The sequence below is a fragment of the Paenibacillus tarimensis genome, from assembly GCF_021532315.1.
Lineage (GTDB): Bacteria > Bacillota > Bacilli > Paenibacillales > Paenibacillaceae > Paenibacillus_I > Paenibacillus_I tarimensis.
Genome location: NZ_JAKGAO010000004.1, coordinates 511,606 through 569,276 on the forward strand (window position 1 = coordinate 511,606; position 57,671 = coordinate 569,276).

At 49.6% G+C, this 57,671-nt stretch carries 55 protein-coding genes and 1 riboswitch (2 of these 56 only partly in view); of the genes, 46 read left to right on the forward strand and 9 right to left on the reverse strand.

What is annotated here, in order from left to right; all coding sequences use genetic code 11:
- From L1N82_RS03690 to L1N82_RS03735, 10 genes are all read left to right on the forward strand, one after another.
- Positions 1 to 926, forward strand: partial view of a dihydrolipoamide acetyltransferase family protein gene (locus L1N82_RS03690; protein WP_235285971.1) — the 3' portion only. Its footprint begins 391 nt before the window's first position; 926 of the gene's 1,317 nt are visible here — the last part of the coding sequence; the start codon falls outside the window, past its left edge; it ends in the stop codon at positions 924 to 926.
- 4 nt (positions 927 to 930) lie between these two features.
- On the forward strand, positions 931 to 2,346 hold the full coding sequence (gene lpdA, locus L1N82_RS03695) for a dihydrolipoyl dehydrogenase (RefSeq protein WP_235285972.1): 1,416 nt from the start codon (positions 931 to 933) through the stop codon (positions 2,344 to 2,346).
- Positions 2,347 to 2,474: 128 nt separating this feature from the next.
- Positions 2,475 to 2,981: an acyl-CoA thioesterase gene (locus tag L1N82_RS03700; RefSeq protein ID WP_235285973.1), complete on the forward strand. Its 507-nt coding sequence runs from the start codon at positions 2,475 to 2,477 to the stop codon at positions 2,979 to 2,981.
- A gap of 42 nt (positions 2,982 to 3,023) precedes the next feature.
- Positions 3,024 to 3,818 (forward strand): thymidylate synthase, encoded by a 795-nt coding sequence (gene thyA, locus L1N82_RS03705; RefSeq protein WP_328284425.1) that lies wholly within the window; start codon positions 3,024 to 3,026, stop codon positions 3,816 to 3,818.
- A 21-nt stretch (positions 3,819 to 3,839) separates the two neighbouring features.
- The gene (locus L1N82_RS03710) at positions 3,840 to 4,334 is read left to right on the forward strand and encodes a dihydrofolate reductase (RefSeq protein ID WP_235285975.1); all 495 of its coding nucleotides are present in this window, start codon (positions 3,840 to 3,842) and stop codon (positions 4,332 to 4,334) included.
- A 353-nt stretch (positions 4,335 to 4,687) separates the two neighbouring features.
- The gene (locus L1N82_RS03715) at positions 4,688 to 6,175 is read left to right on the forward strand and encodes a glutamate synthase subunit beta (RefSeq protein ID WP_235285977.1); all 1,488 of its coding nucleotides are present in this window, start codon (positions 4,688 to 4,690) and stop codon (positions 6,173 to 6,175) included.
- A gap of 114 nt (positions 6,176 to 6,289) precedes the next feature.
- Positions 6,290 to 6,622, forward strand: a complete 333-nt coding sequence (locus L1N82_RS03720) for a hypothetical protein (protein WP_235285978.1) — start codon at positions 6,290 to 6,292, stop codon at positions 6,620 to 6,622.
- A gap of 52 nt (positions 6,623 to 6,674) precedes the next feature.
- Positions 6,675 to 7,820, forward strand: coding sequence for a Rho GTPase-activating protein (locus tag L1N82_RS03725; protein ID WP_235285979.1), 1,146 nt, complete (start codon positions 6,675 to 6,677; stop codon positions 7,818 to 7,820).
- Between the two features lie 597 nt (positions 7,821 to 8,417).
- Entirely contained in the window at positions 8,418 to 10,712 is a 2,295-nt protein-coding gene (locus L1N82_RS03730) for a type IA DNA topoisomerase (RefSeq protein ID WP_235285980.1), read from the forward strand.
- Between the two features lie 56 nt (positions 10,713 to 10,768).
- Complete coding sequence (locus tag L1N82_RS03735) at positions 10,769 to 11,647, forward strand: pentapeptide repeat-containing protein (RefSeq protein WP_235285981.1); 879 nt, start codon at positions 10,769 to 10,771, stop codon at positions 11,645 to 11,647.
- A gap of 53 nt (positions 11,648 to 11,700) precedes the next feature.
- On the opposite strand, the gene L1N82_RS03740 is transcribed toward L1N82_RS03735, so the two are convergent.
- The gene (locus L1N82_RS03740) at positions 11,701 to 12,435 is read right to left on the reverse strand and encodes an HAD family hydrolase (RefSeq protein WP_235285983.1); all 735 of its coding nucleotides are present in this window, start codon (positions 12,433 to 12,435) and stop codon (positions 11,701 to 11,703) included.
- A gap of 126 nt (positions 12,436 to 12,561) precedes the next feature.
- Between L1N82_RS03740 and L1N82_RS03745 the strand changes: the two genes are divergently transcribed.
- Positions 12,562 to 12,699 carry a hypothetical protein gene (locus L1N82_RS03745; protein WP_235285984.1) on the forward strand — a complete coding sequence of 46 codons (138 nt, stop codon included), beginning with the start codon at positions 12,562 to 12,564 and terminating at the stop codon, positions 12,697 to 12,699.
- 77 nt (positions 12,700 to 12,776) lie between these two features.
- Here the strand turns inward: L1N82_RS03745 and L1N82_RS03750 are convergent, their stop codons facing one another.
- Positions 12,777 to 12,998, reverse strand: coding sequence for a hypothetical protein (locus L1N82_RS03750; RefSeq protein WP_235285986.1), 222 nt, complete (start codon positions 12,996 to 12,998; stop codon positions 12,777 to 12,779).
- Between the two features lie 147 nt (positions 12,999 to 13,145).
- On the opposite strand from L1N82_RS03750, the gene L1N82_RS03755 reads away from it, so the two are divergent.
- From L1N82_RS03755 to L1N82_RS03785, 7 genes are all read left to right on the forward strand, one after another.
- The gene (locus tag L1N82_RS03755) at positions 13,146 to 13,871 is read left to right on the forward strand and encodes a phosphonate ABC transporter ATP-binding protein (protein ID WP_235285987.1); all 726 of its coding nucleotides are present in this window, start codon (positions 13,146 to 13,148) and stop codon (positions 13,869 to 13,871) included.
- A complete protein-coding gene (locus L1N82_RS03760) occupies positions 13,868 to 14,374 on the forward strand; it encodes a GNAT family N-acetyltransferase (RefSeq protein WP_235285988.1) in 507 nt (168 codons plus the stop codon). Before L1N82_RS03755 ends, L1N82_RS03760 begins: the two co-directional genes overlap by 4 nt.
- A 63-nt stretch (positions 14,375 to 14,437) precedes the next feature.
- Positions 14,438 to 15,004: a response regulator gene (locus L1N82_RS03765; RefSeq protein ID WP_235285990.1), complete on the forward strand. Its 567-nt coding sequence runs from the start codon at positions 14,438 to 14,440 to the stop codon at positions 15,002 to 15,004.
- Between the two features lie 45 nt (positions 15,005 to 15,049).
- Positions 15,050 to 15,343, forward strand: a complete 294-nt coding sequence (locus L1N82_RS03770; RefSeq protein ID WP_235285992.1) for a hypothetical protein — start codon at positions 15,050 to 15,052, stop codon at positions 15,341 to 15,343.
- 99 nt (positions 15,344 to 15,442) lie between these two features.
- Positions 15,443 to 17,080 carry an APC family permease gene (locus tag L1N82_RS03775; RefSeq protein ID WP_235285993.1) on the forward strand — a complete coding sequence of 546 codons (1,638 nt, stop codon included), beginning with the start codon at positions 15,443 to 15,445 and terminating at the stop codon, positions 17,078 to 17,080.
- Between the two features lie 258 nt (positions 17,081 to 17,338).
- Positions 17,339 to 18,088, forward strand: a complete 750-nt coding sequence (locus L1N82_RS03780; RefSeq protein ID WP_235285995.1) for an SDR family NAD(P)-dependent oxidoreductase — start codon at positions 17,339 to 17,341, stop codon at positions 18,086 to 18,088.
- Positions 18,085 to 19,143, forward strand: coding sequence for a phosphotransferase (locus tag L1N82_RS03785; RefSeq protein ID WP_235285996.1), 1,059 nt, complete (start codon positions 18,085 to 18,087; stop codon positions 19,141 to 19,143). Before L1N82_RS03780 ends, L1N82_RS03785 begins: the two co-directional genes overlap by 4 nt.
- A 56-nt stretch (positions 19,144 to 19,199) precedes the next feature.
- Here L1N82_RS03785 and L1N82_RS03790 read toward each other — a convergent pair whose 3' ends face one another.
- Positions 19,200 to 20,183 carry a YpdA family putative bacillithiol disulfide reductase gene (locus L1N82_RS03790; RefSeq protein WP_235285998.1) on the reverse strand — a complete coding sequence of 328 codons (984 nt, stop codon included), beginning with the start codon at positions 20,181 to 20,183 and terminating at the stop codon, positions 19,200 to 19,202.
- A gap of 143 nt (positions 20,184 to 20,326) precedes the next feature.
- Here L1N82_RS03790 and L1N82_RS03795 point away from each other — a divergent pair, with 143 nt between their 5' ends.
- The 12 genes from L1N82_RS03795 (at position 20,327) to L1N82_RS03850 (ending at position 33,001) form a co-directional block, all read left to right on the forward strand.
- A complete protein-coding gene (locus tag L1N82_RS03795; protein ID WP_235286000.1) occupies positions 20,327 to 20,863 on the forward strand; it encodes an ADP-heptose synthase in 537 nt (178 codons plus the stop codon).
- Positions 20,864 to 21,073: 210 nt separating this feature from the next.
- Entirely contained in the window at positions 21,074 to 22,168 is a 1,095-nt protein-coding gene (locus L1N82_RS03800) for an ABC transporter substrate-binding protein (protein WP_235286002.1), read from the forward strand.
- A 74-nt stretch (positions 22,169 to 22,242) separates the two neighbouring features.
- Entirely contained in the window at positions 22,243 to 23,100 is an 858-nt protein-coding gene (locus tag L1N82_RS03805; RefSeq protein ID WP_235286003.1) for an ABC transporter permease, read from the forward strand.
- Positions 23,097 to 23,894 carry an ABC transporter permease gene (locus L1N82_RS03810; protein ID WP_235286005.1) on the forward strand — a complete coding sequence of 266 codons (798 nt, stop codon included), beginning with the start codon at positions 23,097 to 23,099 and terminating at the stop codon, positions 23,892 to 23,894. The genes L1N82_RS03805 and L1N82_RS03810 overlap by 4 nt, the downstream gene beginning before the upstream one ends.
- 14 nt (positions 23,895 to 23,908) lie before the next feature.
- Positions 23,909 to 25,051: an ABC transporter ATP-binding protein gene (locus L1N82_RS03815; RefSeq protein WP_235286006.1), complete on the forward strand. Its 1,143-nt coding sequence runs from the start codon at positions 23,909 to 23,911 to the stop codon at positions 25,049 to 25,051.
- On the forward strand, positions 24,985 to 25,770 hold the full coding sequence (locus tag L1N82_RS03820; RefSeq protein ID WP_235286007.1) for a DeoR/GlpR family DNA-binding transcription regulator: 786 nt from the start codon (positions 24,985 to 24,987) through the stop codon (positions 25,768 to 25,770). Before L1N82_RS03815 ends, L1N82_RS03820 begins: the two co-directional genes overlap by 67 nt.
- 28 nt (positions 25,771 to 25,798) lie before the next feature.
- Complete coding sequence (locus L1N82_RS03825) at positions 25,799 to 26,620, forward strand: alkaline phosphatase family protein (RefSeq protein ID WP_235286008.1); 822 nt, start codon at positions 25,799 to 25,801, stop codon at positions 26,618 to 26,620.
- A complete protein-coding gene (locus tag L1N82_RS03830) occupies positions 26,617 to 27,654 on the forward strand; it encodes a histidinol-phosphatase HisJ family protein (RefSeq protein ID WP_235286010.1) in 1,038 nt (345 codons plus the stop codon). Before L1N82_RS03825 ends, L1N82_RS03830 begins: the two co-directional genes overlap by 4 nt.
- A gap of 202 nt (positions 27,655 to 27,856) precedes the next feature.
- Complete coding sequence (locus L1N82_RS03835) at positions 27,857 to 31,036, forward strand: efflux RND transporter permease subunit (protein ID WP_235286011.1); 3,180 nt, start codon at positions 27,857 to 27,859, stop codon at positions 31,034 to 31,036.
- A gap of 23 nt (positions 31,037 to 31,059) precedes the next feature.
- Positions 31,060 to 31,953, forward strand: coding sequence for a TetR/AcrR family transcriptional regulator (locus tag L1N82_RS03840; protein WP_235286012.1), 894 nt, complete (start codon positions 31,060 to 31,062; stop codon positions 31,951 to 31,953).
- Between the two features lie 142 nt (positions 31,954 to 32,095).
- Entirely contained in the window at positions 32,096 to 32,269 is a 174-nt protein-coding gene (locus tag L1N82_RS03845; protein WP_235286013.1) for a hypothetical protein, read from the forward strand.
- Positions 32,270 to 32,356: 87 nt separating this feature from the next.
- Positions 32,357 to 33,001, forward strand: coding sequence for an SOS response-associated peptidase (locus L1N82_RS03850; RefSeq protein ID WP_235286014.1), 645 nt, complete (start codon positions 32,357 to 32,359; stop codon positions 32,999 to 33,001).
- Positions 33,002 to 33,115: 114 nt separating this feature from the next.
- Here L1N82_RS03850 and L1N82_RS03855 read toward each other — a convergent pair whose 3' ends face one another.
- Positions 33,116 to 33,265 carry an aspartyl-phosphate phosphatase Spo0E family protein gene (locus tag L1N82_RS03855; protein ID WP_235286015.1) on the reverse strand — a complete coding sequence of 50 codons (150 nt, stop codon included), beginning with the start codon at positions 33,263 to 33,265 and terminating at the stop codon, positions 33,116 to 33,118.
- A 283-nt stretch (positions 33,266 to 33,548) separates the two neighbouring features.
- On the opposite strand from L1N82_RS03855, the gene L1N82_RS03860 reads away from it, so the two are divergent.
- Positions 33,549 to 35,012, forward strand: coding sequence for a potassium/proton antiporter (locus L1N82_RS03860; protein ID WP_235286016.1), 1,464 nt, complete (start codon positions 33,549 to 33,551; stop codon positions 35,010 to 35,012).
- A 24-nt stretch (positions 35,013 to 35,036) separates the two neighbouring features.
- Here the strand turns inward: L1N82_RS03860 and L1N82_RS03865 are convergent, their stop codons facing one another.
- Positions 35,037 to 35,585, reverse strand: a complete 549-nt coding sequence (locus tag L1N82_RS03865) for a GNAT family N-acetyltransferase (RefSeq protein WP_235286018.1) — start codon at positions 35,583 to 35,585, stop codon at positions 35,037 to 35,039.
- 109 nt (positions 35,586 to 35,694) lie between these two features.
- Complete coding sequence (locus L1N82_RS03870) at positions 35,695 to 36,156, reverse strand: C40 family peptidase (RefSeq protein ID WP_235286020.1); 462 nt, start codon at positions 36,154 to 36,156, stop codon at positions 35,695 to 35,697.
- A 258-nt stretch (positions 36,157 to 36,414) separates the two neighbouring features.
- On the opposite strand from L1N82_RS03870, the gene L1N82_RS03875 reads away from it, so the two are divergent.
- Positions 36,415 to 36,627: a hypothetical protein gene (locus tag L1N82_RS03875; protein ID WP_235286022.1), complete on the forward strand. Its 213-nt coding sequence runs from the start codon at positions 36,415 to 36,417 to the stop codon at positions 36,625 to 36,627.
- Between the two features lie 101 nt (positions 36,628 to 36,728).
- Here the strand turns inward: L1N82_RS03875 and mgtE are convergent, their stop codons facing one another.
- Positions 36,729 to 38,087, reverse strand: a complete 1,359-nt coding sequence (mgtE, locus tag L1N82_RS03880; RefSeq protein WP_235286023.1) for a magnesium transporter — start codon at positions 38,085 to 38,087, stop codon at positions 36,729 to 36,731.
- A gap of 260 nt (positions 38,088 to 38,347) precedes the next feature.
- A complete protein-coding gene (locus L1N82_RS03885; RefSeq protein ID WP_235286025.1) occupies positions 38,348 to 40,669 on the reverse strand; it encodes a helix-turn-helix transcriptional regulator in 2,322 nt (773 codons plus the stop codon).
- A gap of 237 nt (positions 40,670 to 40,906) precedes the next feature.
- On the opposite strand from L1N82_RS03885, the gene L1N82_RS03890 reads away from it, so the two are divergent.
- From L1N82_RS03890 to L1N82_RS03925, 8 genes are all read left to right on the forward strand, one after another.
- Positions 40,907 to 41,869: an AAA family ATPase gene (locus tag L1N82_RS03890; RefSeq protein WP_235286027.1), complete on the forward strand. Its 963-nt coding sequence runs from the start codon at positions 40,907 to 40,909 to the stop codon at positions 41,867 to 41,869.
- An 11-nt stretch (positions 41,870 to 41,880) separates the two neighbouring features.
- Positions 41,881 to 42,984 carry a DUF58 domain-containing protein gene (locus L1N82_RS03895; RefSeq protein WP_235286028.1) on the forward strand — a complete coding sequence of 368 codons (1,104 nt, stop codon included), beginning with the start codon at positions 41,881 to 41,883 and terminating at the stop codon, positions 42,982 to 42,984.
- A complete protein-coding gene (locus L1N82_RS03900; RefSeq protein ID WP_235286029.1) occupies positions 42,981 to 44,261 on the forward strand; it encodes a DUF4129 domain-containing protein in 1,281 nt (426 codons plus the stop codon). The genes L1N82_RS03895 and L1N82_RS03900 overlap by 4 nt, the downstream gene beginning before the upstream one ends.
- Before the next feature lie 319 nt (positions 44,262 to 44,580).
- Positions 44,581 to 46,185 (forward strand): GGDEF domain-containing response regulator, encoded by a 1,605-nt coding sequence (locus tag L1N82_RS03905; protein ID WP_235286031.1) that lies wholly within the window; start codon positions 44,581 to 44,583, stop codon positions 46,183 to 46,185.
- A 55-nt stretch (positions 46,186 to 46,240) separates the two neighbouring features.
- Positions 46,241 to 46,606, forward strand: coding sequence for a response regulator transcription factor (locus L1N82_RS03910; protein ID WP_235286032.1), 366 nt, complete (start codon positions 46,241 to 46,243; stop codon positions 46,604 to 46,606).
- Positions 46,599 to 49,448: an ATP-binding protein gene (locus L1N82_RS03915; protein ID WP_235286034.1), complete on the forward strand. Its 2,850-nt coding sequence runs from the start codon at positions 46,599 to 46,601 to the stop codon at positions 49,446 to 49,448. Before L1N82_RS03910 ends, L1N82_RS03915 begins: the two co-directional genes overlap by 8 nt.
- 172 nt (positions 49,449 to 49,620) lie before the next feature.
- The gene (locus L1N82_RS03920) at positions 49,621 to 50,172 is read left to right on the forward strand and encodes an SMI1/KNR4 family protein (protein ID WP_235286036.1); all 552 of its coding nucleotides are present in this window, start codon (positions 49,621 to 49,623) and stop codon (positions 50,170 to 50,172) included.
- A gap of 129 nt (positions 50,173 to 50,301) precedes the next feature.
- A complete protein-coding gene (locus L1N82_RS03925) occupies positions 50,302 to 50,742 on the forward strand; it encodes a WGxxGxxG-CTERM domain-containing protein (RefSeq protein ID WP_235286038.1) in 441 nt (146 codons plus the stop codon).
- A gap of 68 nt (positions 50,743 to 50,810) precedes the next feature.
- Here the strand turns inward: L1N82_RS03925 and xerS are convergent, their stop codons facing one another.
- Positions 50,811 to 51,890, reverse strand: coding sequence for a tyrosine recombinase XerS (xerS, locus tag L1N82_RS03930; RefSeq protein ID WP_235286039.1), 1,080 nt, complete (start codon positions 51,888 to 51,890; stop codon positions 50,811 to 50,813).
- A 78-nt stretch (positions 51,891 to 51,968) separates the two neighbouring features.
- Here xerS and L1N82_RS03935 point away from each other — a divergent pair, with 78 nt between their 5' ends.
- The 6 genes from L1N82_RS03935 to L1N82_RS03960 form a co-directional block, all read left to right on the forward strand.
- The gene (locus L1N82_RS03935) at positions 51,969 to 52,481 is read left to right on the forward strand and encodes a hypothetical protein (protein ID WP_235286040.1); all 513 of its coding nucleotides are present in this window, start codon (positions 51,969 to 51,971) and stop codon (positions 52,479 to 52,481) included.
- A gap of 50 nt (positions 52,482 to 52,531) precedes the next feature.
- Positions 52,532 to 53,359, forward strand: coding sequence for an alpha/beta fold hydrolase (locus L1N82_RS03940; RefSeq protein WP_235286042.1), 828 nt, complete (start codon positions 52,532 to 52,534; stop codon positions 53,357 to 53,359).
- A 17-nt stretch (positions 53,360 to 53,376) separates the two neighbouring features.
- The gene (locus tag L1N82_RS03945) at positions 53,377 to 53,949 is read left to right on the forward strand and encodes a PAS domain-containing protein (protein WP_235286044.1); all 573 of its coding nucleotides are present in this window, start codon (positions 53,377 to 53,379) and stop codon (positions 53,947 to 53,949) included.
- Between the two features lie 221 nt (positions 53,950 to 54,170).
- Positions 54,171 to 55,301 (forward strand): PP2C family protein-serine/threonine phosphatase, encoded by a 1,131-nt coding sequence (locus L1N82_RS03950; RefSeq protein ID WP_235286045.1) that lies wholly within the window; start codon positions 54,171 to 54,173, stop codon positions 55,299 to 55,301.
- 91 nt (positions 55,302 to 55,392) lie between these two features.
- Positions 55,393 to 55,478: riboswitch (cyclic di-GMP riboswitch) on the forward strand.
- Positions 55,479 to 55,565: 87 nt separating this feature from the next.
- Positions 55,566 to 57,629, forward strand: coding sequence for a flagellar assembly protein A (locus L1N82_RS03955; RefSeq protein WP_235286046.1), 2,064 nt, complete (start codon positions 55,566 to 55,568; stop codon positions 57,627 to 57,629).
- An 11-nt stretch (positions 57,630 to 57,640) separates the two neighbouring features.
- Positions 57,641 to 57,671, forward strand: partial view of an STAS domain-containing protein gene (locus L1N82_RS03960; RefSeq protein WP_235286048.1) — the 5' end (the start) only. Its footprint extends 281 nt past the window's final position; only the first 31 of its 312 coding nucleotides appear in the window; its start codon is at positions 57,641 to 57,643; its stop codon lies beyond the right edge, outside the window.

Consider the following 57,671-nt stretch of genomic DNA (forward strand, 5'->3'; position numbering starts at 1 on the left):
CAGGTCCGGTTCTGGCTACACCAAGTGTTCGCAAGTTTGCTCGTGAGCAGGGTGTGGAGATTTCCCGGATCAAGGGCACCGGCAAGAACGGCCGTATTACCCGTGAGGACGTAACGAAGTTCGCAGCAGGCGGCGGACAACAGCCTGTTGAAGACGCAGCTGCAGTGGCAGCTAAGGGCGCGGGTGAAGCAAAACCTGCTCATGTTGTAACAGCAGCGGGAGACCGCCCAGAAGAGCGCGTTCCGTTCAAGGGCATCCGCAAAGTGATCGCAAATGCAATGTCTAAATCAGTGTACACTGCGCCGCACGTTACCCTGATGGATGAAGTAGATGTATCGAAGCTGGTTGAGCTTCGCGCTAAAGCAAAGCCGGTAGCAGAGAAGAAGGGCGTAAAGCTGACTTATCTGCCGTTCATCGTGAAAGCTTTGGTCGGTGCGCTTCGTGAATTCCCGGTCATGAATGCCATGCTGGATGAAGAAAAGCAGGAAATTGTCTTCAAGAAATACTATAACGTGGGTATTGCTGCTGACACGGATAATGGTCTGATTGTACCGGTTGTTCAAGATGCGGACCGCAAGAGCATCTGGATGCTGGCAAACGAAATTCGTGACTTGGCAACTCGCGGCCGTGACGGCAAGCTGGCACCGCATGAGCTGAAGGGCAGCACAATGACCATTACCAATATCGGCTCTGCCGGCGGTATGTTCTTCACACCGGTAATCAACTTCCCTGAGGTTGCTATCCTTGGAACGGGACGGATTTCGGAGAAGGCTGTTGTTAAAGGCGGAGAAATTGTTGCCGCACCAGTGATGGCATTGTCCCTGAGCTTTGACCATCGTTTGATTGACGGTGCTACTGCGCAGAATTTCATGAACTACATCAAGCAGCTTCTGGCTGATCCTGAGCTTCTCATTATGGAGGTGTAATATCATGGTAGTAGGAGACGCTTCTCTTGATATTGATACGTTAGTTATTGGTGCAGGTCCAGGGGGATATGCGGCCGCCATTCGTGCGGCCCAGCTGGGTCAATCCGTATTGTGTGTAGACCGTCAGTATGTTGGCGGGGTTTGCTTGAACGTTGGATGTATTCCGTCCAAGGCACTCATTTCTGCAGCTCACCAGTATGAGTCCATCTCTCATGCTGCTGCTATGGGTATTGAAGCAGGCGAGCCAAAGGTTCACTGGGATAAAGTACAAGAATTTAAGAATGGCGTAGTCAAGAAGCTTACCGGTGGTGTAGGGCAGCTGCTGAAAGGCAACAAGGTCCAATTCTTCAGCGGCGAGGTAATGTTCATCAACGAGAACGAGGCGCGCGTCTTTAATGACCAGGAAGCACCTCGTTACCGTTTCAAAAACTGCATCATCGCTACGGGTTCCCGCCCGATTGAGCTGAAGTCCTTCCCTTACGGCGGACGGATCATCTCTTCCACTGAGGCTCTGTCTCTGCCTGAACTGCCTAAGAGCATGATCGTAATCGGCGGTGGTTATATCGGCGTCGAGCTTGGCCAAATGTACTCCAAATTCGGTACTCAGGTAACGGTTATCGAGGGTTCGGATACTATTCTTCCTGGCTTCGATACGGATATGTCGCGTCTTGTTGCGAAGAAGATGAAGGACAAGAAGGTTGAGATTCAAACTAATGCAATGGCCAAGTCGGCTGAACAGACCGATAAGGATGTTACGCTCACTTATGAAGTGAATGGCGAAGAGAAGACTGTTACAGCCGAATATCTGCTGGTTACGGTTGGCCGCCGTCCAAATACAGATGGCGAGCTTGGCTTAGACTTGATTAACCTTAAGATGAATGAGCGCGGATATATTGAGGTAGATGATCAGTGCCGCACGAACATCCCTCATATCTACGCAATCGGTGATATCATTGCCGGTCCTGCTCTTGCTCATAAAGCAACTTATGAAGCGAAGGTTGCTGCAGAGGCTATTGCAGGTATGCCAAGCAAGATTGATTACAAGAGTATTCCGCTCGTTGTGTTCGCTGATCCAGAATGCGCAAGTGTGGGCTACAGCGAGAAAGAAGCGAAGGAAAAAGGCTATAATGTCAAGATTGGACGCTTCCCGTTCAATATCAATGGCCGTGCTCTTTCCCTTAATGCAACGGATGGTTTCGTGAAAATCATTGCGGACGCTGATACCGGACTGGTACTTGGTACACAAATTGCAGGAGCTGAAGCTTCCAATATGATCGCTGAGCTTGGGCTTGCGATTGAAATGGGCGCTACAATGGAAGACCTCGCCCTGACAATCCATGGCCATCCAACTCTCGGGGAGATCGTCATGGAAGCGGCTGAAGTAGGTCTCGGCCATCCGATTCATACCATTGTAAAATAAGATATCATTGACGGAGCTTGATCCGTACTATATGGAGGCCAGTCGCATGTTGCGGCGGCCTCTTTTTGCAAACATACCACATCTGTTTAGGGAACAGCAGGCTTGAGGGAAGAAGGAGGAGCCCTATTATGGCAGAATTAATGGAGCAGCCGGATAGCAAGCCGTGCAGCGCATCCAGATCCATTATGACGCAGCTTATATTTCCGGAGGACACCAACCATCACGGGACAATGTTCGGTGGCAAAGTGATGGAATATATCGATAAAATAGCAGCTATCGCGGGGTTGAGGCATGCTAGAAGGCAGGTAGTCACAGCGTCCAGCGATAGCCTGGATTTTCTGGCTCCAATCCGGCTGGGCGAAGTTATTCAGCTGGAAGCCTTCGTCACATGGACACACCGTTCATCCATGGAGATTTATGTAAAGGTAGAGGCGGAGAATATGTATACAGGTGACCGGCAGACAATGGTGACTTCCTTTTTAACCTTCGTTGCGCTTGATGAACAGGGTAAGCCGGCAGCTGTACCTGCTGTGGTTCCGGAAACAGAAGAGGAAATTCTTTTACACAAATCTGCCCCAGAACGATACGAGCTTAGGCGCAAGCGCAAGCAGGAACGGCGACAAAATAGGGTTTAAATGATACAATAAAACGACAGATACTGTGTGTGAGGTGTAATGGTGAGAAATTATCTGGAATTGCTTCAGGATATTTTAGATCATGGTATTGAAAAGGAAGACCGGACAGGGACTGGCACGTATTCGGTATTCGGCCGTCAGCTCCGCTTTGATCTGTCGGAAGGTTTTCCCCTTGTAACAACGAAGAAAATGCATGTGAAGTCAATCATTCATGAGCTCCTCTGGTTTCTTAAGGGCGAGACAAATGTACGGTACCTTCAGGAAAATGGTGTTCGTATCTGGAATGAATGGGCCGATGAGAACGGTGAACTGGGTCCTGTATACGGGTCGCAGTGGAGAGCCTGGCAGGGCGCGGATGGCAAGAAAATCGACCAGATCGCTCAGGTAGTCGAATCCATCCGGAAAAATCCCGATTCCCGCAGACATATTGTGAGCGCCTGGAATGTCGCGGAGATCGACCAGATGAAGCTGCCCCCGTGCCACTTTGTGTTCCAGTTTTACGTAGCTGCCGGCAAGCTGTCCTGCATGCTAACTATGCGTTCATCGGACACTTTCCTGGGACTCCCTTTCAATATTGCCCAATATGCCTTATTGACTCATATGATCGCCCAGCAGTGTGACCTGGAAGTCGGAGACTTTATTTATTCCGGCGGCGACGTCCACATTTATAAGGACCATATCGAGCAGGTTAAGCTACAGCTCACGCGTGAGCCTTATCCGCTGCCTAGGCTTGTAATTAAGCGTAAGCCGGATTCGATCTTCGATTACAAGTTCGAAGATTTCGAAATTGTTGATTATGTCAGTCATCCGACCATCAAGGCCTCGGTATCGGTATAGAACGATTTAGGAGGGACGCACATGACGATCACAATGATAGCCGCCATGGCGCGGAACCGGGTTATCGGGGCAGACAATGATCTGCCCTGGAAGCTTCCCGATGATATGTCTTTCTTCAAGCGGACAACCCTGGAGACAACGGTGCTTATGGGACGGAAGACGCTGGATTCGTTTCATGGACCTCTTAAGAACCGGACCAATGTCGTATTGACCCGTAATAAGGATTTTCAAATGGAAGGCTGCGAGGTTGTGCATTCGGTGGATGAAGCGCTGCAAAAATATGGCACAAAAGATCTGATGATTATCGGAGGAGCGGAAATCTATAAACAGCTCCTGCCACATGCGGACATCATCCTGCTTACAGAGGTCGATGCTGAGGTGGAGGGGGACGCTTGCTTCCCCGATTTTTCTGACGAGGAATGGGAACTAACCGAGAGTAAATTCCATCCTAAGGATGACCGCCATGAATATTCGTTTCATTTCAATACCTACAAGAGGCGTACCGGTAAGGAATAAATGTGAGTGGTTGATTCACGAATATATGGCATAAAGTGCAAATGATTATACGGATAATCCATTATCGTTCCCTTGTCAAAATGCTAGGATGTTCTAATATAAGCGTCAAAAATTGCAAGCATGGCAGGGTACACAGGCCCATGTCGAAAATGGTATAATAATTTAATATAACTGTATAGCCATGCATTCAAGCTTAGGATTAAGAATTATCCGGTATGTAGTTAATTATCATGATAATAGATTAGTAAAGAGAGTGCTGGATGGTTTTTTTCATTGAATTCATCCGAATTTCCTACTATAGTTTATTGAGAGGGTAGTTACGGCAACTAGCAATTAGAGGGGGAACTGTGAGCATGTCGACACCAACAGGTTTTATGGAATATAAGCGGGAGCTGCCCGCTGACCGCGATCCGCTTGAACGGATTAAGGATTGGGAAGAGTTTCACAAGCATTTCTCGGAGGACCAGCTTCGTACGCAGGGCGCTCGCTGCATGGATTGCGGTACGCCTTTCTGTCATACAGGTATTGAGATGGCCGGAGGAGCCTCTGGCTGCCCGGTTAATAACCTGATACCCGAATGGAACAACCTTGTTTACCGCGGGCTGTGGCGCGAAGCGCTTGACCGTCTTCACAAGACGAACAACTTTCCGGAATTTACTGGACGTGTATGTCCAGCACCGTGTGAGGGATCTTGTACGGTAGGTTTGATCGGCGATTCGGTTACGATTAAGACGATTGAGCAGGCTATTATAGATAAAGGCTTTGACGAGGGCTGGGTTGTACCTCAGCCGCCGGAAGTGCGGACAGGTAAACGGGTAGCTGTTGTCGGCTCCGGACCTGCAGGTATGGCTTGTGCGGCTCAGCTCAATAAAGCCGGCCATTCGGTAACGGTATATGAGCGTGCAGACCGTATTGGCGGATTGCTGACTTACGGCATTCCAACGATGAAGCTGGACAAGAAGGTTGTTCAGCGCCGTGTTGATTTGCTGGCAGCTGAAGGCGTTGAATTCGTAACGAATACCGAAATCGGCAAAGACATTGCAGCCAAAGAGCTGGTTGATTCGTTCGATGCAGTCGTTCTCTGCGGAGGTGCAACGAAGGCACGTGATGTCAGCATGGAAGGCCGTGAGAACAAAGGCATCTACCCGGCAATGGATTTCCTCAACGCAACCATCAAGAGCTATCTGGACTCCAATCTGGAGGACGGTAATTATATCTCGGCCAAAGACAAGAACGTAATTGTAATCGGTGGCGGCGACACCGGTACGGACTGTGTAGCTACTGCTCTCCGTCATGGCTGTAAATCGGTGACCCAGTTCGGTACGCATGCAAAGGCGCCGCTGGAACGGGATCCGATTACGAATCCATGGCCGCAATTCCCGAATGTATATACGTTGGATTATGCCCAAGAAGAGGCCAAAGCAGTCTTCGGTGAAGATCCGCGTGCGTTTTCCGTGCTAACCAAGAAGTTTGTTGGCGATGAGAACGGCAACGTTACCGAGCTTCACACAGTTAATATTGAGCGTTATGTCGATGAGACAGGCCGCAAGATATATAAAGAAATTCCTGGTACTGAGAAGGTCTGGAAGGCTGATCTTGTATTGATCGCTGTCGGCTTCGAGGGTCCGGAGAATACGCTCGTAGAGCAGCTTGGACTGGAACAGGACCGTCGTACGAACGTAAAAGCGCCGTACGGTAAGTATACGACCAATGTGGATAAAGTATTTGCAGCTGGCGATATGCGCCGTGGTCAGAGCCTTGTGGTATGGGCTATTAACGAGGGCCGCGAAGCTGCACGCGAAGTAGATAAATATTTGATGGGATCCTCGATCCTGCCTTAATAGATATCAACTGCTGTGCAGCAGTCAGATCAAGAAGCGCCGAAAGGCGCTTTTTTTCTGACTTTAGGGCAAGTCATATTATGATTGAACCAACCAAGCGAGGAGGCGATAGGTGTGATTAAATATGGATCTGATACGATTACAGAGCTGAAGTTTACCGGCTTGGAACCGGTACGAATGGAGGTGCGTTCTGACCAGTGGGTTGATATAGAACTCAGATTCGAGCTTACTGCAGAAAGTGCTGAAGTACCGAGCGACATCATTGAATTGACCGCGCTGGTTATTACGAATCTGGAAGGCTTGATTGTACAGATCGTTCCTCAGGACGAAGGGATTGACTGCGAATACCAGTTCACCTTTCAGGAGAAGGAGCAGCTTGCATCGTTTATCCAATCGCCCAATATGCAGCAGCGGATCTTACAGCTAGTATCCCAACAAGAAGTTTAATGTGGTAAAATAAAACAAGTATCGGATTTACGCACTCGGGAGGTAAGGGATATTGGCAGAGGAGAAAGCCTCAATCTTATCGATGGAGGAGATCGGGAACATCCGCCAATATGTCCGGTATAAGCATAAGGATCTCACACCGGGCCAACAGGCAGAAATCATAGCTGATGCAATCAAGAGGGTGATATTCCGAAAGCTGCCGGAACTGCCTCTCCCAGGTAAGCAGGAGCTTGCTGATATGCTCATCCGAAGCGTGGTTGCGGCAGAGCAGCGTTCTGTAAATCTATCCGATGTTATGGCCGCAGTATTGGAGATGCCCGTTGAAGAAGAAGAACTGAAGGTGCCCTTACACAATTGGCTTACAAAGCAGGCAGGTATCAATTTACCACAAGACTCAGCAGGGCTTTCCCTGGATAAACTTCGTGATTTCTTACATAGATCCAACGATCCTGAGTCACTCTGGCTTCATCTAAGGCAGACATTTGAAGAAGAAGTGGCGGTCTCAGCAGAGGCCGCGGGAGTTGACGAGAGCTTATCTCAGCTGCAAGTAGAGCCAAACAGACAAGCTTCATGGAAAGGCAAATCCGCTGCAGCAAGCTCTCTTGTACTGTTCCTGATCCTCGGCATAAGTTCGGGTATCCTGTACTACAGCTGGAAGAGCAGCAGGACAGACCTGCCCAAGGAGATGGGGACAGCTGTTGAAAACGTAAAGACATTAGGCAGCACGGGATATCCTGCGATAACCAGCTACTACAAAGGCAATGAACTGCCTGCCGGCCTGCGGTATACGCTAGTAAATGAAGACAGACTAAAACTTTACCTGAAGAAGAGATCATCGATGCTGGCTGAGTCTCCGTATTTTGAAGCGATCATAGATACGGCACAAACATTTGATATTCATCCGCTGCTGCTGTTTGCGATTACCGGACAAGAACAGGGCTTTGTGCCCCGCACGAATAAGCGTGCCCTGCAAATCGCCAATAATCCGTTTAACGTTTTCCACAGCTGGCAGGACTTTAATACTGATATATACGACTCTTCAGCTATTGCAGCCCGGACAATCGTTCGGCTAAGCAGAGACAAGCCAGATGATATGGAGCCGATCCGCTGGTTGAACCGGCAGTATGCAGAGGACCCCAATTGGCACAAAGGTGTTGCTAGCATTTTTGCAAGCATGCAGGCCTTTGTCCAGCAATAATCCTAATAGAACTATTCCGCGACATACATAATAGTTATACCAATGAGCGTGAAAGGACTTCTGATCCACTTGGTACCGTGCCAGGGGACAGGAAGGATTCTTTTGCGCTTTTTGCTGTCTTAACAACGCTGTCAAGTCTGATGTCATTAATTGAGCCTGAGGAGAACGCCTGGAGCTGGGTGATGGATAATTTTATCCAGATTGCCCGGATTAATTCGTATCGTACTTATTTTTTTGATACACACCGCTTGTTGTGTCACCACTGCCCATGGGTGATTAGCTCCTGTGCACGTTCGGGATCGCAGCTCTGGAGCAGCTGCCTGCCGACCTGTCAAGGCTTCAAGAAGGCCAAGTGGATTTAAGACCTTTTCAATTACTGTGGGAGCGAAGCAGGCTTATGGTGGCGCGTATTCAGTATAGGGAATAGAAGTGGATACCGGAGCTAATGACAGCACTAACTCGGACAATAGGTTAGTAGAAGATTAATTAACATGGTATAATGAAGGGTGCCTGATAGAGTATATAGTAGATATAGTTCTAATGTAAGTTTACATAATATATATTATGGAATCTCTTGAGATATGGAGTGCAGCTGCTGTGAAAACATTGATTATTGCCGAAAAACCGGACATGGGGAGAACAATCGCGGCGGTAATCGAGCCGAAGGCTCAGAACCGCCGCACCTATCTTGAAGGGGAGCGGTATATTATCACTTGGGCCATCGGCCATCTGGTATCGCTGGCTGAGCCTGATCAGTATGATGCGCGCTATAAGCGCTGGAATGCGGAGGACCTTCCGATTATTCCGGATACTTTTAAGCTGTGGCCAAACCCCCGGACCAAGGACCAGCTCAAAACAATTGGGGAGCTCGCGAAGCGGTGCGGTGACATGGTCAATGCATGTGACGCCGGGCGGGAAGGACAGCTGATTTTCCATCTGATTGTCCGGTATCTCAAGCTTAGACAGCCGGTGCGACGACTGTGGATATCCGATTTGACGCCGGAGACGATCCGCAAAGGCTTCGAGTCGATGAAGAGCGATACGGACTACGAGCCGCTGACACGCGCCGCGAGGGCAAGGAGTGAAGCCGACTGGCTGATCGGAATGAATGCTTCCAGGGCATTCACTATCCGGCATCGTGCCCTCCTGTCAGTTGGGAGGGTGCAGACGCCCGTATTATCGCTTATTTATGACCGTCATCAGGAAATTACGAACTTCAAGCCTGAAACCTATTACCTGCTGCACGGCCACTTCAAATCGGGGGAAACAGCCTACCGTGGACTGTGGCAGGGTGACCGGCTGACTAACAAGGAGAAAGCAGAGGAGCTTGCTGCCAAGGTAAACGGCAAAGAAGGACGCGTAGCGTCTTATGAGGTCACCGAGCAGAAGGAGTATCCGTTCCGTCTCTATGACCTTACTCTTCTGCAACGGGAAGCGAATGGCAAGCACGGCTTCTCCGCCAAGAAGACGCTTGATATAGCTCAATCTCTATACGAGAAACATAAAGTGATCAGCTACCCGCGTACCAATTCCAATTACGTAACCGAGGAAAATATACCGGTCATGCACAAGACGCTGCAAATGCTGCAGTCCGGCACAACCTACGGTGAGCTGGCTAGACAGGCGGACCGCGGCAGAGTGCACAAGGGGAACAAGGCGGTTTGCAATCCTTCCAAGGTAGAGGACCACCATGCGATTTTGCCGACAGCCAAGAAAGCAGGCAATCTGTCTGCTGACGAACAGAAGATATATGATTTGGTGGTTCGCCGGTTTCTATCGCATTTCTTCCCGCCAGCCTTATATCGTCACCATGAGCTGCTTACCGTTGTTGAAGAGGAGACCTTTAAGACGAAGGTCAAGGAGCTGGTCGAACAAGGCTGGAAAATTGTCCTTCCCGATGCCGGACAAGAACCGGCAAAGGGGCGCGGGAAGCGTAAGAAGGATGACGGAGCGGATGAGGCGGAGGATGAAACGCTTCTCCTTGAAGGAGGCTTTGATCTGCGGGCGGGAGAACCAGCGAAATGCCGAAAATCTGAAATAACGGAGAAGTCCACACAGCCGCCCAAGTCGTTCACCGAAGGCACCTTGCTGAAGGCAATGGAGGGTGCCGGCAGATCGATCGAGGACGACGAGCTGAGGGAGGCTATGAAGGATACGGGGCTTGGTACACCAGCTACACGAGCAGCCACGATCGAGCGGTTAAAGCAAGTGGGCTATATTACGCTCGCCGGCAAGAAGCTTGATATTACCCCAAAAGGCATTGCAGCTGTTGAGCTGATCCGGGATGCCGGAGTAGAGGTGCTCACTTCGCCAGAGATGACAGGCCGCTGGGAGCAGAGGCTTCATCAAATCTCTAAGGGTGAAGCATCCGATGAGAAGTTTATGGATAATGTCAAGCGCTTTGCCGCTATGGTTGTTGAGAAGGTCAGCCGGCAGCTGCCTTCTTCAGCTGAAGTGTTCAAGGAGGAGCGTGAACGCCGCAAGTCGGGAAAGGGGACTAGAAGCACCCGTGTCTCCAGTGCCAGCCGGAGTGCCAGGGCAGCCACTAGCCCCGCTAAAGCGGAAGGAACGGAGTCAGCCAAGCCTGCGCGCTTAGCTAAGGATAGCGTTAAGAAGCAGCAGGCGCTCCCAGCCTGTCCGCGGACAGGCTGCGGCGGTACTTTAATAGAGGGCAAGAGGGGCTTTGGCTGCAGCCGCTTCAGGGAAGGCTGCACATTCGTAATATGGAAAGGGTATGAAGGCAAGACCATAACCGCTTCCATGGCGGCTTCATTGGTTGAGAAGGGTGAAACACGCAAACTGACCTTTAAGCGCGGACAGACAGAGGTAAAGGGGAAGCTGGTTCTTGAGGACCGGGATAGCGGCAAAATAACTACCCTGCTGGACACCTAAACTCATGAGAAGCGTGGGCCTCCGGATAACAGATAGATGAAATGAGGAGAAATGTTGTGTCTAATTTTAATGTAGCCGAGGGGACGGAAGATTACCGGAACCTCTTGAAGGCTGACTGTGAGCAGTGCTTCGGCTTATGCTGTGTTGCACTGCCGTTTGCAGCATCTGCTGACTTCGCGATGGACAAGAATGCAGGCAGTCCATGTCACAACCTGCAAGAGAATTTCCGCTGCAGCATTCATGCCGGACTGCGGGAGCAGGGCTTCCGCGGATGTACAGTCTATGACTGCTTTGGTGCGGGCCAACAGGTTTCGCAAGTGACCTTTGGCAGCCACAGCTGGCGGCAGGCGCCGGAATCCGCCGAGCTTATGTTCGAGGTGTTTCCCATAATGCGTCAGCTTCATGAAATGCTGTGGTACCTGACAGAAGCCCTGACACGTGAGCAGGCTCATCCCATTCACACGAAGCTTCAAGACATGCTCAATAAGACGAGACAACTTACCCGGCAGGATGCACAATCCGTTATGACGATAGATGTCACACGGCATCGAGCCGAAGTGAATGAGCTCCTGATGGAGACAAGTGAGCTAATACGAGCGGGGGCTGAACGGGCTACAAAAGGTTCCTCCGGCAGGCGCAAAGCTTTCGGCCGCGGAGCGGATCTGATTGGAGCCAAGCTGAAGGGAGCTGACCTTAGAGGCGCGAACCTGCGGGGGGCTTACCTGATCGCGGCAGATTTAAGGGATGCGAATCTACGGTGGGCTGATTTAATAGGCGCGGATATGCGGGATGCAGATATACGGGGTGCCGATCTAACAGACAGTATCTTCCTAGTGCAGGGACAAGTTAATTCGGCCAGGGGAGATGAACAAACTAAGCTGCCTCCGGCGCTGTCACGGCCCAGCTATTGGGCCAGCGGCGCTGAGCGCCGGTGACCTAGCATGGGTTACAGAGAGATAAGAAGGGCTTAATGCTGCCAGAATGAGTCTTACTTACCAGCTGCGTACTCGTTGATGGCTGTCGGTACATCGGGCAGGTGCTGGAGGGTTAAGAATTGTCCCTTCGGCTCCACATTAATTTCGACAATGTTATATTGCCACTCAGTCTTCGTAGGAATATAGATGGCATGGATGCCAGCCGTCAAAGCGGGAACAATATCTGTCCGGATGGAGTTCCCGACCATCCAGGTATTTTCTCGGTCAAAGCCTTGTTCACTCACGATGGACTCGAGTGCTTGAATATCCTTATGCTGACGGACATAGATCCGCTCATTAAAGTATCGTTCAAGTTGAAAGCGTTCTATCTTCTTGAACTGGATGAGTGGTTCTCCTCCTGTATAAAGATGCAAATCATGTCCTGCCAGCTGCAGCTTGAGCAGTGTCTCTTCCATATAAGGATAAGGCTCTGTCTCCGACTCGTAGACCGACAGGCCAAGCTTCCATAAATGATCCTCTTCTGCCGAGTTGGTCTTGCGTCCGTAAAGCCCTGAAAAATAGCGGTAAGTCTCGACAAAGGATTCCGGAAAATGCTCGCTCTTAAAGCCGGAGGTCTGTACGCCGGCGATATCGATCTCCGTCTGCCTGTCTCGTATTTCCTCGGTGGTAAGCGGGTGTGAAGCAAACCAGGTTTTCATCAAATCGACAAACTGGTCAATGACTAGATAGAAGTACTTATTGCAGTGCACTAACGTATCATCCAAATCGAACATAATCGTCTGTTTCATAAGGTCTCTCCTTATCTATACATCCTGTCCTGTCTCGTTTCCAATCTACCGTATCTCACTCCATCCGTCAATTCGCATAAACATCCGCCGTTTGCTGCATAATGAGTCGGTGGAGGTGAACCGAACATGCCTTATAACCGCAGCGAGGAGACCGAGCATCAGCAGAATATGAAGTCGAATAAAGAGGAAGCGATCACCCAAAAGCCCAAAAAAGCAGCCGACCGGCCGCCTAATATGAACAATATTGAGAAAGAGCTTCCTTAGTCACTGGAGGAACACATGTAAAAGAAGGGATCGGTTAGAGATCCCTTCTTTACTATTATTCTATGTGAGCAGTCTGTTTAAGCGTATTTTTGCTTCTTGGCAGCCAGATCGCTCTTAATGAAGGAAATTCTCTTGCGTACATAGAAATCCAGGCTCTCACCCTTCAGTTCCTTCGGTGTTACGACCGATTCCGCATTGTTGTCAATAATCGTTAAAGCCCCGTCTGAATAAAACTTAAAGGTCAAATCCCGATATGGCCGGTGACGCTCGATAAATCTGTAGTGCTCGCAGCTGCGCATGATCATACACCTCCGAATAGGTAAGAAATGAATGAGCTCGGGAACATTTGTTCCCTTCCTTATTATACCAAACATTTGTTCGTGTGGAAAGTATTATTTTTTTCCCTTAAACTATTTTCTTAGAGGCATGAGAAAAGGGGAACGTTCATGATCAAAATCGAGCATCTGACCAAACAACTGCCGGCCGGGCAGAAAGTGCTGGATGATATTAATTTGCAAGTTCACCCCGGTGAATTCATTGCGGTGCTCGGCGGGAGCGGAAGCGGTAAATCCATGCTCCTCAAATGCATGGCGATGCAGGAGGAGTGGACAAGCGGCAGCTATAAGCTGGAGGGCGTGGATGTGCGCAAGAAGGGGTTAGCCGGCAAGGCTAAAGTGCGGCGAGAGTTTGCTTATCTAGCGGAAACGCCAATGCTGAACCCGAACAGGTCGGCACTGAAGAATGTTCTGGTAGGGACAAGGCATCAGACACCATGGTGGCGTATGCTGACGGGCATGGTCCGCAGCGATGACTATATGGGAGCCATGGATGTATTGGAAAAGCTTGGCCTGCTGGACAAGGCGCATACCAAAGCCGAACACTTAAGCGGCGGCGAAAAGCAGAGAGTGGCGATTGCCCGGGCACTGGTCCATGGAGCGAAGGTGATTCTGGCAGATGAACCGGTAACTGGACTAGACCCTCATTCAGCGGAAAAAATCCTTAAGGATTTGAAAGCGCTCTGCAGCACCCAGGGGATTACCATTGTGACGGTTCTTACACAGGCCGATTGGGCGGAACGGTTCGCAGACCGGCTGGTTGGCTTAAGCGGAGGAGATATCGTGTTTGACATAACCGGCAGACGACTGATGCAGCGGGAGAAGATGATGCTGTGAGCCGCTGCGAGCTGCGGAGGATGACGGCGGACCATCTAGATAAAGCATACGGGCTGGAGGCGGCATCCTATACAGAGGAAGCGGCAGCAACAATGGAGGCCTTTCGTTACCGGCTGGGCAGATACCCCGGGTGTTTTTGGGGGGCATGGATAGGCGGAAGGCTGGTCGGCATCGTCAATGGCGTCAGAACCTTTCAGGAGGATACGAGTTCTGACGAAATGAAAGGAAGTCATCAGGAACAGGAAGAAGGTCCGAATTTTTGCATACTGACAGTGGCCGTGAGCTCAGACAGCCAGAGGAAAGGAATCGGAAGCCTGCTGGTACGGCAAATCGTTCAATCGGCAGTGGAAGACGGTCTGGCATCCATCATTCTGATGTGCGAGGAGCATCTGATACCCTTTTATGAACAGCTCGGATTTGAATATCTCGGCGAGTCATCCTCTCGGCATGGGGGCATTGCATGGTTTGATATGAGAATGTCTCTCCATGGTCGTGATGCTTGAAAGAAGGGAATTTGACGGTCACTGTCGAATGAAGTTAGGTATCTGACATTAGGGAGCGGCTGCATGGACACCTACCTTATCCTCGTATTGACAGTGTTGGCTATCACAATCATAGGATTACTGCTATTTATAACAAACAGAAACCGCATTAAAGAAGGAAGTAAACGTCTGATTAGAGAGCGGGGGGCAGAAACGGCAAAAGGCCTCAAAACTGCAGGCACTTCGCTAACCACCGGCAGAGGAGATGCTGGCAAAGAAGGGCCTCCCAGCATTCTGATTGTCGACGATCAGGCCGCTATCCGCATGCTGCTGGCGGAAGTCTTCCAATCATCAGGTCTTACCGTACATGAAGCGTCCAGCGGCAAGATGGCTATCGAACAGTTTCGCGACAATGAGATTGACTTTGTGCTGCTTGACCTGAAGATGCCCGATATGGATGGCCTGGAGGCCTTGAAGGAAATACGCCGGATAGATCCGCATGTACAGACGGTCATGATATCGGCATATGGGGACGTAGATAAGGTTGAAACGGCACGCAAGCTTGGCGTTGAGAAATTTTTCACCAAACCTTTTGATATTGAGAAGCTAAGGCGGTATGTGCTGCAGCAGCTGCAGGTACTTGAGCGTTAAGGCGGGCCGCAGCCGGTGACAATTGAGGAGAAGGGTGGACCGTTGATGAGCAAATGGGCAGGTATAGCTGCCAATGCGGCACTTGGCTTCATATTTCCTTACGTGCTGGCAGGTGTCGTCGTGCTGGTATACGGATTTATGCAGCCTTCAGAACGGATCGACCAGATATTCGGCATCCTGATTGCTGCCGGCTACGCCGGGCTTGTTGCCGCTGTGAATTGGATAACGCTGCGCGGAAATTCGGCACCTGCTGTTGCTCAGGGGCTTATCTTAAACGTCCTTTCTTGGACAGTCGCATGTGCGTTAACGATGATCCTTCAGCGATACGGCATTTTATAGATGTCCTGTGCCATGCTCATCCAACGTTCATCATTCTGCCCTGTCAATAGTCTTTCTAGCTTTCATCTGTCATAGACTAACCCTATGGAGGTGGAAGCTATGGGGATTACGTTGGCAGGGCTTCTTGTTTTTTCATTCGTATGCATCGTAATTGCAGTACTGGGCTGGAGGGCCGGGAGCCGGGAAACAGGTTGGGGTCACTATACGGGCGGAACTCCCTTATATATTCGCTTTATTGAAGATAAACAGCAGCTAAACCGCATGGGCTATCCACAGCAGCTGAATCGAAGAATCGGTGCCTTGTCGTCCTTTGGGTTATCGTTCTCTTCCATGTCTGTTCTGGGAGGCGCTGTAATCTGTCTGGGGCCGGTTTTAAGCTATGTAGGACCTGCCGGTTTCGGCTTTGGATGGCCGATAGCCGCTTTTTTTGCTGTGATGCTCTATACAGCCAAGGCGGAGCTTGCTTCAGCATGTCCACTCGCTGGAGGGCCTTACCACTGGACCAAAAAGCTTGCAGGCGGGTGGGCGGGAAATGTAATAGGCTGGCTGCTGCTGGGCGGACAGATGACTCTGGTAGTAGTGGCGAATGGAGTCGCCGCATTACTAATTACCAATCTGGTTCCGGCTCTGTCTGAAAGCTCTTGGAGACTGGCGTTCATGCTTGCGATAGCCGTATTGCTTACGGGATTGCAGATGGCCTGCCATATTTTCGGTTCATCAGCAGTGTCCCGGCTGCCCGCAGCGGGGATATGGATACAGACTGCCGCCGTGATTGCCGTCGTTACATGTGTTGTGTGGCTTGGTGATATAGACCGGATAGATGCAGGGCGTCTGTTCCAGACCGCGGACGGAGAGGATATCAGTTTATACAGCGGAGCTGCAGCGCTTCTGCTGCTGATGCGTATGTTTTTGGGGGCTGATACAGCGGCTTATGCAGCGGAAGAGACGGCGGAGCCGGGCCGTCAAGTTCCGTGGTCAATGTTCTTGTCTGTGTCTTACCAATACATATTCGGTTTTGTTTGTTTCATCTTCTGCATGCTGGCCTTGATGCATCCGGTCCTGCGGTCGGCGGGATACACAGATCTTGTGACAGTTGCTTCGACTATTGGAAGCTTTAGCGGCTTTGGAATAACCCTTCAGTCACTCATTATAGGGGCCGCGTTGTATGGACTGTGGTTAGGCGGTTATAACGGCATATTCGCTTCTTCCCGTCTGCTGTTCGCAATGGCGAGGGATCGAGCATTCCCGGCGGCTTCACTGGTATCACAGGTCTCTTCGAGATTCCATGCACCAGTCAAAGCCACTTTGATCAGTGGTATTATCGTCATTGCCCTTCTAATGGCTGTCTTGCTGGGCGACAAGGGATTCGAGCTGCAAACAATTATGACCATGACCGCCTGCACGACAGGCCTTAGCTACAGCACCTATGGCGTACTGATGATACTGCATTTGCTTCGCTTTGACGAGGAGGCGGATAGAGGCTGTTTCCATATGGGAAAATGGAGCAGGCCAATAGCCTCTGCCGGTTTGCTGTGGTGTGGAGCAGCGGCAGCTGTATCCTGCTGGATCGGCGGGATGACGGTTATATATATGCTGTTCATCTGTCTTTCCGCCGCCACTGCAGCCGTCCTGGGAGCCGGCAGGGGAGAAGGGCGCAAAGCGTACAGAACTTCACGGGCGGTGCCGGAACGCAGCAGATTGCTTGCCGAAGAGCGGAATTATATTTACTTCAGCTAATTCATTTCCCCGCTTGTATTTCCCGGGGAAGCGCAAAAAACTGCAGAAAATTTTCGTAATCGACGAAAATTTCAGGAGCGGCTCGACAGAAGTTGATGGGTCTGGCAAGCGCCTCAAGGAGCAATATGACCGTTTGCCAGCAGGTACCGGGCCGCTTATAATAATGTAAAATAACGGACGGGAAACCGTCCGGCTCTTGGTGATTGACAAGCTGAAGACAGACCGAAGACAGACCGAAGAAGAGGGAGGAATACGCTGATGACAACCAAGGGAACGGTGTTGATTACAGGCGCGGCCGGCGGTATCGGTTCCGTCCTTGTGGAAGCCTACCTGCAGGCCGGCTGGCGTGTAGCTGCTACCGATCTTGAAGACCGGTGTGCCGGGCTGGAGCAGAAGATTATGCGGCATGGACAGGCTTTTGAATATACGATTATACCTGCTGACTTGCAGCAGCCAGCAGAGATAGAAAGACTATTTGACAGGCTGGACAAGCATGGGTGGCTGGTCAATACGCTTATTAATAATGCAGGTTTCGGTATTACGAAGAAGTTGACTGATTTGACGGTCGCTGAATGGGACAGTGTGCTGAATGTGAACTTGCGTGCGGCGTTCCTGTGTGCTAAAGAAACTGCTGCCAGATTAAGGAAGACGGGATCAAGCGGAGCCATAGTTAATATATCTTCTACACGGGCTATAATGTCAGAGCCTAATACGGAAGCCTACGCTGCCTCGAAGGGCGGCATATCAGCGCTCACTCACGCTTTGGCAGCGTCACTAGGCCCAGATGGCATTAGAGTTAATTCTATCAGCCCAGGCTGGATTGAGATCGGGAATTACGAAGCACTGCGGGAAGCCGATCATAACCAGCATCCGGCCGGCAGGGTTGGCAGACCGGATGATATTGCGCGTGCGTGCTTATATCTGACCGATCCGGGGAATGATTTTGTGACAGGGACGGATCTGATTATAGACGGCGGAATGACCAGGAAGATGATTTACGAACCATGAAGGCAGGCGACGAGGAGATGGAGAGCAAGCAGCTGCATGGCAGCCGGACCTGCCCTGAGCAGGAGCGGTTCGCCATCTTTTTGCAGCAGTACGACTGGGAGGAGCCTTGGCGCTGTGAACAACGGGAAAGCGGGATGAACAACACTACCCGAATGATCGATGCCGGAGACAAGCGTTATGTGCTTCGCGTGTACGATAATCACAATGATACTGCTAAAGTGCAGCTGGAGCATGACATATTAATGGCGGTTAGCGGTACTTATTCCCTTAAGGTTCCCGTACCGGTTGTTAATCGAAACGGCTCTACGGTGACCGTATCACCGGAAGGCAAGCTGGCTGCCTTGTACGAGTTTATAGAGGGCGAACGGCCGAATCCCGATCGTGCCTCTCATGTGGCCGGGCTCGGCAGGGCGGTTGGTCTGCTGTCGCTGGCAATGATGGAGATAAGAACGGACAGCAGGCCGTTGTACGAGCCTTACCATGAGCTGGCTGACAGCTACTCGGATTGGACAATGGATGTATTGATTCATCTTGCAGAGTCGAGAGGACTCTCCAATGATGTCCGGAGTGAAGTCGAATATGTCAGTGACCAGGTAGAGCGGCTGAAGCAGCAGCTGTCAGCTATCAAACGGCTCCCTGAGCACTGGATTCACGGTGACGTGAACTTCTCAAATGCAGTAGCGGACGGGGAGCATATAACCGGCATTCTTGACTTCGAATTTGTCACCCGCGACACGGCAGTCATGGAGGCTGCTATTCCAATGCTCGATTTTATCGGAGAGAAGAACAGCGGCGATCCTCTTAACAAGATTAAGTTATTCGCTGATGGCCTAGGCTCCGCTCGTAAATACTCAGAGTCTGAATTATTGAGTATTCCTGATCTGATGAAGCTGAGAATGGCGGATGTCTGGCTGCACTTTGCCGTAAGGCTGTCGAATAGCCTGGATCAACCCGCTGTCTGGATGGAGCAAACCCGTAAGGCAGCGGCCGTGTTTCACTGGGTTGAAAGCCACAGAAAGCAGCTGGAGAGGCTGTTAGAGCAGCGTTTGCGTTGACTGTCTTATTAGAGCCCCGTGGAGAATGCGGGTTTGAGAAAGTGAAAACCCGCCCATTACGGGCGGGTTTTTGTCTTAAGATGAGCAGCGATCTTGCGGCCGTGGAAGCGCCCGGTCTCGATAAAAATTTCATTGGCCTCGCGCCGCGAGGCTACAACACCAGCCAAATAAAGTCCCGGGACGTTGGTTTCCATGGTGTCCTCCTGAAAGAACGGATAGCCTTCCGGTTCAATACGAACGCCTGCTGCGGTCAGGAATTCCCGGTCAGGATGAAAGCCAGTCAATGCCAGGACAAAATCGTTGTCCAGCTGCTCTATGCCTACGGGTGTCCTGATGGTCACTGTATCCTCATCGATAGCTGTAACCTGTGATGCAAACATCATCCGGATTTGCCCCTTGGATACCTTGCTTTCAAAAATAGGGAGGACCCATGGCTTAATGCCTGCCGCATAGCCTGCCCCCCGGTAGACGACCGTGACATCAGCGCCTACCCGCTGAAGTTCCAGTGCCGCATCAATAGCGGAATTGCTGCCACCGATAATAACGACCCGTGTCTTCGTATAGGGATGTGCCTCCCGGAAGAAATGGCTGACCTTGTCCCGCTCCTCACCCGGAATACCGAGCATATTCGGATGATCAAAATAGCCGGTCGCAACGATGACCTGCTCTGCTTGATAGATAAGCTCTTTTCCTGCTTTGTTTCGCGCCTCAAGTCGGAAACCGCCCTCCTCAAGAAGAACAACGCTTGTAACATCGGTGTAGGTTTGAAGTCTTACTTCATGCCGCAGCGCAACATTCCGGTAATAGTTAAGCGCCTCAAGACGGCTCGGCTTGTCACCTGCGGTCGTGAAAGGGATATTGCCGATTTCCAGCAGCTCTGGGCTGCTGAAGAACTGCATATATACAGGATACTGGGTAATCGAATGGACCACATTCTTTTTCTCGATAACGAGCGGATCGATGCCTGTCTGCTGCAGTTCAATTGCGGCTGCCAGCCCGCATGGACCAGCGCCTATTATAATAACAGGTTCCTTAATCATGGTTAGCCTCCTCGGAACGGTAAGTAACAAGTAAACCTATTGTACCTCCTACCCGAAGGCAAGATCAACGAATCGCTCTGTGTACGAGCGCCATTATGTTGTATAATAGGTTGGTACTGTCTACTTACAAGGAGGAATCAGCCATGCGTCGGCGTTTTGTCATTGAAGCCGTTATGGTGGCAACCTACGGTCAACTGCTCGTTCCGGCCCGTCCGGTAGAATATGTCATCCCTTACTCTACCATCATGGAGCTGTATGATATGAAGGAAGGCGCGGAGCCAGTTATGGATGATCCGGAGGATGACCGGCATGTGAAGGCCAAGATCGCGGAGCTGATTCAATTTTTCCAGGAATCGTTGAACCGCAAAAAGATCGAACGCGCACTCCAGTCACCCTGGCGGGAAAGTGCGCCGCTGCTTTTGAACGGGGAAGTATCCTTCACCGTCGTTAATGCGATGGACAATGCTCAATACGGGGAAGTCTTCGATCCGATTGAGACGGAACAGATTCTGACAGCGAGCCGTCTGCAAATCCCGCTCCTGTCTGATCAGCTTGAACTGCAGGACCGCATTGTCAATGCGGAAGTGCCTGTACAGGTGTTTGATATTGAAGATTTTGAGTTTGCTATGGAGCAGGAGATGGAAAGCGGGAACGACTGGGGAGCGACCCGGGACGTATAACTTAATTTACATTGCAGCGGCATGGTAAGGGCTCTATCCACAAGGATAGAGCTTTTTGTTGTTTTATGCTTGGCTGTGGCCTTTTGTGGCTTACAAATCATTCATATGGGGTTGAAACCTTGTTTACAAATTACATTTATACTGCAATCAGAATAAAAACCTCATGAATGCACAACAATCCACATTGGTATTCAGTAGGAGGAGAAACGGATGAAGCATCGGTTAAAGAAGGGGATCATCGTACTGGCCGCATCGGCGCTCGCATTAGGGCTTGCCGGCTGCAGCAAGGAAACCGCAGGCAGCACAATCGACGGAAACTCTCTCAGTCTGGAGGAAATCACCACCAAGGCGAAAGAGGAGGGTGAGGTTGTCAGTGTGGGTATGCCGGATTCCTGGGCGAATTGGGTTGAGACTTGGGCAGATTTGAAGGCGGAGTATGGACTTAGCCACACGGATACGGACATGTCGAGTGCAGAGGAAATCGCCAAGTTTGAAGCCGAGAAGGACAAGCCCACAGCAGATATTGGCGACGTTGGCATCGCATTCGGACCGGTAGCGGTTGAAAAGGGGGTAACTCAGCCGTACAAAACAACGTATTGGGATGAGATTCCTGAATGGGCAAAGGATGAAGATGGGCATTGGGTTCTTGGTTATCAAGGCACGATTGCCGTAATGGCGAACAAGGATTTGGTGGACAAGCCGCCGGCAAGCTTCGAAGATATCAAGAACGGCGATTATAAGGTGGCGATAGGCGATGTGACGAAGGCTGCACAAGCCCAAATGGCTGTATTGGCTACCGCCTATGCACTCGGAGGAGATGAAACCAATCTCGAGCCTGCCCTGGCTTTCTATGAAGAACTGGCCAAGCAGGGACGCATCTCCATGGCCGAGCTTACGGTAGCTAATATTGAGAAAGGCGAAATCTCGGTTGCGATGCTTTGGGACTTCAACGCGCTCGGCTACCGTCAAAGCCTTGATCCGGACAAATACGAGGTGAATATCCCCAAGGAAGGCAGTGTGGTCAGCGGATATGCGACGATTATTAACAAGTATGCTCCGCATCCCCATGCCGCCATGCTTACGCGCGAGTTTATTCTGAGTGATGAAGGCCAAATCAATCTGGCCAAAGGCTTTGCCCGTCCAATTCGTGAGTCAGTAGAGCTCCCGGAGGATGTGAAGAGCAAGCTGATTGATCCGTCACAATACGAGAAAGCCCGGCCGGTTGAGGACTATAAAGCCTGGGAGGAAATGTCGCAGAAGCTCCCGCAGCTTTGGCAGGAGCGTGTGCTTGTCCATATTAATTAACCCCTGGATGCTAAGCGTTAGTGATAAGAGCCGGCCCTCTATAAGTGAGGGACCGGCTTTACGGGAGGAATGTTATGAGACGCAGCCGGCGGTTTGCATGGCCGCTTTTGGCAGCCGTGCTCCCCTTTCTTTTTATGGCAGCCTGCTTTGAAATTGTACCGCTGATCTCGATGCTCTTCAGCAGCTTTAGGGCGGAAGCGGGGTCGTCTCTTACACTGGAGCACTATTTAACCTCATTAAGCAATCCCTTTTATACCAAGGCCATACGCAACAGTGTGCTCATCGCTCTTTATTCCAGCGTTATCGGACTGGCAGTCGGGATGATAGCGGCTAATACCATAACACGCCTGCCGGAGACTGTTAGGGACCGGATTTTGATGATTTCGAATATGACGTCGAACTTCGCGGGTGTGCCGCTGGCGTTCGCTTTTATTATTCTACTTGGCAATAACGGCTTGTTTACGCTGTTATTTGACGATATTGGGCTGCCTGTTCTGGGCGAATTTGAGCTTTATTCATGGACCGGTCTTGTACTCGTCTATGTGTATTTTCAGATACCGCTTGCCATTCTGCTCATGTACCCGACCTATTACGGCATTAAGGAGCAGTGGCGTGAGGCCTCCGGACTGCTGGGGGCGGGAACCGTACAGTTCTGGCGCTATATCGGCCTGCCGCTTCTGCTTCCCGGTATGCTGGGCACCTTTAGTATTTTGTTTGCGAATGCTATGGGTGCCTATGCAACGGCCTACGCGCTAGTGGGCGGGAATTATAACCTGCTGGCGATTCGTATCGGGTCATTGACGGCAGGAGATGTTTATGTGAGGCCAGAGCTCGGAAGCGCGCTTGCCGTACTGCTCGCCGCAGCCATGCTGCTTGCGATGTGGATAAACGAGCGGATGATGCTGAAGGTCAGGAGGGACCTCGCTGGATGAAGAATAAAGGCTATCACTATGCGGTCATTGTGCTGCTGATGGTATATCTGCTGCTTCCTCTGCTGGCCACGCTGCTGTTCGCGCTAGCGAAGGATTGGCAGGCGACCATTTTGCCGAGCGGTTGGACATTGGAATGGTTCGCCGGTATGCTGCAGGACGCGCGCTTCATGGAATCGTTGGGCCGAAGCCTGCTGGTATGCACACTATCAGTGCTGCTTAGTATTATCATAATGGTTCCGACGATCTATATTGTGACCGTATATATGCCAAAGCTGGAGAAGCTTCTCTATGCGCTGGTGCTTCTTCCTTATGCGCTACCTGGAGTTGTGATGGCAGTCGGGCTAATCCGGATCTATTCAGGAGGACCGGTCCCTATAACAGGAACCTTGTGGATTTTGATAGGCGCTTATTTTGTTATCATTCTGCCTTATATGTACCAGGGCATCCGCAATGCGCTGCGTACTGTCAACGCTCGTGAGCTGACGAATGCAGCCGAGCTGCTGGGCGCGACACGGGCACAAGCGTTTAAGCTTGTTGTGCTGCCCAATATTTTACCGGGAATTATGGTGTCGGTTCTGCTGTCCTTCTCTATTCTTTTCGGCGAGTTTGTCCTGGCCAACCTGCTGGTAGGCGGCCGTTACGAAACAGTGCAGATTTACTTGTATAAACGGCTCAGCGAAAGCGGTCATCTTTCAAGCGCTGTGGCTATTGCGTACTTTGGTTTTGTGCTTGTACTTTCCGGTCTGCTGCTTAGGCTGGGCAAATGGGTACTCCGGACACCAGATATCAGGTAGGGAGGATGTAAGCTATGGGTTCATACTTTACGCTGAATGCGATTACTAAATCCTTCAATGGTTCACAAGTACTGAACAATCTGTCCCTCGAGGCCGAACAAGGGGAGCTGCTTACACTGCTTGGTCCGAGCGGCTGCGGCAAGAGCACGCTGCTCAGGTGCATCGCCGGGCTTGACGTGATGGATAACGGCTCGATCCTGCTGGATGGGGTGGAGCTGTCGACGCTGCCAGCCAAGAAGCGGAATGTAGGTATGGTTTTTCAGTCGTATGCTCTCTTTCCGAATTTGACGGTCTACGACAACATCGCTTTTGGTTTAAAGATGAGGGGAGACCGCCGGGAGCAAATTAGGAGCAGGGTGGAGGAGATGCTGGAGCTGGTAGAACTTTCGGGCAAACGGAAGGAATATCCGCACCGCCTGTCTGGCGGTCAGCAGCAGCGGGTTGCCTTAGCCCGATCATTGGCGGTTGAACCAAAGCTGCTGCTGTTGGATGAACCGTTAAGTGCTCTTGATGCGAAGATCCGCCGTAATCTGCGGATGGAGCTTCGCCGCATTCAGCAGCGGCTGAAAATGACAATGATCTTCGTCACGCATGATCAGGAAGAAGCGCTAATGATTTCGGACCGGGTGTTTATCATGAATGAGGGACAGATTATCCAGTCTGGAAGGCCGGAGGAGATTTATACGGAGCCTAGTTCCGCCTTTACCGCCCGGTTTATTGGCCATTACAACGTGCTTAACCGGCAGGAGATGGAGGCAGTGTTCGGACTTCGGGAGCTGGCCGGGAGCGCATACGCCATTCGACCAGAGGCTGTGAAGCTTAGGCCTGCAGATGAAGAGACTGCTCATGGGGTAAAGGCTCAAGATGACAGCTTCCGGGATAGCTCTGCGCTGACCGCACAAGGCCATGTAACAGAAGTAACCGTGCTTGGCAGCCTCATTCGCTGCACGGTTAGCACAGGTGAAACAGAGATCCAAGCCGATATGCTGAATGACCGCTACCGCTTCCCAATTCGTCAGGGAACCGGGGTGACGTTAGCAGTGGATCCGGAGGACTGCAGAAATCTTGATCATGGAGGTGCCATCGGACGTTGTCCATCTTATCAGAAGAACGAAAGCTTCACATCCTTGAGCGGCTCGAGATTCACCGCAAGGTGAGCGCTCCTGAATTGGCCCGCGTACTTTCGGTGTCGACAGAGACCATCCGGAGAGACCTTGCCGCACTGGAAGAGCAGGGTAAGCTGCGGCGGGTTTATGGCGGAGCTGTGAAGACAGGCTTCACGAATGATGAACCGCCGTATCTGCAGCGACAGTCGCATAACCGCGAGGCCAAGCGCAGCATCGGAAGAATAGCAGCGGCCCGTATAGAGGACGGCAGCACAATCCTGATCGACGTAGGGACGACAACCCTGGAGCTCGCCCGCGCAATCAGCGGCTGCAGTCAGGTGACCATCCTGACGAACTCGCTGCCGGTAGCGACTGTACTATGCGAGTCGCTGCAGCAGCATAAATTCAGCGGCAGCGTTATGCTTCTCGGCGGTATGCTTAATCCGGAGCAGCAGTCCTTATCCGGCCCGTTCTGTGAGCAAATGATAGCAGAGCTTCAGGTCGATCAGGCTTTTCTGTCATGCGGAGGGATCTCGACTGAGCAGGGCGTAACCGATTACGATGTGGATGAGGCCGCATGCTCCCGTCTGTTTGCCCGAAGTGCAGCCAAAGTGACTGTGCTGGCCGACCACACCGAGCTTGGACAGCGGACTTTCATCCGGGTTATCGGCCTAGAGCAGGTGAACGAGATTATTAGTGACAGTCCATGCCCCAAAGAGTGGATGACCACAATCAAGGGTCATAAAATCAGCTGGGTTACGGCGGATTGAAGATCACGTGGCCTGGAGGAGGTGCACAATGAATAAGCTGATTATGGTGGTGCTTGACGGACTTCGTTATGATACAGCCAGACAGTCCATGGGCTACCTGAACCATCTAGTTGAGCACAAGCGGGCAGCTGTATATAAGGTGGTCTCGGAGCTGCCGAGCTTATCCCGCCCCTTGTATGAGGTATTATTGACGGGGACGCCAGCCTGGCTGAACGGTATAACGGCTAATCACATCGTTAGACTCTCCAGCCAGACCAGCATCTTTCATCTTGCCCGGCAGCAGGGTCTCCGGACAGCGGCTGCCGCTTACTATTGGGTAAGCGAGCTGATTCAGCGGGCGCCCTTCCATTATGCTGAAGACCGGGAGCAGCACGATGAAACGAAGCCGATTCAGCATGGCAAATTTTATTTTGATGACAGTTACCCGGACTCTCATTTGCTGCTGGATGGCGAAGTGCTGCGGAGGCGTTGGGACCCGCATTTTCTCTACATACACTCCATGGGTATTGATGATGCTGGTCATAAATACGGGGCCGATTCCAAGCAGTACCGGGGCAAAGCCATAGAAGCGGACAGCTTGCTCGCGGCATTGGTGCCCGGATGGATGGAAGAAGGATACCATATTCTAATTACATCCGACCACGGAATGAACACGGACGGCCAGCATGGAGGAACCGGATACGAGGAGCGGGAAGTCCCGCTGTACTGTATTAGCCCGGCATTCCTAGCTGGTGATTATAGCCGGGAGATTGCCCAGCTGTGGCTTGCACCGCTTTGCTGCCGCCTGCTCGGGATACCGATGTCATCCGCCATGATGATACCTGCGGATTGGGAGGGACTGCAGCTGTGAAGGTGGATATGCATTTTCACCTGGAGGAAGGGCCATATACGATGCAGTGGCTGGGAAGAACCATTCAGGCGTTGCAAGCACCCTTGCCTGGTTCGGCATCGTGCCAAGGTATCGCAGAGCCCACAAGCACCGGCAGCGCTTCTCCGCCAGACAGACACTCCCTGTCATGGATGAAGACTGAGTTAGGAAAGCTGAATGAACGTCTGGATAAAGGGGGCTTCTCGAGGGAGTGGCTCGATCGTTACCTGGACTGGGGAAGGGCCAGGGGAATCGAGCGCTTTGGGATTGTGGATCATCTCTACCGATTCGAAGAATTCCAGTCTTATTATGCCAATCATATTATACTGGATGACAGTGAGCTTGGACGGATGCAGCGCAGATGGCTTGATCATGTATGTATAGGCTCCATCCATGATTTTCTTGGGCCTGTTCAGGAAGCTGCGGACCGGTTAGGCACGATCAGTGTCGGTTTGGAAGCGGATTACTTTCCGGAAGCTGATGAAGAGCTGCGCGGCCTGCTTGCTCCATATAAGGTAGATTACGTGATTGGATCGGTTCATTTTCTGAACGGCTGGGGCTTCGACAACCCGGACAGCCAAGCCAGATTCAAGAAGGCTGATCTGCAGAAGCTGTACACCGACTATTATACTGCTGTTGAAGCAGCCGTTCGCTGTGGACTGTTCGACTTCATCGGCCACCCCGACAACCTGAAGCTGTTCGGCTTCCGTCCGGATGAGGAGCAACTGATGCCTCTGTATGAAAGACTGGCCAGAACTATGCAGGAAGCGGGCGTAGGCTCTGAAATCAATACTGGACTTGCTTATCGGTACCCAGCCGCGGAAAGCTCTCCAAGCCCTGTTTTGCTGCAAATTCTCTGCCAATACGGCGTGCCGCTCACAACCTCCTCAGATGCCCATTATCCAGACGATATCGGTATGCTGTTAGAGGAGGCAGTCGAGCTCGCCAGGGCGGCAGGTTACAAGGAATTATGTTACTACAGCGGCAGACAGCGTATTCCTTATCCGATCCCTTAGCAGAGTTCATCCCAGACGCAGACAAGCCACTGGCTACAGTGGTTTTTTTGCTGTATATACAAGAAGCATTGAATAACCGGTCAAAATTGAATATCCGTTCAATATTGATTTGCTATTGCTGCAAAAATCCGCTAGAATTAAGCCATTGGACTCATAAATATAAAGAGTTGAACGACTGGTCAACTTAACAAGGAGTGGAAGAATGAAAGGAATCATTAACTTCTCGCTGAACAACAATTTTGCGGTATGGATTATGACCATCATCATTACAGTATCCGGCTTGTATGCGGGACTGACGATGAAACAGGAGACACTGCCAGATCTTGAACTGCCTATCGTGCAGGTTACGACAATTTATCCGGGTGCCGCACCTGAGGAAGTGGTGGACAAGCTTACGCAGCCGCTGGAGCAGCGTATTCTAAACATTAGCGGTGTGCAGAATGTATCGTCGCAGTCAATGGAGAATGTGTCTGCCATTACCGTACAGTTCGATTATGGAACCAATATGGATAAGGCAGAGCAGAGTATCTCTAATGAAATCAAGGATATTGAACTTCCGGGCGGGGTGAATAGCCCAAGTATTTCCCGGCTTAGTATCAATGCATTCCCGATTCTGTCTCTTAGCGTGTCCAGCAAGGACGGCTCTCTTGAGGATTTGACGAAGCTGGTGGAGGATCAATATAAGCCGGCTCTGGAAGGCCTGAACGGTGTAGCCAGTGTGGCGGTTGCCGGTCAGCATATCAAGGAGGTTCAGCTTCGTTTCAACCAGGAGAAGATGGCGGAGCTCGGTTTGAGCGAGGAGACGGTCAAAGGCATCGTTCAGGCTTCCGTGCTGAAGGTGCCGCTGGGCATGTTCGAAATGGGAGAGACGGCCAAGACAGTTGTAGTAGACGGTAATATCGTCTCGCTTGAAGAGTTAAAGGCGATCGCGATTCCAGTTATTCCAGCTGGAGCAGGTGCCGCTCAGGCGCCTGCGGCACCTAACGGCGGATCAGCTGCCGGCGCGTCCCAGGGAGCACCTCAGCCTCAAGTGCAGCCGGGAGCACTGCAGGCATCCCAGCAAGGGGCAGCTGCAGCTCCGGGTATTCCTACGGTTCAGCTTAAAGAAGTCGCAGATATCGAGCTGGTCGCATTATCTGATTCGATATCCCGTACGAACGGCCAGGAGTCCATCGGAATTCAGATCGTAAAGGGCGCGGATGCCAATACCGTTCAGGTTGCCAATCTGGTAAAAGACAAGGTTGAAGAGTTTAAGAAAGATAATACATCCCTAGAATTCGTCACGATGTTCGACCAGGCCGAGCCGATTGAGCAGTCCGTTCATACGATGCTGAATAAAGCGCTGTTCGGCGCACTCTTCGCCATTCTTGTCATCTTGGTTTTCTTGCGGAATATCCGGATGACCCTGATCTCGGTTATTTCAATTCCGTTATCCCTGCTGATTGGCATCCTGCTGCTCAAGCAGATGGATATCACGCTGAACATGATGACGCTTGGCGCGATGACGGTAGCGATTGGACGAGTTGTAGACGACTCGATTGTCGTTATTGAGAATATCTACAGGCGCAGTGCACTTAAGAATGAACCGCTGAAGGGTAAAGCACTGATTCTGGATGCAACACGCGAAATGTTCATTCCGATCGCTTCTTCTACAATTGTAACGATCGCTGTGTTCGTACCGCTTGCAGCTGTAGGCGGCATGGTTGGCGAGCTGTTCATCCCGTTTGCTCTTACCATGGTATTTGCTCTACTAGCATCCCTGCTAGTAGCAGTTACGATCGTGCCAATGCTTGGGCACACGATGTTCCGCAACGGCTTGAAGGGTAAACAGCTGCATGATGATGAAGCTGTCGGCCGTTTGGGTAACGGATATAGAAGACTTTTGCAATGGACGCTCAACCACAAGGTTGTCACACTTCTGGCAGCTGTAATTATTCTGGTTGGCAGCTTGTTCCTTACAAGCGTAGTCGGTACCAGCTTCTTGCCTGAAGAGGAACAGAAGTACGCGATGGTCACGTATTCGCCCGCACCTGGTGAGCTGCTGGAGCAGGTGAAGGATGTATCGCTTCAAGCAGAGGAACTGTTTCTGCAGACCGAGGATGTGACGGATGTGCAGTATTCGGTAGGCGGCAGCAATCCGCTGAATCCGGCTGCGACCAAATCGGCATTGTTCTATGTGATGTTTGAAGACGACACAGCAAACTTCATCGATCGGAAGAAGGAGCTGATCTCGAAGCTTCAAGATACAACCGGAGGCAAGGGTCAGTGGAAAGAGATGGATATGTCGGGCGGCATGGGCGGCAGCAATCTGACACTGAACGTCTTCGGCCCAAGCTATGATGAAATTCATACAGCTATTGGCCAAATCGAATCTGTTATGAAGGAAGACGGCAACCTGGAGGATGTAGAATCCAGCGTAACGGAATCTTATGAACAGTATACGCTTGTTGCCAATCAAGAGAAGCTCAGCAGCCTTGGGCTGACGACCGGCCAAATCGCGATGGCACTCAGTCCAGAGAGAGAGCAGCCTGTACTCACTTCAGTCAAGGTTGAGGGCAAGGAATATGAGGTTAAGATCTATACAGATCCGAAGACCTATAAATCGATAGCTGACATTGAGAATGAAACCATCATGTCGCCGCTTGGCATGCCTGTTCAAATTAAGGATGTCGTTGAGGTAAAAGAAGGCGAATCGCCGAACACGATTACACGACTGGATGGCCGCATGTATGCTTCGATTGAGGCAGCTGTAACAACAGCAGACGTGGGCAAGGCATCGAGCCAGCTGCAGCAGAAGGTGGAAGAGCTTGAGCTTCCTGAAGGCGTAAGCGTCGAATTCGGAGGCGTAACCGAGCAGCTGAACGAGACGTTCACGCAATTAGGCCTAGCGATGCTGGCGGCCATCGCAATTGTGTATCTGGTTCTGGTAGTAACATTCGGCGGCGGTCTCGCACCATTCGCGATACTGTTCTCACTGCCGTTTACTGTAATCGGGGCATTGGTTGGCCTGTGGATTGCAGGAGAGACAATCAGCGTATCGGCTATGATGGGAGCCCTCATGCTTATCGGGATCGTGGTGACCAATGCAATCGTACTAATCGACCGTGTCATCAAGAAGGAAGAGAGCGGCCTGTCTACCCGTGATGCGCTCCTCGAAGCGGCAGGCACCCGTCTTCGTCCAATTCTGATGACGGCGCTCGCCACAATTGGCGCACTCCTGCCGCTGGCCTTCGGATTTGAAAGTGCGGGCATTATATCCAAGGGTCTGGGTGTTACGGTTATCGGCGGTTTGACGAGCTCTACGCTGCTTACGCTGCTCATTGTACCAATCGTCTATGAGATCTTGATGAAGTTAAAACCAAAACGTCAGACTAACGAATAATAACCAGCATAGGAGGGAAAGCAATGAACCCGAAAAAAAAGCTGATATTAGACAGCGCCTTAAGCTGCTTTATACGGAAAGGGTATCATGCGTCCTCCATTCAGGAAATTGCCGAAGAAGCAGGAATTGCAAAAGGGCTTGTCTACTTTTACTTTAAGTCCAAGGAAGACCTGCTGCACTCTTGTCTTAAATATCATTTCGAACGAATAACAATTGAGGTTAAGCGTCATCTGGATACGGACAATCTTTCCCCAAGGGAACGATTGTCCGGCATGCTGCGCTATATGTTTACCAATAGTGCCGAGCACAGTGATCTGATCAAGATCTTGATGCGGGAACAAGCGATCCACGTTAATGACGAGCTGGCTGCCTTTTTCGTCCAGATGCGGATGAACAGCCTTCATACCTTCAGTGATTTAATTATCGGGATATATGGAGAGGACAGCAGGACATACGCCATAGATGCAGCCAGTATTCTTCAGGCCATGTGTAACGAATACACCTTCTACCTGCTGTTTAACAACAATTTCAGTGAAGCAGATCGTCTGGTAGCGTATATTGTAGATCGGCTCGATGATATAGTCGGCGGCATGATAGCACGCGGAGCCAAGCCGTTAATAGACTATAGCAGTATCGGCTCCTCGCATGATGAGATGGTCCGCTACTTCGAAGGTGAAAAGAATGGCTGGGTTAAGCCGATAGTTGATTTCAAGGTTCAATTGGATAAAATAAAAATCAACGATACGCAGCGCGAAGAGTTGATATCCTCGATCCAGATTATGGAGGCGGAATTTGAAAGTGAAACGCCGAACAAGATCGTAATCAAAGGAATGCTTGCTTATATCCGAAGCCTGGACCTGAAGCAGCTGCAAGAACCGGCAGACCGGCTTGAAACAATTCTTAATCAGCTTAATTAGTAAAATATCTTATAGGAAAAGCCTTGCCGTTTGCGGACCCGTGTCTGCCGGTAAGGCTTTTTTGGGCTGATAGAAGAGGCAACCAGAGGAAATAATGAGAAGGCAGTACACCAACATGGATTTGAAAGGAGGAGGAATGGTTATGCCAACTAGCCGTAATCATCAGGGTGCACACGGAATCGGACAGGCGGAGGAGCAGATCAAGAATCAGCATCAAGCAGCAGGAGATATACAGGGCACGAACCAAGTGGACCAGCGTGTAGACGAGGCGGCCCGCCGTTCGAAAACTGAATTAGATGAGATCATTGACAGCTAAGCTTCGGTAAGCAGTGGCAAAATTATGTGGACCATGCATATTTCACTCCTATAGGCAGATACTGTACCTAAAGGAGCGGATGCAGGAATGTGCCAATTGTTTGCTTTGGAAGCGGGAGCAGAAGAAATACGGGATCAGTTTCGCGTAAATAAGGTCATGGTGGAGATCTCACCGCGCAAGCAGATTGAGCCGACAGATAACGTCCCCATAATTGTCGGTAAACAGCAGGAGAGGCGTTTGATAGAATCCCGCTGGGGCTTGTTTCCCTTCTGGGCCAAGGATTCCATCAATGCCGATTTGGACGGTGTGCTTTCCAAGGAGATATTTGACCGGATCATCAAGAAGCAGCGCTGTATTATTCCTTGTACCTCCGTATGCAAGGTGGAGGATGACGGCAAACAGAAGCAATCGGTCTCCCTGACCTATAAGGGCTCGAAGTTATTTGGCATGGCTGGTCTGTATGAGGAGAGAGTGGACCCGCACGGACAGATCCATCGTACCTGCACAATCGTAACAACTGCTCCTGGTCTTGGTGTTTCGCACCATTGGAAGGGGCTTCCGGTCATCATTACGGAGAATGAGCTGGAAGAATGGCTGGATCCGGCCATGCGGGAAAAAGACAGGTGGCAAAGCCGCTTCGCCCCTTTACATGCTGAGCATGTGAGCATTAAGGTTGAGGTTGAAGAGCCGGTCAAATTTACGTTTCAGATGCTTGCTGGCGGACGAGCCTAAGGCTAACGAACCCCAATCGATCTGTTATACACAATAACAGCCATACGGCCGGTTGCCGTATGGCTGTTCATCTTGCGCAGGAATGCTGTTTACAAATAGCAGGCTATGTATAATTTATCGGCGATTTTTCATGGACTGCACAATTAAGGTATCTAGTTTCTGGCTCATCGTAATAACTTCAGGGTGAAGCAGGTTAAAATAATTCTTTTCTGCCACTTGCAGAAGCTCATCCTTTAGCACAACAATCTTGTCTGCGAGACTCATGGTTAATCACCCTGACTTTCTTCATGTTTTTTGAGGACAGAGTCAGTATATCCCACAAGTACTAAGAAACTATTAAATAAATGTGAGAATATCGGGTTCATTATACAAACAGCGGACAGAAAACGTACGGATTGAAATTTGCTCTTTATAATATTCACCAGTCAACTTCCAATTGAAACCTGTTTTGTATAATTTATAGGGGGAATTAGATTAGAAGATTCAAATGTGATATTTTATATAAGAGCTTGTCCGAAAACGACTGTAGAGATAGAGGTGAAGGGCAGTGCAGTTCACGACAGATAACACGGTATTCTTGTTTTCCATTCTTCTGATACTCGGCGTATTAACAACTAAGTTCTCTTCACGGCTAGGGTTGCCATCGCTAGTATTCTATATTGGTGTAGGCATGGTATTAAGCCGGTTTATATATTACGATAACGCTGCTCTTACTCAATTATTCGGGATCTTCGCGCTCATCGTGATTTTGTTTGAAGGAGGGATGCAGACCAAATGGAGCCGGGTCAAGCGGGTAATTGCGCCTTCCGTATCGCTGGCTACGGTGGGAGTTCTGCTAACCACAGCTGTCGTTGGCGCGGCCGCTACCTTCATTCTTCAGGTTACCTGGCTGGAAGGTATGCTGTTTGGCGCAATTGTTGGATCTACGGATGCGGCAGCGGTATTCGCGGTGCTGGGCAGTAAAAATATTAAGAAACGGCTGTCCTCTACCCTAGAGGCAGAGTCCGGCACGAATGACCCAATGGCCGTATTCTTGACGGTTGCTCTAATCGAGCTTCTTCAAAATCCTGAAGCGAAATACGGCTTGCTGCTGCTTCAATTTGTCCTGCAGATGGGACTAGGCCTTGCCGCTGGTTTGATAATGGGCAGGCTGACAGTCAAATCGGTTAACCGGATAAATCTGGATTCATCGGGTCTCTACCCTGTGTTTGCCATCGCGTTTGCGATATTCACCTACAGTGCAACCGCGATGGTCGGAGGGAGCGGACTGCTGGCTGTTTATATTATGGCACTCATAGTGGGCAACTCGGATCTTACGTATAAGCATTCCATCATCCGGTTTCATGAAGGCTTTGCCTGGATGATGCAGATTCTGATGTTTATCCTGCTGGGCCTGCTTGTATTTCCCGAAAATTTGCTTCAGGTTCTATGGCAGGGGGTTCTGCTTTCCCTTATTTTAATGTTTGCGGCAAGACCTATCGGGGTCTTCCTCTCTACCATCGGCATGGGCTTCAGCACTAGAGAGAAGGTCGTGATTTCGTGGGCGGGCCTGAGGGGAGCGGTTCCGATCGTGCTTGCAACCTACCCGCTGCTGGCTGGACTCGATATTGGGCAAATGTTCTTTGATGCTGTTTTCTTCGTTGTTCTCACATCGGCACTCATACAAGGCGCGACTATATCGCCGCTTGCTGAGAAACTCGGACTTGCGGGCGGTAGCAAGCCGGTCGTACCCCATTCGCTTGAGCTTGTATCCATTGGGAAGACGAGCAGCGAAATCCTTGAAACCTATGTGGAAGAACACTCGCCTGCGGCGGGCAGATCCGTCAAGAGCATTCCCTTCCCGAAGGAGTGTCTCGTTACGGCCGTCATTCGCGGTGACCGGGTGGTGACTCCCAACGGCAACACCCGGCTTAAGGAGGGGGATACAGTCTACTTGATGATAAACAAGCGGGAGAGGGAGCACGTGAAAAGTCTTTTTGCTGGAACTGATGTGGAGGGCAGTGAAGAGTAGACAAGTTCTGTATCCGGCATGCAGCTACCGGCTGCTGAAAGCGCGGTGGTGGAAGTCATTGATGTAGCGGAACAGCTGCCTGCCGTCAACCGGGAGCGGGTGAAGGGGATCAAAGGAGCAGACCAGTGCCCGGTATGGTTCCGGTACCCATATGTATTGATGAACATAATCTGTTGCCGCGAAGCCGCAGCGCCGCCAAAAGGACAGTCGTCTGGCATTCGTCTCATTATCATCTGCCTCGATCTCGACAATCACGCCTTTGGCTCGCTGCACATCTGCCGCCCGCTGCTTGATCCGGCTTACCAAATGCTCGCCCCATCCATGGCCGCGTAAATCTTCTCGAACGGCCAGATAATCAATCAGCAGGGCATGCTTGTCCTTAGATAAACCGGTCAATGCCATTGCTGCAGGCCCTGCATCGTCCGTACCCACATGCAGCTCACACATCCTCCTTTGGAACATTCTCCTAATCACCTGCTCGGGCTTGGCCCCGCTGGGGAAGGCTTGCTGATAGAGTACCCGGGCTTGTGCCCAGCGTTCCTCATCCCAATGCTCTGTCAGTGTCCAATTCATGAACGATTTCACCTCCATGCTGTTATACCATCATACTAAACATACCCCTAAATGAAGAAAAGCCACACATCAGGAACAATCCCGAGTGCGGCTCTTGTTTATATGGCTATTATAAAACACGGCGTGCCGTAACGTAGTTCTTGCTCCAATATCCGGAGGAGATACTGGAGACCATAACTCCTTTGCTGCTGGAGGTATGAATGAATTTGTTGTCGCCGGTGTAAATGCCGACGTGGCTGATTCCCTTGCCGCTAGTGTTAAAGAATACGAGATCACCTTGGCTCAAGTTATCCTTAGAAACCTTCTCGCCAACTTTCGCTTGTCCTTGTGAGGTGCGGGGGAGTTTAACTTCGGCTTGCTTATAAACGTATTGGGTAAAGGATGAGCAATCAAAAGCATAGTTGATGCCGCTAGGTGCTCCGAATCGGTATGGTACGCCCAAGTATTCCTTGGCGGTTGCGATCATTTCCTCACTTTGGGGAGTCGCTGCGTGCACTTGAGAAGACGAGCCTAAGGCTAAAGCCGAAAACCCGATGGTGGCGCTCAGACTCACAGCGGCAAGGCGTTTCATGAATGATTTCCTAAGCATCTGTTATGTAGTCCCTCCATCTGGATGATTGTCGTTGATGACTGTTAACACTATAACATACCTAAATTTTTGATAAATTCGCAGATGAGTTGATTTTTCCCGTTCTTCCAAGGGTTTCATCTATTTATGAGATTATCGTGAGAATTTTCTCATTTTCGTTTCAATCTCGCATTTCGTGGATTCCGTCTGGTAGAGAATATGGTAGACTGGTAGCATCAAGCGATAAGGAGTTCACACGTAATGAGTGACCAAAACCTGATGATAATGCTGGCATGTACCTTGTTTCTGGTATCTGGTGTACTGACGTTAATTGCTGAGAGCAAGGAGGGTTCTTTCTCGGAGAAGTGTGTAAGCTTTGGGGTGAGCCGCAGCTTGTCTGTCAATCTGCTATGCGGTTTCACGGGACTTGCTGGTGCTGCTTCCTTCTGGGCCCTTATGCAGCTGGTTAAATAAGCGATTAATATGTATAACGCACAGGCGGACAATAGTGTCATATCAAATATAGAGCAGCCCGGAAGGATATTCCTTCCGGGCTGCCGCTGTTATATAGAGCGTTAGAGCAGATAGGAGAGAAAGGCGGTTGCTATTCCAAAGTAGATCAGCAACGACAGTACATCGTTCAGTGTCGTGATGAGCGGCCCGGAAGCAATGGCCGGATCGATTTTCAGCTTGTTGAGCAGTAGCGGGATGACCGTGCCAGCCAGTGTACCCAATATCAGGGTAACCAGCAGGGAGGCGCCGACAACGAGTCCAAGGGTTATACTGCCCTGCCAGACATAAGCGATTATGGTGACTAGCACACCGCAGGTGAGGCCGATGAGCAGTCCCACTGTGAATTCACGTTTGACAAGCTTGAACATTTCCTTCTTGTCCATTTCCCGGCTGATCAAGCCTCTCACAACGACAGCGAGTGATTGTGTCCCCGTGTTGCCCGTCATTCCGGCGATCATAGGCATGAAGAATGCCAGTGCCACGATTTGGTTCAAGGTGTCTTCGAAGCGGCTGATAATTGTGCCGGATACCAATCCAATGAAGAGCAGAAGTATAAGCCAGGGCAGACGCCTGACAGCCGCCGTTCCCGGCTTTGTGTCGAAGTCAATACCTTTGGCACCGCCAGAGAGCTTATGAATGTCTTCATTCGCTTCATGCACGATAACATCCATGATGTCGTCAACTGTTACAATACCAGATAATATTTGAGCTTCATCGACAACAGGCAGGGCCAGGAAGTCATATCTCCGCATAATATCCGCAACTTCCTCTTGGTCTGTATCTACGGTCACTGAAATTACTCTGGTATACATAATGTCCGCTATCTTGTCGGAAGCATCGGCAAGGATTAAGTCGCGGTAGGAGACTACTCCAATGAGCTTCTTCATCTCGTCAATAACATAGAGGTAGCTGAGCGTTTCGGAAATTTCCGCAAATTCCCTGATTTTCTCTACGGCTTCCTTGACGGAATAATAAAGAGGAATCCATACATACCGGTTCGTCATGATGCGTCCGGCCGTCTCCGGCGGATAGTTCATCAGCCGCTGCACATTCTCGGATTCTTCTGCATCCATGTTGGCGAGGAAACGGTTCCGGTCTTCTTCAGACAGAGCATCCAGGAACAGGGCAAGATCATCATTGTCCATCCTGTCCATTACCTCTGTCGTCCGGTTGCGGCCAAGGAGACGGAAGGCATCATATTGAGCATGAGGACTGAGCTCCTGCATCATGTCGGCAAGCAGCTCGGTATCCAGCATGCGAAGCAGTTGAGGCTGCTGTGTAGGTTCAAGTGAAACGAATAGCGCGGCCATATCAAAGGGCTGAAGCTCTTGAAGGACGGCTAGACAGCCTGTGAGATCCCCGGCATCCAAATAGCACTTATACTGATCAATAAAGGACTCATTCCCTTGTTGGTTCTGCATACGATCACTTCCTTTCGGTCCTGCGTAAAGGCTACTCTAGATTATGCCATATTTTGTCCCGCAGAAGAAATCGGCATCACGGATCTATTAGCCTTCTCATAAATGTTAGTACCCCAATCTGAAGCCAGCGACCAGGTCAGGAGTTAGAAAACAAGGGGGTACTAACGGATGACTGCATATGCAAGCTGAAGAGGGCTGTCCCTGCAAGCAGATGAAGACTACCTGCAGGAACAGCCCCTTAAGCAGTGCGGACGTTTGGTTCAGGCCATTTCCCTGGAGTGAAGGTTCAGGCGGAAGTCACTTGGAGTCATACCAAAGGCCTGTTTAAATTTCTTAGTAAAATAAGCGGGGTTATAATAGCCGACTCGGTTCGCAATCTGCTCGATGGTTGACTCTGTCGTCTGAATTAATTCTCTAGCGCGCAAAAGCCTCTCCTGTGTGACGTATTCCACAAAATTTTCGCCGGTAGCAGATTTGAAAATCTTACTAATATAAGCAGGGCTCAGCGACACATGGTCTGCCACGGCATTTAGTGATAAGTCGCCATCCAGATTATCGCTGACATAGCGCTTGATCCGATCGATAATATCTTGGCTTCTGCTGCCCGAACGTTCCTTGCGGATGGCAGACAGGGAGGACAAGGCCGCCAGCTGCCAGAGCGCATATTCGCGGATGGACGGGAAATCCTCCATGCTTCCGGAATCCTGCACATCCAGCTCACCCGGATCAATATTAAGATCCTGCATGCACTGGCGGAAGGTATGCTGCAAGTCCGCTGCTGTCTGATAAGCATAGCCGGCAGAATAAGGGCCGCTTGTGAGCTTGTCCACGACCGTATGAAGGATAGCTGCTGCTTCTGCTTCATCACCTGCTTTTAAAGCTTTCTGCCAGGCAGAGCCCCATTTTCCTTCTAACAGCGATTCATCGGCTTCACGCAGTTTCCAGTGGCCTCCATGGAACCAGTCCACGTCCGGCTTCAGGAAACGATACTGCATATAAGCCTCTGCCTGCTTGTAGGATAGCTGAGTCTCAAGAGGATTTTCCTGCCATTCGCCCAAGGCCCCTGTCAGCTTCAGTCTAAAGTTGGCGTAAGCGTAAGATTGCAAATGGGTGAACCGCTTTATAATCGCGTCTTCCTCCGTGCGGCTGCTGAATGCAATGCCGCTGATCGTTTGGCCATAGGTTTCCACAGCCAATACGAATCGTTCATTCTCATTTCCGCTCTCAAGCATGTCAATTAGATGATACATAATAAACTGGGCATTTTCCGTCGTCATGGACGCCATCGTATGATTATCGAGGCTGATTTTGAAGCCGGCTGTATAAGATTGCGCTGATAATCCCAGCATGTGCAGCCGGTCACCGAGCTCTTCCCGGTTTTTAATCGTATTCTGTAGAAGTCCTGTTACCAGACTGTGCTTGACAAGCGGCATGTTGGCGTCAAGTGTCTTCTCCAGTTGGGTAACCTTGACGGACAAGTTGTCAATCAGACTATTAATCTGCACATATTCATCCACGTCCCTGCGGGCCGAAGCGCTATCCTGGAATAAATGCTTGGTTCGCTCCATGAGCGTCCGTAGCGGGTGGTAGATCCGGCTGGTAAAAATATTGGAGACAACAGCACCGAGAAGAATGGCAATGAAGCCAATTACAAGCAGCACCTGCTGAATGGTTCTTGATTTGGCGTAGAACTGCTCCACAGGCGTTAAGCTTGCTACGGTCCAGCCGTTCGCAGATGGAAGGTGCCGGTAGGACAGCATATGGGCATCTTCACCAACCGAAATGATTCCGCTGCCTCTGTTGACACTAGTCATATTCTCAGGGCGGACAGCTTGTGCAAGCATCTTCTCATCTTCTGGGTCATTAGAGATAAGCAGGCCGCCGGGACCTATAATGGCAAGCCTGCCGTCATCGATCCTTCGGTCGGGAGACTGCAGTATGCGTGCAACTGCCTTCTTGTTAACATTAAATAGTATGTAACCTGAGTTGCTGTCATCGTGAACGTAGGGATAGGCTGCCGCAAAGGTGAATACCGTGCTGGTTGTCGGGCCGGCAATTTCGGCTGGAACATGATCCGACCACAGGAAATTGCTGCCTCCAAAGGGTTGACGGTCGAGCCAATCCAGCTGCTTCCAGTCGCTAGTATTGGAATAAGATTTGTAGCCTTCCAGGGAAGAGATCATCATCCGGTTCTTGCGGTAATAGACCGCTACGGAATCCAGGAGTCCACCGCTGGAATTCACAATGTATTTGAGATGCTGATAAGCTTCAGAGATTTTGGCATTGTTTTCTGTTACCGGCTGTTGAAAGAATAAGAGCACATCGTTCTTGTTGCGATAATTTGAGGACAGCTCAATATAAGTGCTCTGCACCTTGCGAAAGACCTGCTGCTCGACCGTGTGCTGAACATTACTGAGCATACGGTTATGGACGCGTTCAACCTCACGGTTGAAATTGTCTGTGAAATACATGTAAGAAGCCGTTCCCATAAATAACGTGGTTAGAGCGATTAATGCCGCATAGGAGAAGAGCAGTCGGAAAAAGATAGTGTTAAAACGTTTGGGTATGACGGGAAACTTCATGACGCTTACCTCCGTGCCTATGTCCAAGATGAGTCCATTATAACGAAACAATGTCAGCAATTATTTTAAGATTATATGAAGGGAGGGGGGGAGTTGGCTAATAGAAGTGATCGATAGTGATGGCAAAGGGAATCACGAGACAAAAGTAGACATAACATTTATTATGTAATCCATTTGCATCGTTCCATGTTTCCCGCTACGATGAGGTCATAGAGAGCGCCTGGAGGGATGATTAAGATGAAGGCAGAAGCCGTGCAATCAGTTGCTGAGAAGGTCAGAGACAATGTCGGAAGGGTTATCGTTGGCAAGGAAGAGATTATCGACAAGCTGTTGATTGCCATATTAACGGGCGGTCACGTCCTGCTGGAGGATGTACCGGGAACGGGGAAAACGATGCTTGCCAAGGCAATGGCCTTTTCACTAGACTGTAAATTTAAGCGCATACAGTTTACGCCCGATCTGCTGCCATCCGATTTAACAGGCATTCATTATTACAACCAGCACAGCGGACAGTTCGAATTCCGGCCGGGTCCGCTGTTTACGAATGTCCTGCTGGCAGATGAAATCAACCGGGCGACCCCGCGGACACAATCCAGCCTGCTAGAATGCATGGAAGAGCGCCAGGTCAGTACTGATGGCAAGGCAGAGGTGCTGGAGCGTCCTTTTCTCGTCATTGCGACGCAGAACCCGGTCGAAAATCAAGGCACCTTCCCGCTTCCTGAGGCACAGCTCGACCGGTTCTTGTTTAAGCTGCGCATAGGTTATCCTTCCAGTGAAGACGGCGTCGCTATACTGAAGCGTTTCATGGAAAACAGTCCGCTGGATGAACTGGAGCCGGTTGTTACCCGTGCAAGTATTGCAGCTGCTCAGGAGGTTTGTGCCCGTGTAAAGGTACATGAGGATTTACTTCACTATATTGTAGCGATTGCTGAGGCAAGCCGGTCGCATGAGGACATACATACAGGTATTAGCCCAAGGGGCACTCAAGCATTGCTGAAGGCATCTCAAGCTTATGCGGCTTTGCAGGGAAGAGATTACGTGACGCCCGATGATATCAAATCATTGGCCGTTCCCGCGTTGTCGCATCGTATGCTGCTGCGGGGCGGCAGCCGCCTGAAGCCGCAGTCCGCTGAGCTGATTGTGGAGAAACTGCTGCAGCAGATACCGGTTCCCGCTGAACCGGATATGCCGGTCAGATAGGGAGTGCAGTCATGGCCTTTCATTATTTGCTGCTGGCTGCGGCAGTCTTGTTCCTGCTTCAGTCCCTGATCTTCCGACACCTGGGCTTACGGGCTGTCCAGTATAATCGAAGCCTCTCAACTTCGTCCTGCTTTGCGGGGGATGAGATTAAGCTGATTGAACAGATTTCGAACGAGAAGTGGCTGCCGGTCCCCTGGCTGCGCGTTGAATCCCAATTCAAGAGCGGACTTCTCTTTCATTCCCTTGTCAATCTTGAGGTCAGCAGGGGAGATATTTATCAGAATCATAAGAGTTTATTCAGTCTATCGTCCAATATGCGGATAACAAGGCAGCATACTGTAACCTGCCAGAAGCGGGGGCTCTACCGTCTGGAATCTGTTTCGATATCGGCGGGTGATCTGTTTGGCTTGTATCCGGTATCACAGCAGCGAACCTTCGACATTCGGCTGGTCGTCTATCCTGAGCCGATGCCATTCCATGAACTGCCGATTAATACCTCAAGCTGGCAGGGTGATATAGCGGTCCGGCGGTGGCTAGTGGATGACCCGTTCGCTATATCGGGAACAAGAGAGTATAGAGCCGGCGACTCCATGAAGAGCATCAATTGGTCTGCGACAGCACGTTCCGGCAAGCTGCAGGTGCACAAGCGGGAATTCACTTCTGATTGTCGCTTGATGATTGCCCTCAATGTAGAGGATCGTGAGGGAATGTGGAAGGAAGCGACAGATGTAGAGACCATTGAGCTGGCCATCCGTATGGCAGCGGGTTATGCTGAATATGCCGCCATACAAGGGCTAGAGGCGGGGCTTGTCTCCAATGGCGGACAGGCTGAGGCAGAACGAGAATACATATGGCTTCCGAGCGAAGGCGGTATGCGAAACTTAACCTTAATCTACGAGGCGCTGGCCAAGCTTCTTTCTAATAGAGTACTTGCTTTCCACGAACTAATGGATAGAATGGCTGAGCAGCTGCAAGAGAGGACGGATATCCTGCTGATCTCAGCTTATCGTAATACCAAGATGGAAGAAGCAGCTGAGCATTTGTGCAGGCTCGGCCACTCTGTTAATTGGATACTGGTGCCGAATGTGTCAGGCGGGGAGGGTGATGGTGCATGACCCGGTTCTTCGGTACTGTCCTATGGCGCGGGGCCATTGAGACATTAATGTTTTTGCCGGCCCTTATACTGGCTGCTGAATATCTGTCCGCACGGCCGCTCTCCTGGCTGTGGATATTGACGATGCCGATAATTTATCTGGCGGCGTGTTCACTGAACAAGCTGCTTACACGCAGCAGGATCGTCATGGGCTATCGTCTTCTCCTGGCCGTTGTGCTTGGTGCCGCTCCTGCTGTCATTCTGTCAGGCTTGAGCTGGCAGGCTGTACCCGCGATATTCGCAGGCGCTATCTTCGGTTATCGTGGAGCCGCTCCGCTTGACCCGGGAGACCGGTCACAGATTAATCAAATACTGGCACCTTCGATTATTTTGTATTTTGCCGGGTCTGCTGTATCCGGTACCGTCCCGAGCTGGTCCGCATATAGTCAGACTTGGCTGCTAGCAGGCTGCGCCATGCTTCTGATTACCGCTTTACGTTTGAACAGGATTATGCTGCTTAGCGCCAATTTCAATGAACAATCGGATACATCGCTGCCGGTCACAGTGTTGAACCGAAACCGCGGACTTATACTGGTCTTCCTGGCGGTGTCTGTACTGCTGTCAGCAGCCGGGCAAATTCAGCAAGCACTGGTATGGCTTAGGAATCAGCTGCAAGCGTTGCTGGCCATGCTGTCATCAGGTGATGGTACACCTCTTCACAATGCACCGCCACCCGAAGTTCGGCCGCCCGAGGATATGCTGCCGCCGCCTGCAAGCGAGCCATCCATGTTTTGGAGCTGGCTTGAAATAATATTGACATACGCCGTACAAATGCTGCTAATTATTGCTGCAGGGTGGCTTTTATATAAGCTGTGTAGGGCATTGCCCGGTTTATACCGAGCCATCAGCGGCTGGCTGATGCGATTCACAAGCAGAGAGGGAGAGATGGTATATAAGGGGTACGTCGATGATGTGGAGCAAATTCCACCGAAGAAAAATTGGCGGGCGGCTGTACGCGAACGGTTAGGGGAATACCGCAATTTCGATAAAGGGTGGCCCCATTGGCCGGAGGAGAGAAGGATCCGGTATCTGTTCCGTAAACGGTTTGCCGAAGAAATGCGAAGAACAGGCTACAGCTATCAGAAGGCAAAGACACCGAAGGAAAATATACAGCAGATAAATCGGCAGCCTTCGTTAAATGCAAAAGACGGGGAGCTTGCCAACTGGTATGAGCGAGTGCGCTACGGCAGCGAAAGGCCGCCCGACGGCACAGCGGATCGTCTTGGGAAGGGTCATTAAGCTTGGGGTCTGCCGGCTTCGGTTTAAGCAAAAAGATAAAGCATCCATCTTTACGGTGGATGCTTTTTTCGCATATTTTCGCATACTAAAGAGAATTTACTTCAAAAGCACAAAAGCATCTCCTAGCAGGGTTAACTATGTTATAAACGGGTTATGAGTTTTTATGTTAGATTTTCGTTAGATGCAGGAATTAAGCAACTTATGTCGAACTTTGTATTAATTTAAGGATCTATTCTCGATGTGCTGTGAGAATAGAGGACTACATGAACGGCTTACAGGAACACAGCGAACACAGCCATTAACGATAGCGGGTGACAACATGAGGAAGTATCAAGAAGCATTAATCAGCTCCATACAGACACAGATGGCACAGTGGTTTGAGCAGGAACACAACCATCTATCTTATGACGAGCTTTACCGATTTCTCCATTCCGTAAGCGGTACGTCTGGCACGATTGGTATGGATGCTGTCTCGAACAAAGCCAGACAGCTGATGAACGAACTTGGGGAACATACAGAGGAGCCGGTTCCAATTGAAGAGGCCCGCTCCTTACTGCTGCCGCTTCTTGCCGAGTGTTACGGTTCAAATGATCAGGACAGCATGCTGCCGGAAGCACTTCTCACTATGTCTGTATCAGGCCGCAAGGAGCAGCCGATCGTGCTTGTAGCCGATGAGGATGCAACGTTTCTTATATATATGAAAGAAGAGCTGGAAAAGCGCGGGTATATGGTGCTTGCAACTACGGACTCTCATGAGACGATGAAGTATTTGCATGATTATCGCCCGGATTGCCTTGTACTGGATCTTTATTTGAAGCAAATGAATGGATATGATCTTATCTTGTCGCTGCGAGAGAAGATGAAATACCAATATATTCCCACAACGATTGTTTGCGAGGCAGATGACCGGGCGACACGCATTCAGGCTTACAGGCTGGGAGCCGATGATTTTATCGCTAAGCCCTTCGATATGGGAGAATTCACTGCAAGGCTTGAACGGCAGCTGGAGCGCAAAAAACTGTTTGACCGGATCCAGCAGCATGACATGATGACAGGTGCTCTTAAGCAGGAATTATGGCGGGAGGAATTTTCAACGTTTATAAATTGCCTGGAGTCGGAAGAGCATTTTGTGCTTGCGCTGACGGATGTTAATGATCTCCGGACCATTAATGAAGAGAGCGGTCCGCATATGGGAGACCAGGTTATTTGTGCGGCCGGCGAAGCTTTGCGCGGGGTTCTGTCAGCTGAAGATGTGCTTATCCGATATTCGGGTGCGAAATTCCTCATCTTGTCAAAGGATGCTCAGGGAGCAGAAGACAAGATGGAACTTGCTGTGGAACGCTTTGCCCAAGTAGGCTTCCAATCTGACAAGGAAGTTTTCCACGCGAGTATGACGGTTGGCGCTACACGAGTGGGCCGCTCTTCTATTGGAGAGGTATGTGTAGCGCGCGCTCAAGCCGCCTTGGAGAAGGCCAAGCGAAGCGGGCTTCCGGTATATTGTTGTCAACAGGGAGGAGAAGGTCTTCGGCGAACCATCCGGGTGGCTATAATCGACAATGATTTGATGATTCGTTCTCTGCTCACTGAACATGCCAAGTCGGTCTTCCCTGACTATGTGGACGGACAAATCCGGAGCTACCGTTCGGGTGAAGAGCTGCTTGATGATGAATGGCTGAAAAGCAGCGATCCGTACATGATTGTCCTTGACCGGTATATGCCCGGCATGGATGGGCTGCAGGTCCTGCAGCATTTGCAGGGACTAGACAATAAGGATCAGTTCACCATATTAATGCTCACCAAGGATAAGAATGAAACAGACATGGCTAAGGCCCTAGAACTGGGCGCCGATGATTATATGATGAAACCATTCAGTATTCGAGAGCTGGAGGCAAGAATCCGCCGTTTGGCCAAGAAGCTGGGGTAAGTAAGAGTAGATTTTTAACAGGAATGTAATGACCGAATGTGATAGGAGGCTAAAAATGGCTTCAATTCTGCTGGCTGAAGATGAACCCGTGCTGCGTATGCTCGTATTAGATTCGCTGGAAGATGAAGGCTATGAAATTGAAGTGGCTTGTGACGGGGAAGAGGCGTATGAACGAATCCGTGAACGTGAGTATGATCTAATAATTCTCGATTACATGATGCCGAAGATGACCGGTATTGAGGTTATTGAACGAACGCGCGAGCTGGAGAACAGGAAGCATACCAAAATTCTGATGCTCTCTGCCAAGAGTCAGCAGACCGAGCAGGATAAAGTGCTGAAGGCCGGTGCTGATGACTTTATGTCCAAGCCTTTCAGCCCCCTGGATCTGATCGCGAAGGTGGGAGATATGCTGAATGGCTAAATGGAGACGATTTTACCGGATCAGCATAACACGCAGGTTCATGTCTATGCTGATCTTCACAATTTTACTCATTCTGCTTGGCTCCATTCTGATGGTCTGGGGATCCTTCAGACTTCTAAACGATTATGAAGCGTCCACGCGGGAAATGAGGATAAAGCACGAGCTTGTATCGGATATTACACATCATACCAACGATATTATTTTGCGGTCTCGCGGGTATTATGTATACTTGACTGACTACGAATACGAACAGATTTATAATCAGAAGGAAGCCCTCGAAAAGTCGATTAAGGATTTCAAGGGACTGAAACTCACGACTCCAGAGCAAGAGATCATCCAGGCGATAGAATCATTCTTTGACAGTTATTTTTCCACCACTCTGCCTATTGCCATCGAGTATGCAAAAGAGGGAAAATATGAAGCCTTGCGGAATTTAATCCCTGCAGATGCCTCTAACCCTGTAAACGAATTATTTGCCTACGCGAACGACTTTGAAGCTGATCTGCGACAAGCGGAGCAGGAGAAAAACGATGATCTTGTCAGGAATTTTGCCACACAGGGGGTCTTATTTATCCTCTATGTTGGACTTATTCTGGTCATGAGCTTATTTATTGTCCGCCGTATGTCCGTGGATCTTGGCGGCCCGCTCAGCAATTTATCATTAGCTGCCAGCAGATTTGCCCGAGGTGATCACACGCATTTCGATTATCAGGACCGGGAAGATGAGATTGGAAGACTGGCCCGTTCCTTGGAAACGATGATGATTACGCTGCAGTCTAAGGAAGAAGAGCTCGTTGCTCAAAATGAAGAGCTGCTTGCTCAGCAGGACGAGCTTCAGATGCAGCAGGAAGAGCTGGAGCATGCTCTTGGGAAGATGTCCGAGAATGAGAAGTATCTTCAGAAGCGGAATATGCTTGTACAATCGCTTGCCAATACGCTTGATAAACAGGAGCTGCTCAACAGTATTATCACGCATCTGGTTGAGCTTACGGGCTCGGATAAAGGCATGATAATCCTCTCTGGTAATAGCGGAGATTATGCCTCTTACGGGTTGAACGAAAAAGCGGCAGAGCATTTTGCTGTCAATTATGGTGAGAGCTTAATGGCACGTGCAATTCAGACAAGAGAAATCTATACCCATGAACGGGACGCAACCGAATCAGAGAGAGCTTACCATTCGGATGCTATGAAGGTTACAGACACTTATGTTCCCGTGCTTGGTGATAACGATGAGATTATTGCGTGCCTTCTGCTTACCAAGATAGGGAGGGAGCTCAGCCAGCAGGAGTATGAGGAAATCTGCGGGCTTGCTACTCAAATCTCGCTTGCACTTGCTAAGCTTGGCATCTATGAGGAATCGGAATATCAGCGTCAGATTAACTATGATATGTTAAACACGATTCAAGAGGCCGTTCAGCTCGTGGATAAGTCAGGACTTACTCTGCATGTGAACCGCATGTGGTACGAAATGTTCGACCTGAAGACCTGTGTAGAATATGGCGGCCGGATGGAGTTAACAAGCTTCAACGAGCTGCTGCAGGAGAAGGTCGCGGAACCGCAGGCTCTTATTCAATTTATAAGACAGGTCATCAGCGGTGAAGCAGCAGGAGTTACCAGTATGAACTATGAACTCCTTGAGCCTGTTAAGCGTTATGTCCAGATTTATTATGAGCCGCTGTACCGCGGATCCGAATTGTTTGGTGTCCTGCTCGTACACCGTGACATTACGAAGGAATATGAAGTGGACCGCATGAAGTCAGAGTTTGTAAGTACGGTAAGTCACGAGCTTCGTACCCCGCTGGCAAGTGTGTTGGGATTTGCGGAGCTCCTGCTGCACAGAGAGCTTAAACCCGACAGACAAAGAAAATATATTAGCACAATTCATCAGGAAGCAAGAAGATTAACGACATTAATCAATGACTTTCTCGATCTGCAGCGGATGGAGTCCGGCAGGCAAAGCTACGATATGAGACCTGCTAAGCTGGGTGAGCTTATTCAAGAAGCCATTGAACTGCAAAAGATAAACATCGGCAGCCATCATCTGGAATGGAAGGATGATGCTCCTGGGGCAACTGTGTTCGCTGACCGGGACAAGATGCTTCAGGTATTCACCAATTTGATCAATAATGCCATTAAGTATTCGCCGCATGGGGGCACGATTACCATCCATCTTCGAACTGACAAAGATAGGCTGTTGGTTACGACACAGGATGAAGGCCTTGGCATTCCGGCGGATGCTCTGCCTAACTTGTTCAACAAGTTTTATCGGGTAGACAATAGTGACCGTAGAGAGATCGGCGGTACGGGTCTAGGGCTTGCCATTGTTAAAGAAATCGTTAACCGACATAAAGGCGACATCTCTGTAGACTCTGTATTAGGAGAAGGCAGTGCCTTTACGATCAGCCTGCCGCTGTTCGAACCGCAGGAGCAGGGTGGAGATGAACAGGGATACCCGTCTGTATCAGACACCGGCATGGCCGATATTATGCTGATCGAGAACGACAGGAGTCTTGCCGTTATGCTCCGGGAGGAGCTGGAGGGCAACGGTTTCCGGGTACATCTTTTTACTGAAGGAAGCAGAGCCGTTCATGCAATGGACACCATCCGGCCCAAGCTTGTCGTAATAGATCTTATGCTGGAGACAGAGTTTGACGGTTGGGAAGTGATTGAACAGATGAGGAATGATGAGCACCTCAAGCAGATTCCAATTGTTATTTCAAGCGCGTTTGAAGAGCAAGACCGTGCGGCCAAGCTTGGCATCCGGTATTTTCTGATCAAGCCTTATGAGCCTCATAAGCTAACGGTCGTAATTCGGGATATTCTTCATCAAGAACTTACTTGATAAATGATTTCGGCTCCTTGACCCATACTAGGGTAAGGAGCTTTTTTTATTTATGTTATTAATCTGATGAATATTTAACGCAGTTTAATAATTTGGCTTGGACTTATAGCTCGATTATTGGAGACTGAGTTCGGTTAATGAGTAACAAACGCCTGGTGAGGAGATGATGAAAATGAACAGATACACGAACCTTAATGACCAACATTTGGATGTGAATTGGGTAGAAGTGACGAAACGTTACATAAACGAGCAGGCGAGTTCTCCGGATTTGCCTCCCGTCCTGTCGGAAGAACAAGTGAAGGAAGCGGAGGAAAGGCTCGGTTATCCGGTACCTAAGCTTCTTAGACAGTTGTATAGGCATGTTGGCAACGGCGGATTCGGTCCTGGCCTCGGATTTCTGCCGCTTCTGCCAGCAGAGGATGAGGGAGAGTCAATCACTTCGATTGTTGAAGCTGACCGTGAAACTGACCAGGATGGCATACTGGAGTTTTATATGCCGCTGTTCAAGTGGGATGAGAACGGTTATGGCTATCTGCATCTGGAGGAGAATGACAACCATGTTATGATTGCAGATAATGATTACCTGCAGGATGAGTTTGACCGGAATAAACTGCTCGCGGATCAGTATCCGATTATCGCCTCCACGCTGGAGGGCTTAATGCAGGATTGGCTTGCGGGCAAACCAATGACTGCGGAAAGCTACGGAATAAACTCACGAATGTAGGTCTAATGCTGTCATGCCATCAACTGCCAGCCCCGATCTGAATGACTGAAAGCCATAAAGGGAAAAACAAGTTTGGGTTAAGCAGCATTCTTAGCTCAAACTACAGTGCGGAAGGGTGGCAGCAAAAGCATGAAGCGAGCAATTAAAACAGCATTGGCTGCATCGTCTCTAATGGTAGTATTGTCTGTACCGGCGTTCGCTGAGAGCGGAGCCAGTGCCGCAGGTTCTTCCATGACAAACCGCGGTGGTATGGGAACCACAACGGTGACCAATGGAACAGATGAGTATGGTACACGCGGTATGGCTGGTACGACGGCAGGCACCAACGCGTATACGACAGGCAATGGTAACAATCGTGGAATGAACAACTACACCACGGATACCAACAACACTAATGGCTTCCGTCGTTACGGTGTGAACAGCGCCGGCAATGGCAATAACACGATGACTGGTCAACGTCTAAGAACTAACGCTGCGAACGACGGTATGGATTGGGGCTGGCTTGGTCTGCTGGGCCTACTCGGTCTGTCCGGTCTTCGCGGACGCAGCCGTGACCGGGAAACGACCTGATAATAAGTTCATGACTGCTTGAATCCGAAACAGCAAAAGCGGCCTAATCAGCCGCTTTTGCCTATTTTTCATTCTTTTTCTTTGTCGATTGCTTCTGCCATCGTGCGGTCTGTAAGATGCGCGTAAATCTGTGTCGTCTCAGGTGATGCGTGGCCGAGCTGTTCCTGTGTTTTGTATATATCGTTGCGGACATAGTAATCAGTGGCAAATGAGTGCCGCAGCTTATGGACAGACAGATAAGGCTTGCCGAAGCGCTTTGCATATTTGATCACCATCTCCTGTATGGCCCGCTTCGTCATTCGAGAGCCTTCCGACTTTCCGTTCGCCATGGCGAGGAATAATGCTTTTTCCCTCTTGGGCGGCTTATATATTGTTTCACGCTGTGCAAGGTAGGCGGCCAGATCCTCAGAAGCGTCCTTGCGGAAATAGACAGGCGTCTTGAACGTATCATCATTCTTGCCCTTCCGGAAGACATACAGCAGCTTTTTCTTCATATCCACATCATCTACATTCATATTAACAACCTCCGATACCCGAAGCCCCGAATGCAGAATGAGTGAAACGATACATAAATCTCGAATCTTGTTTTTCTCATAGGCGTACAGAGCCTGTTTGTTTTCCGACACATCAGCGGGATACAGGTCAGCTATATAATGAAGGAATTCCGTAATTTCTTCTTCCTGCAGAAGCTTCCCCTCAAGCTTTGCTGCCGTATCCTTAGCTTTATGGGTCCGTTTGATCGCCACTTTAGCCATGACATTACGTTTAAGAAGGGGATAAAAATTCTCATCTTCAGCGATCTGGCTTAAATAGTGAAACAGAGACCGCAGAGACGATAGTTTACGGGAAATTGTCGTCCGGCTGTTCGATTTTTCCTTGTAAGTGGAAAGAAACATCTTGTACTGATCTACGCTGTCCATATGCAGGGTTTCAAGAACCGTAATGGGAATATCCTTCATTGTGGAGGCTTCTGTCAGCCCCTCAGCCATTAGCCAGTTGAAGAAGGTTTCATAATCACGAACATATTCCAGCAAGGAGGAAGGCGATAAATCCGGCAGCTTGTAGTCAATGAATTTCTCGACATACCAGGGCATATGGGGAACGCGCTTATCCAGTTCTTGGCGGTCTTTAATTTTAATCACATTCATATTGCAGCACCTCTTTAAGAATCAGCTTAATATAAGGCGGGAAGAGAATACATAACTATTATTATGTAAACTTCAGTTGTGGTTAATGAATATATTCATGACCTTAAAGGTAACAGTCCCTGCAGTCAGGGTAAAAATTTAGTTCCACGTATTTCTATTATCGCAGAATTAGCGTTCCGTGGATATATTGTTAATCCTGCCGTTATCCATCTAACTTGTGATGATAGCAAAATTGGACTTGTCCTGCAGCCTGGCGTTAATAACTGGGATGCCATGATTTCGGATTTTGTTGAATCCAAGCGCATGAATATGGGACTTGTACCGCTTGAAACCTCCCTTTGGCCGCTGCGCAATGACATGTCGCTTGGTCTTTGGGCCAGTTATGGTACGTTCAGAGGTGACAATGGCCGTGCGGATGCTGCAAATACACCATGGGCTTGGAGCTTTACACCGTCCGGTTCACCGGACGGTTATTTTTGTGCCAATAATTCAGAATTCATATCCAAAAAAAGTTATGGAATAGCGATTAGAGGGTATAACTTCAAGAAGGCAGACGTGTTATTATGTTATAATGGCTCCATAAGGTTGTAATTTTTATCACAGCCTGGCAATCAGCTTATCTCATTAAGGAGAATTCAAATATGGATACGATTGACGTTTTTAAACGAAACCATGTGAATGTGTATGGACGGGGCGAACGGCCTATCATCTTCGCACCCGGGTTCGGCTGCAATCAAAGTATGTGGCGGCTGGTCGCACCAGCGTTTGAAGATAACTATAAGGTGGTATTATTCGATTATGTAGGTACCGGTAAATCAGAGCACCAGGCTTATGATCCGGAGCGATATGGGAATTTATTGGGTTATGCAGAGGATTTGCTCGATATTTGCGAAGCCATTGACGCCCGGGATGCCATACTGGTTGGACATTCTGTTGGTGCTACGATTGGCATGCTGGCGGCAAACCGTAATCCCGAGCGCTTTGCTCATTTGGTTATGCTCGGTCCGTCTCCTTGCTATGTGAATGATCCGCCCGATTATTACGGCGGCTTTACGAAAGAAGACCTTGAAGGGCTTATTGAGCTGCTGGACAAGAACTTTACTGGCTGGGCTAACTATCTGGCAGGGGCGGTTATGCAGAATCCGGATCGTCCCGCACTCGCCGAAGAGCTGGAAGAGAGCTTCTGTTCCATTAATCCGGATATTGCCCGGCGGTTTGCAGTGGCGACCTTCTTCTCAGATACTCGCGAAGAGCTTAAGAAGGTACAGGTGCCGTCACTCATTATGCAGTGTCAAGGTGACATTATAGCTCCTCTTGAGGTAGGAGAATATGTGCATAGACAGCTTCCAGGCAGTACGTATCAGCTTATGCAAGCAACCGGACATTGCCCGCATCTCAGTCATCCAGAGGAAACAATCAAGATTATTCAGACATATTTAGAACCTATAACAGCGATCGATCCGACATAATGACAGGTGGATGTTCTATGGATGAAAGGTTGAATAGCGCTCCTTGCGGCTTTGTCTCCTTAACGGAGAGCCTGAATATAGCGGAAGTGAACACGACTTTGCTGGCCTTATTGGGCTACAGAGAACCGACCTTGCTGATGGGACAACCGTTTAACCTGATGCTTACCAATCCCAGCCGGATATTCTTTAATATTTATTTCACACCGCTCTCAACACTTAATAGCAGGGTAGACGAAATGTTCTTGACTTTGCAGAGCAGCACTGGCGACAAGCTGCCTGTACTGCTGAATGCGGTCCGCTGCGAGATAGACGGTGATATGCGTTATGAATGTGTGCTTTTTCCGATTCGTAGGCAGATGGAATATGAACAGCAAATCAACAAGGCGGAGAATGCGGCGGCCAAAGCGAATTACAAGCTGGAGCTGCTGCAGGCTTCCATAGTGAACAAACAACAAATTGCAGCCAGGCTTGAAGCCCAGATTGAAGAGTACGATAATAATCTATTGCAAAAGAAGCTTGAACTTGAGTCTATTCGCGTTGAACTGGCCCGATTAAAGAACAGCGAAGAGAATTCTGCCGATGAAGATTAAAGAGTTAGGGTTTTATACGTAATGAAGCCATTATTTTTGCAGCAGCAAAGGTAATGGTTTTTTTATGCCCTGATAAGTGATACATAAGCACACCTTGAACAGAGCAGCCGACAAACGGACGATGATAATTATACGAATATTAAAACAGGGTAAAAAGAACTATTCAATCTATGGCGAAAGATGTCGAATATATAGTTAACTGACCAAGAGGTGAAACAATTATGAGCATACTAATTGTCGATGACTCCAGCTTCAATCTTGCATATATAAGAGATGTATTAATTAATGCTGGTTATAACAACATTAAAACTGCTAATTCTGCTCATGAAGCTTTCGGAATCCTTGGAATTGAAGATGACTCGGCACCCCGGCGGCCGGCCGCTATTGATTTGATCCTATTGGACATTTTGATGCCTGAGATGGATGGTATCGAAGCTTGCAAAAGGATTAAAGAATACGCGATTTATTCCGACCTCCCGATTATTTTCCTTACCGGCAGTACAGATTTACTTAAAGAAGCCTTCAACGCAGGCGGAATGGATTTTATAGAACGAGGCAGCCCACAATATGAACTTCTGGCCCGGGTGAATTCAGCTATTCGACTCAAAAGAGAGATGGATATTCGTAAAAACAGGGAAAATCGGATGCATAAGGAGCTTCGGCTTGCTAAGCATTTGCAGAAAAGCGTGTTGAGCTCTCCCATAGCAGAACCGGGTATACAGGTGAATGGAAAGTATATTCAGTCAGATGAGGTATCAGGGGATATGTTCTACTGGACAAGAATAGATCAGAACCGTTATGGAGTCCTGCTGATCGATGTATCCGGGCACGGCCTTTCATCCGCGCTGATCAGCATGTCCGTCCGTTCGATGCTGGAGGAAATTGTCTGCCGCCTGGTTGAACCAGATCTGGTCTGTGCAGAGCTGAACAAACAAATTTTACACCTTTTCAAAAATAGCAAACATACCGTTTACTTCACAGCGATATATCTTCTTATCGACAATGCCGATAACAAAGTTCACTTTTTTAATGCGGGTCACCCTCCGGCAATCGTATTAGAAGGAGATGACCAAAGCTTCTATCTGAAGGGGACAACGATTCCGATTGGGGTAAAGAAAGAAATCAACTCTACTAAGAAAACGTTTACGATAAAAAAGCCCGCGAAAATTGTATTATATACTGACGGATTGGTCGAGACTCCTGGTTTATCAATTAAAAAAGGTATTGAGCATCTTAGAGCCTATGTCTCAAAAGTCCGTTCACTGCCAAATGATGACTTCCTGTTAGAAATCGAAAAACTGGCACAAAACAATGCGGATGATGTATGTATCATTTCAATTGAGCTCACCTAGAACATTGGAAGAATATATTTTTATTTATGTTGAAAAATGTCGAATACGTGGTATAATCGACTCAAATGATAGTTAGTTAGAACTATCTAAGAATCGAAAAAGGCAAACCCATACGAAAGTTGGGGACGCAAAGCCACGGGCCTAAGTTTCTAAGAATAAGGCAGCCGGGTTGCCGAAAGGATAATAGACCATCCTTTTCGGATGGTCTTTTTGTCATCTAAATTTGGAACTTATTTGATATTAAAGCAGAAAGAGGGTGAAGCGATGGAACGTAGTGTTGTATCCAAGGGGAAAACGGTGCTTGAGGCTGTTGATCTAGGATTAGTCTTGTTAGGTATTTCCAAAGAAAGCGCAAACATAGAAATTATTGAATCCGAATCCAAGGCATTGTTTGGATTAAAGTCAAAACCAGCCGTTGTTCGTATCACTGTTTTACACCCGGTTAAGACGGAGCAGGCCGCTGTGCTGCAACCGGCACTATCAATCAATGATTATATAGAACATCTTGCAGAAACCGACCTGTCAGTCCAGGAACAAAGTCGTATTAAACCGGAGAACATTAGTGGTAATACGGAGCATGAAGGAAAAGCGTGGGTCAAGGATGGCCAGATTTTTGCGAAAACATCCCCTAACAATTATCCTTTGATAAGTCCAGTCGGCTTCGCCCGGCTGAAGAAGAACGGAATACCAATTGAAAAGACGGTTATCTTGACGGAGCAGGACAAGATTGAGGTTTCACTAGAAGAAGATATTAAAGAGCCTGATTGGCGTATAGATCTGATTGATGCTGATATGAAAGCCGTCTTAGAAGTAAAGCCTGGATCCAGATTAGAGCGCCGTCTGAAGGATTCGATTCCAAGCACTCACCTGCTGCTGGAAGTAGAAGAGTGTGTGGAAGTTCTGCAGATTAATGAAGAAGAGATACACAACAAACTGGCCGACATGGGTGTTACATGCGGCATTATCCCCGAGGCGATACAAGAAGCGTGCAAAGCCAAGGAGCCCGGAAGCTATGTGGTTGCCAAGGGTGTTGAACCGGTGAAAGGCGAGAACGGCCGATTTGAGATGAGCTTCGATACGATGGCTCGTACGGTTCAACCCAAAAAGCGTGAAGACGGCACGATCGATTACAGAGAAATTAAGGAGTTTCCGGCTGTAGAGGAAGGCCAGATCCTAGGGTTCATCATTCCACGGGTTCCGGGACAAGCAGGCAGCAATGTCAAAGGAGAGCCAGTAGAACCATTGCCGGTTCATGACATTGTCTGGATCGAGGGATATGGCACCACGTGGACTGATAGCGGCAGCCAGGTTGTAGCTACCAGGGCAGGAATGCCGCAATTCCACCAGCAGGGGTTAAGAGTAAGGGTATCCATCATCCCGAAGCTTCTGCATAGAGGTGATGTCACATTAGAAAGCGGCAATCTTCATTTTCTTGGTGATATTGAAGTTACCGGGTCAGTACAGGACAGTATGAAGGTGGAGTCAAGCGGCAGCGTGACGATTCGGGGTAATGTGAATATGGCCAATGTTGTTGCTTCTCAGTCACTAATCGTGAAAGCTAATATTATTTCGAGCAAGATAACCGTTGGTAAAGGGAACCTGCTGTATGCCGAGATGGAGCCGCTGCTGAAAGAAATCACTGCCAAAATTGCAATATTGAGCGCTGCTATTGAACAGATTGGCCAAGCCGCCGCTTTTAAAATGAACGATTTCAAAACTTCGGGACTTCGGCCTTTGTTGAACGTTCTGCTCAGAGGGAAATTCAAGACACTCGCGGATGCGCTTGAACAGCTGACGACCAAGATAGAAGCGAATCGTTCATACCTGGATGAAGAGTGGCATCTGTATGGCAAGGAAATATATAGCGGATTTCTGAATCAGATCAAGAGCCATTTTCGTACACCGGAAGACTTGCGCCTTTTTATGACCAAGACAGAGTACTTCTACTCATTAGTCGAGCCACCGCTGCAAAATCATGTTTTTACAAAGTTTGATTATGCACACAACAGCCAAATATACTCCGGGGGAGATATCAGTATTGGCAAAGGCTGCTACAATAGTATGATTTTCTGCCAGGGTACGCTGGAGGTCTACGGGTTTGTAAAGGGTGGAGTTTACTTTGCCCAGAAGGGAATTATTATCAGGGAAGCGGGAGCGGCGGGCCATGCAACAACTAAGCTTCATGTACCCGAGCAAGCCAGCATCCGGATCGACAAGGTGCTGGAAGGGACGGTAGTCCAGCTGGGTAAGCGAACACATAAGTTCATTGAAGACAGCAGCAGGGTTCATGTCCGTTTAAATTCAGACGGCGAGATCATAATTCGTTAGGAGTGGTTGGGATGTTCACGTATCAATTGGATACGAAGGAAG

Coding starts and splice junctions, on each gene's coding strand:
- L1N82_RS03780 (WP_235285995.1), top strand. CDS start 17,339: ATGACAACCAAGGGAACGGTGTTGATTACAGGCGCGGCCGGCGGTATC.
- L1N82_RS03770 (WP_235285992.1), top strand. CDS start 15,050: ATGAGCAAATGGGCAGGTATAGCTGCCAATGCGGCACTTGGCTTCATA.
- L1N82_RS03745 (WP_235285984.1), top strand. CDS start 12,562: ATGCCTTATAACCGCAGCGAGGAGACCGAGCATCAGCAGAATATGAAG.
- L1N82_RS03700 (WP_235285973.1), top strand. CDS start 2,475: ATGGCAGAATTAATGGAGCAGCCGGATAGCAAGCCGTGCAGCGCATCC.
- L1N82_RS03850 (WP_235286014.1), top strand. CDS start 32,357: ATGTGCCAATTGTTTGCTTTGGAAGCGGGAGCAGAAGAAATACGGGAT.
- L1N82_RS03900 (WP_235286029.1), top strand. CDS start 42,981: ATGACCCGGTTCTTCGGTACTGTCCTATGGCGCGGGGCCATTGAGACA.
- L1N82_RS03845 (WP_235286013.1), top strand. CDS start 32,096: ATGCCAACTAGCCGTAATCATCAGGGTGCACACGGAATCGGACAGGCG.
- L1N82_RS03865 (WP_235286018.1), bottom strand. CDS start 35,585: ATGAATTGGACACTGACAGAGCATTGGGATGAGGAACGCTGGGCACAA.
- L1N82_RS03870 (WP_235286020.1), bottom strand. CDS start 36,156: ATGAAACGCCTTGCCGCTGTGAGTCTGAGCGCCACCATCGGGTTTTCG.
- L1N82_RS03890 (WP_235286027.1), top strand. CDS start 40,907: ATGAAGGCAGAAGCCGTGCAATCAGTTGCTGAGAAGGTCAGAGACAAT.
- L1N82_RS03800 (WP_235286002.1), top strand. CDS start 21,074: ATGAAGCATCGGTTAAAGAAGGGGATCATCGTACTGGCCGCATCGGCG.
- L1N82_RS03775 (WP_235285993.1), top strand. CDS start 15,443: ATGGGGATTACGTTGGCAGGGCTTCTTGTTTTTTCATTCGTATGCATC.
- L1N82_RS03805 (WP_235286003.1), top strand. CDS start 22,243: ATGAGACGCAGCCGGCGGTTTGCATGGCCGCTTTTGGCAGCCGTGCTC.
- L1N82_RS03740 (WP_235285983.1), bottom strand. CDS start 12,435: ATGAAACAGACGATTATGTTCGATTTGGATGATACGTTAGTGCACTGC.
- L1N82_RS03955 (WP_235286046.1), top strand. CDS start 55,566: ATGGAACGTAGTGTTGTATCCAAGGGGAAAACGGTGCTTGAGGCTGTT.
- lpdA (WP_235285972.1), top strand. CDS start 931: ATGGTAGTAGGAGACGCTTCTCTTGATATTGATACGTTAGTTATTGGT.
- L1N82_RS03755 (WP_235285987.1), top strand. CDS start 13,146: ATGATCAAAATCGAGCATCTGACCAAACAACTGCCGGCCGGGCAGAAA.
- L1N82_RS03750 (WP_235285986.1), bottom strand. CDS start 12,998: ATGCGCAGCTGCGAGCACTACAGATTTATCGAGCGTCACCGGCCATAT.
- L1N82_RS03910 (WP_235286032.1), top strand. CDS start 46,241: ATGGCTTCAATTCTGCTGGCTGAAGATGAACCCGTGCTGCGTATGCTC.
- L1N82_RS03790 (WP_235285998.1), bottom strand. CDS start 20,183: ATGATTAAGGAACCTGTTATTATAATAGGCGCTGGTCCATGCGGGCTG.
- xerS (WP_235286039.1), bottom strand. CDS start 51,890: ATGAATGTGATTAAAATTAAAGACCGCCAAGAACTGGATAAGCGCGTT.
- L1N82_RS03855 (WP_235286015.1), bottom strand. CDS start 33,265: ATGAGTCTCGCAGACAAGATTGTTGTGCTAAAGGATGAGCTTCTGCAA.
- L1N82_RS03710 (WP_235285975.1), top strand. CDS start 3,840: ATGACGATCACAATGATAGCCGCCATGGCGCGGAACCGGGTTATCGGG.
- L1N82_RS03950 (WP_235286045.1), top strand. CDS start 54,171: ATGAGCATACTAATTGTCGATGACTCCAGCTTCAATCTTGCATATATA.
- L1N82_RS03945 (WP_235286044.1), top strand. CDS start 53,377: ATGGATGAAAGGTTGAATAGCGCTCCTTGCGGCTTTGTCTCCTTAACG.
- L1N82_RS03835 (WP_235286011.1), top strand. CDS start 27,857: ATGAAAGGAATCATTAACTTCTCGCTGAACAACAATTTTGCGGTATGG.
- L1N82_RS03715 (WP_235285977.1), top strand. CDS start 4,688: ATGTCGACACCAACAGGTTTTATGGAATATAAGCGGGAGCTGCCCGCT.
- L1N82_RS03920 (WP_235286036.1), top strand. CDS start 49,621: ATGAACAGATACACGAACCTTAATGACCAACATTTGGATGTGAATTGG.
- L1N82_RS03810 (WP_235286005.1), top strand. CDS start 23,097: ATGAAGAATAAAGGCTATCACTATGCGGTCATTGTGCTGCTGATGGTA.
- L1N82_RS03840 (WP_235286012.1), top strand. CDS start 31,060: ATGAACCCGAAAAAAAAGCTGATATTAGACAGCGCCTTAAGCTGCTTT.
- L1N82_RS03915 (WP_235286034.1), top strand. CDS start 46,599: ATGGCTAAATGGAGACGATTTTACCGGATCAGCATAACACGCAGGTTC.
- L1N82_RS03875 (WP_235286022.1), top strand. CDS start 36,415: ATGAGTGACCAAAACCTGATGATAATGCTGGCATGTACCTTGTTTCTG.
- L1N82_RS03825 (WP_235286008.1), top strand. CDS start 25,799: ATGAATAAGCTGATTATGGTGGTGCTTGACGGACTTCGTTATGATACA.
- L1N82_RS03785 (WP_235285996.1), top strand. CDS start 18,085: ATGAAGGCAGGCGACGAGGAGATGGAGAGCAAGCAGCTGCATGGCAGC.
- L1N82_RS03885 (WP_235286025.1), bottom strand. CDS start 40,669: ATGAAGTTTCCCGTCATACCCAAACGTTTTAACACTATCTTTTTCCGA.
- L1N82_RS03940 (WP_235286042.1), top strand. CDS start 52,532: ATGGATACGATTGACGTTTTTAAACGAAACCATGTGAATGTGTATGGA.
- mgtE (WP_235286023.1), bottom strand. CDS start 38,087: ATGCAGAACCAACAAGGGAATGAGTCCTTTATTGATCAGTATAAGTGC.
- L1N82_RS03905 (WP_235286031.1), top strand. CDS start 44,581: ATGAGGAAGTATCAAGAAGCATTAATCAGCTCCATACAGACACAGATG.
- L1N82_RS03895 (WP_235286028.1), top strand. CDS start 41,881: ATGGCCTTTCATTATTTGCTGCTGGCTGCGGCAGTCTTGTTCCTGCTT.
- L1N82_RS03795 (WP_235286000.1), top strand. CDS start 20,327: ATGCGTCGGCGTTTTGTCATTGAAGCCGTTATGGTGGCAACCTACGGT.
- L1N82_RS03815 (WP_235286006.1), top strand. CDS start 23,909: ATGGGTTCATACTTTACGCTGAATGCGATTACTAAATCCTTCAATGGT.
- L1N82_RS03925 (WP_235286038.1), top strand. CDS start 50,302: ATGAAGCGAGCAATTAAAACAGCATTGGCTGCATCGTCTCTAATGGTA.
- L1N82_RS03765 (WP_235285990.1), top strand. CDS start 14,438: ATGGACACCTACCTTATCCTCGTATTGACAGTGTTGGCTATCACAATC.